The sequence below is a fragment of the Mycolicibacterium sp. XJ2546 genome (assembly GCF_053483195.1).
Map to the genome: position 1 here is coordinate 451,600 of NZ_JBEFRW010000003.1, position 54,649 is coordinate 506,248.

Here is a 54,649-nt window from a genome sequence, read left to right on the forward strand (position 1 = left end):
ACGAACTCGTTTACCACCGAGCCGGCCAACCTGGCGCCGCAACTGGCCGGGATGGAGGTACCGGGCCAGACCGCGCCCGCCGCACCCCCGTCGGCGCAAGGCGTAAACGGTAACGACGGCAACGGTTTTCAGTGGAGCTGGTGGTGGCTGCTGGCCATCGTGCCCGCGCTGATACTCATCGGGTTGGTGGCCTTTGCGACGCTGCGCAACCGCCGCGGCGGCGATGACGACGAGTTCGCACTGGGCCGCGATGGGCTGGACGACGGCGGGTACGACCAGGAGCGGTTCGGCGCAGACGACGGCGCCGCACCTCTGTACAGCGCAGGCGACGACGACGTGGCATCCCTGTACAGCGCCGGGGACGACGACGTACCCGCCTACAGCGCAGCGGACGCCCCGGAACCCGGGGTGTTCGGCGACGACTACGACGCGGCGTTGTTCGGCGACCGCTACGCGCGTGAGGGCTTGGACTCGCTGTCATCGCCGACCGACGACGCTGCCACCCCAGAGCCGGTGTCGTCGAGCCCGTGGGAAGCGCCACCGCCCGTCGACGCAGAACCAGAACCCGAAGCCGCGGACGAACCGCCGGCGGCGGAGTTCGACGAGGAAGACCCCGACAACGTCGACACTGCGCCGACGCGGGTGCCCACGGAGGCCGAACGTAGCGCGCTGACCGACACGGGTCGGCACGCCCGCATCGAGCCCGAGGAGCCCGAGCCCGCACAGCCGGCGTTCCGCCTGCCCCTCGACGACTCCAACGACGCGCCGGAGGGTTATCCGATCAAGGCCGACACGCAGTCGGGCCGGTACTGGCTACCCGACACCGTGGGCTATGAGGATACGCGGGCCGAAATCTGGTTCACCAGCGAAGAATTCGCGCGCGCGAACGGCTTCGTCCGCGCCGACTAGGTGCCGACTAGACCTTACGGATCACGGTCACGACCTTGCCGAGCACGGCCGCCTCGTTGCCGGGGATCGGGTCGAACGCGGGATTGTGCGGCATCAGCCACACCTGGCCGCTGGTGCGTTTGAATGTCTTGACCGTTGCTTCACCGTCGATCATCGCCGCGACGATGTCACCGTTTTCGGCGACGTTCTGCTGACGGACGACCACCCAGTCCCCGTCGCAGATCGCGGCGTCCACCATCGATTCACCGACGACCTTGAGCAGGAACAACGACCCCTCGCCGACCAGCTCACGCGGCAGTGGGAACACATCCTCGACGGCCTCCTCGGCCAGGATCGGCCCACCCGCAGCGATGCGGCCGAGCACCGGCACGAAGGTCGGTTCAGGTAGCGCGTCGGAGCCTGCCACCTCGGTGACTGCCGGCATCACGTGGTCGTCGACCCCCCGGACGTCCACGGCCCTGGGCCGGTTGGGGTCGCGGCGCAGATAGCCCTTGCGCTCCAGCGTGCGCAGCTGATGAGCCACCGACGATGTCGACGTCAGGCCGACCGCATCACCGATTTCCCGGATGCTCGGCGGATATCCGCGGGTGCTGACCGAGGCGCGGATGACCTCGAGGATGGTGCGCTGACGCTCGGTCAGACCCGTGTCGGGCCGTCGGCGCGCACCGGTGTTGTCGGTATCGCCGGGGGAATCGCTGCTGGAATCCATGCCGCCGAATGTAACGCGCCGCCGACGATTAATCAAACATGTGTTCGACGCGTGTCGCGAGAAACCCGAGCGGCATTCGCGCGCCCGGATTTGTCAGACCGCCTCGCTATCGTTTGCAACAGTTCGATCACACGTTCTATTAATCGAACATGTGATCGACTATCTTCGAACACAGGAGCGAACGACGCGAGTGGGAGGCAGGCAGATGACGATCATCGAAACCCGGAAGAATTCGGCGGCACCCGCGGCCAGGCCGGGTGTCCGGCCGTCCGGCGCACGACGGAGGCGGCCGACCCGGCGGCCGGGCGGGGCGCCGATCAGGTATCGGGGGAGCGGTGTGGTGGTGTCGCGGGCACCGCATCGGCGCCGCCCGATCACCCCGGCCACCACGGTGGTTCTCGCGCTGATTGCAGCGGCGATCACGGTGTGGCTCGGACTGGTCGCGCAGTTCGGCGGGGTGGTCGGTAGCCCCGCCGCGGTGCCGGATCGGCTCGCGGTGGTGCAGGTGCACACCGGGGAAACGCTGAACCAGGTGGCTGCGCGGGTGGCACCCGACGCGCCGGTCGGCGCGGTGGTGGAACGGATCCGTGAGCTCAACGAACTCGACTCCGCGGTGCTGGACGCGGGCCAGACGCTCATCACGCCGGTCGGCTGACGACATCGTGGGCGCTGAAAAGAGGTGCCGCACACCGGTGTTCGTCGACATTTCGGCCAGGTATGCCCGATTCGCCCCGGCGCTGGGCCATCGGGGTGCGGCGCAGGTACGCTCGGAGTCGTCCCAGGTAGTCGTGTGTTGGCGTGGCGAAGGAGCGGTGATGCACTGTCCGTTCTGTCGCCATCCCGATTCGCGGGTGGTCGATTCCCGCGAGACCGACGAAGGTCAGGCTATCCGCCGACGCCGCTCGTGTCCCGAGTGCGGCAAGCGGTTCACCACGGTGGAGACGGCGGTGCTCGCGGTGGTCAAGCGCAGCGGGGTCACCGAGCCGTTCAGCCGCGAAAAGGTCGTCGACGGTGTCCGGCGGGCCTGTCAGGGCCGCCAGGTTGACGATGACGCGTTGAACTTGCTCGCCCAGCAGGTCGAGGACACCGTGCGGGCGGCCGGCCCCGAGGTGCCCAGCCACGAGGTCGGGCTCGCCATTCTGGGCCCGCTGCGCGAGCTCGACGAGGTCGCCTATCTGAGGTTCGCCTCCGTGTACCGGGGTTTCAGCTCAGCGGAAGACTTCGAACGCGAGATCGAAGCGCTGCGGGCCCATCGTGAGGCTCCCCAGCCGTCCGCCGGCTGAGGCCGGATGCCGACGCTCAGTCGATGTGGCGGGCGCCGTCGCTGACCACGCGTCCCGAGATGCGCACCCAACCTTCGGCGCTCCACTGGGTGTAGATCTCGGAACCCTTGCCCTGCACGATGGTCAGGTCCCGGCTGAGGTAGTCGGTCATGCGTGCCGCCGCCGAGCCGGTGGCCTCGTCTTCGGGCACGCCTAGGTCGGTCGCGAACATCCGCGACCGCACCACCCCCTTGTCGCGGTCGAGCCACGTCCACAGGTAGTGGTTCACGTCGTCGGGATAGTCGGCGGGGTCGGCGTCCAGCAACTCCTCGGTCGAGGTGACGTCGTGGATCGCGAACTCCGGCGCCCACTCCGAACGTGCGCTGACCGCGGTCAGCTCGTCGGCGTAGCCCACCTGGACGATGCCGGCCGGCACCCGCAGCGTGTGGATCGGCGTGCCCTGTTCGCGCAACCACCACGCGGCGCCGACGGTCGGATGCCCGGCGAAGGGCATCTCGGTGCTCGGCGTGTAGATGCGGGCGTGCGCGGTGTTGGTTCCTGGCTGCGGACGTTCGACGAACACGGTTTCGCTGTAACCCAATTGGGTGGCGATCCGCTGCCGATCGTCAGGGTCCACGGTGCCGGCGTCGACGACGCCGAGCGGATTTCCGTGCTTGCCGCCGGGGTCGGTGAAAACCCGCAACACGGTCACGTCGATGGCCATGCGCCGATGCTACTTTGTGCCCGGCTGGCGTCGACCGGCCCCGAGGGTGAGGGGCTCTGGGCGCCTCGCACCGCTAGCGGGTGTCGTCGCCGTCCTGGAAGGGATCCGTGGACTTGTCATCGGACTGTTGAGCGAGGAACCGTTCGAACTCGGCGCCGAGCTCGTCGCCGCTGGGCAGCTCCTCATCACGCGCCAGCAGCGACCGGTTCTCCTGGGCCGCGACGAACGCGTCGTACTGGCGCTCCAGCGCGGTCACCACCTGGGCGACCTCGCTGCTGTCTTCGACCTGTTCGTTCACCTTCATCAGCACTTCGGCGCCCGCCTCGACCAGAGCGTCCAGCGGAAGCTGCAGTGACCCGCTCTTGGCGACCTCGGCCAGCAACGCTTCTGCGGCCGCGGGGTAGGCGGTCTGCGCCAGGTAGTGCGGGACGTGCACGGTAAACCCGACCACTTCGTGGCCGTGCTGGGCCATCCGGAACTCCAACAGGTTGGACACGCTGGCGGGCACCTGTACCTCGCCGACCCATGGTTGGTGGTCGGCGATCAGCTCTTTGTCGTTGGAATGCGCTGTGAGCGTGATCGGGCGCGTGTGGGGGACTGCCATCGGGATGGTGCCCAGCCCGATCACCCGGCGCACCCCGAGCCGTTCGGCCAGCAGCCGCACTGCGGTGATGAACCGCTCCCACCGCAGATCGGGCTCCATCCCGGCGAGGAGCAGGAACGGCGTCCCGACGCTGTCGCGCAGCGCGTAGAGGTTGAGTTCGGGGTCTTCGTAGTTGGTGAAGTGGTCGGTCTTGAAGGTCATCAGCGGACGCCGGGAGCGGTAGTCCAGCAGCTCGTCGATGGCGAACGACGCCACCAACTCGGTGTCGAGGGTGTCGCGCAGGTGCTGCGCGGCCAGCCGGATGGCGTGGCCGGCGTCGGAGAAGCCCTCGAGCGCGTGGATCATCACCGGTCCGCGGCCGTCTGCAGAGGACAGTTTGGGCGCCGGGAACTCGAGTTCGTACATGCCGGTCTGCTCCGGCTGGTACTGCTGTTCAGGACTGCCTGGACTGTCGGTCATTTGTTTTCGTCTCCTCACCGCGGTGCCAAGACATTAGCGCTTCTATCGTTCCAACTGATTTCTGAGTCGTTGCGTTCCCGCTGGGCGAGCAAACATTCCTCAGGCGCGGAAGTGGTTCAACGCCCACAGTTTGTTCATCACGTCCAGCGCCGCGACCTTGTAGGCCTCGGAGAATGTCGGGTAGTTGAACACCGCGTCGACCAGGTACTCCACCGTGCCGCCGCAGCCCATTACGGCCTGGCCGATGTGCACCATCTCGGTGGCGCTGGTGCCGAAGATGTGCACGCCGAGCAGCTTGAGGTCGTCGGTGGACACCAGCAATTTGAGCATGCCGTAGGAGTCGCCGGCGATCTGCCCGCGGGCCAGTTCGCGGTAGCGTGCCACCCCGACTTCGTAGGGAACGGCGTTGCGGGTCAGTTCGACCTCGGTGGCGCCGACATAGGACACCTCCGGAATGCAGTAGATGCCGATCGGCTGCAGGTCGGTCATTCCCTTGGCGGGTTCGCCGAACGCGTGACAGGCCGCGAGCCTGCCCTGATCCATCGACGTGGCGGCCAGCGCGGGGAACCCGATCACGTCGCCGACGGCGTAGATGTGGTCGATCTTGGTCTGGTAGTTGCTGTCGACGGCGATGCGGCCGCGGTCATCGGTCTGCATCCCGGCGTTGCCCAGGTCGAGCTTGTCGGTCTGGCCCTGTCTGCCGGCCGAATACATCACGGTCTCGGCGGGAATCTGCTTGCCGCTGGCCAGTGTGGTGACCGTGCCCGCGGACCCGACGTCCACGGCGGTCACCTCCTCACCGAACCGGAACGTCACCGCGATGTCGCGCAGGTGAAACCGCAGTGCTTCCACGATCTCGGGGTCGCAGAAGTCCAGCATGCTGTCGCGCTTCTCGACGACGGTGACCTTGGTGCCGAGCGCGGCGAACATCGATGCGTACTCCAACCCGATTACCCCGGCACCGACGACCACCATCGTGGACGGCAGCGACTTGAGGTCGAGGATGCCGTCGGAGTCGAGCACCCGTTCCTCGTCGAACTCGACGCCGGCGGGGCGGGCCGGTTTGGTGCCCGTGGCGATCACGATGTAATCGCCGCTGACCGTGGTGCGCTCGCCGCGGGTCGGCTCCTCGACCAGCACGGTGTGGGCGTCGATGAACCGGCCGTGGCCCTGGATCAGGTCGATGCGGTTGCGCATCAACTGCGCGCGGACGACGTCTTGCTCCTTGCCGATCACATGGGTGGTGCGTGCCAGCAGGTCGGCCGGGGTGATCTTCTCCTTGACGCGGTAACTGCTTCCGTACAACTCGCGCTGGCTCAGGCCGGTGAGGTACACCACGGCCTCGCGCAGTGTCTTGGACGGGATGGTCCCGGTGTTGACGCAGACGCCACCGAGCATGCGGCCGCGTTCGACGACCGCGACCGTCTTGCCCAGCTTCGCCGCGGCGATCGCGGCCTTCTGCCCGCCCGGACCGGAACCGATGACCACGAGGTCGTACTCGAGCATGGAACCCATGCAAAAGGTGTACGCCAGTCGCACCCGTCATGCAGCGCGACTCGCATGACTGCATGCCGTCGTCTGCATGGGGCGCTGACGCGCGCCTGACCGCCACCCGGCCTGGGCGATGAGACGATGACCGCGATGGTGAACACGAGGTCGTGGTGGGCGTGTGGATGTGCGCTGGTCATGGCGTCGACGATGCTGTCGGGCTGCGCCCGGGTGGTCGCCGGGTCCGCCCGCGTCGCGGACTCCGCGCCGGTTCCGATCGCCCAGCTATTGATCGAACCGGCGCGCTTTCCGCCGCAGTATCCGGCCGCGGTGCTCGACGGCACCGCGGTGTATCGGGCGTTGCACGACATCGACGGCGTCGCAGCCGGGTCAGTGGTGACGCCGGCCGACTGCGCGCCGCCACCGGTCGCAGCCCACCAGAGCGTGGCCGCCGAAGGCATCGACAGCACGACGGCCAGCAGCCTGATCGTCACGGTGACCCGGCCCGCCCCGGCGCTGCGCAAGAGAAGTGAGCAATTGCGCCGGTGCGCGTCGTTCACCGCCGCGCACCACGGTGTCCCGTCCGATGTGACCGTGACGATGCTGCCCAAACCGCCGGTCGACGCCGACGACAGCCTGGCCGTCGACCAGACCGTCACCCCGCAAACGGGGCCCGCGCGCCGGACCTTGACCTTCGCCGCGCAGATCGGTGATACCCGGGTCAGCGCGACCTGGCTGCATCAAGGTGACGCCGAGGTGCCCGACACCACCTCGCTGCACACGCTGTTCAACGACGCGGTGTTGAAGGTGCGACGAAGCACCTAGGTCCGTCGGGTGCCTTTCATCCCCAACGGCGAATTCATCCACAGCCACCCCACCGCAGCGTTCCGAACCGGCTGAAACCGTCGGCTCCCTCGCGACGGTGGACACATGACCACATCGCAATCACCCGATTTCTATCTGAACCGTCCCGGCGTGCTGATCGCCGCCTTACCTGCCGTGCTCGGCTTCGTGCCGGAAAAATCTCTCGTGCTGGTCACCGTCGAACGCGGCGCGATGGGATGTGTGATGAGAGTCGACCTCTCAGATGACTTGCCCGACTGCCTCGACCACATCGCCGAGGTGGCGGCCGGGGCCAGGCCGGACTCCGCGATCGCCGTGATGGTCGACGAGGAAGGGGCCAACTGTCGGCTCTGCAACGACGACTACCGGCACCTCGCGGACGCGCTGACGATGTCGCTGGCCGAGCAGGGGATCGAACTGCTCGCCGCGCACGTCGTCGATCGGGTCGCCGCCGGCGGGCGTTGGCACTGCGCCGACGGTTGCGGCAGTGCCGGCACCGTCGAGGATCCGTCGGCGTCACCGCTGGCCGCGGCCGCCGTGCTGGACGGGCGCAGGCTCTACGCGCGGCGGGCCGAACTGCAGCAGGTCATCGCGGTCAGCGATCCGGGGCGCACCTCGGCGCTGGCCGCCGCGATCCGCGACGGCGGCAAACGCACCGATGCCCAGGCGCGACGCGATATCGAGGCCGCGATCGAGGCGGCCGCGCACGTGGCCGGCGGCGACGAACTGTCCGATGACACGTTGGCCCGGCTCGCCGATGCGCTGACCGACCCCACCGTGCGCGACACGCTGTATGCGTTGGCGGTCGGGGAGAACGCCGGGCAGGCCGAGTCGTTGTGGGCCGAGTTGTGTCGGCGACTGCCCGAGCCGTGGCGGGTCGAGGCGCTGGTACTGCTGGCCTACTCGGCGTACGTGCGTGGCGACGGGCCGCTGGCCGGGGTGTCGCTGGAGGCCGCGCTGCGCTGCGACGGCACCCACCGGATGGCGGGCATGCTGGACACGGCGCTGCAGTCGGGGTTGCGGCCGGAACGGATCCGGGAGCTGGCGGCCACGGGGTTCCGGCTGGCCGACCGGTTGGGGGTGCAGTTGCCGCCCAGGCGCCTGTTCGGGCAGCGGGCGGGGTAGCTCTAGACCTTCTCGACCTTCACGGCGTGCGCCATCGGGTAGGGCAGCTCGACCTGCTCGTGGCCGGGGATGACGATCATGACCCCGCCGTTGTCGTTGATCTGCACGGTCACCCTCGCGTTGGGCACCACACCGGCGTCTTTGAGCCGGCCGATGAGCTCGGCGTCGCCCTGGACGTGCTCGGTGAGTTGCCGCACGACGACGGCGACGGGCATTCCGGCCGGAAGCTCGGTGAGCCGGACCAGGTTCATCTGGTCGGCGCCCAACGCCGAACCGGCCAGCCCGAGTTCGGACAGGCCGGGGATTGGGTTACCGAACGGGGACGTGGTCGGGTTGTCGAGGACCTGCACCAGTCGGCGCTCGACGTCCTCGCTCATCACGTGCTCCCACCGGCACGCCTCCGCGTGCACTTCCTCCCACGGAAGGCCGATCACATCGACGAGCAACCGTTCGGCGAGCCGGTGCTTACGCATCACGGCCACGGCCAGCTGGCGACCCTTCGGGGTCAGCTCAAGATGCCGGTCGCCGGCGACATGCAGCAATCCGTCGCGCTCCATCCGCGAAACCGTCTGGCTCACGGTCGGACCGCTTTGATCGAGACGCTCAGCGATGCGCGCACGCAGTGGCACCACGCCCTCTTCCTCGAGGTCGTAGATGGTCCGCAGGTACATCTCAGTGGTATCGACAAGATCGTTCATGGCACCCTCCGTCACGGCGAGTCTACCGGCTTAGCTGGAGAAACTGGGGTCTAACGTGCCGCGATGGAGGCGTACTGCCCCCGACGCAAGACAAGCCCGCCGGTTTCTCGGCGGGCTTGTCTGTTGGTTGTTAACTGGCGTAGGAGCGCAACCGGTCGGCGCGTTCGCCGTTGCGCAGCTTGGCCATGACCTCACGTTCGATCTGGCGAACCCGCTCGCGCGATAGGCCGAACAGCTTGCCGATCTGGTCCAGCGTGCGCGGCTGACCGTCATCGAGGCCGAAGCGCAGCCGGATCACCTGCTGCTCGCGCTCGTCGAGGGTGGCCAGCACGTGCCGGATGTCGGTGTGCAGCAACTCGGAGATCACCGCGTTCTCGGCCGACATGGCCTCGGCGTCCTCGATGAAGTCGCCCAGCGGGGCTTCCTCGTCGCTGCCGACGGGCATGTCCAGGCTCACCGGGTCGCGGCTGTGCTCGAGCAGATCGGTGATCTTCTCCACCGGGATGCCCGACTCTTCGGCCAGTTCCTCGTCGGAGGCTTCGCGGCCCAACCGCTGATGCATCTCACGCTTGATACGGGCCAGCTTGTTGACCTGCTCCACGAGGTGAACCGGCAGCCGGATGGTGCGGCTCTGATCGGCCATGCCGCGGGTGATCGCCTGACGAATCCACCACGTGGCATACGTGGAGAACTTGAATCCCTTGGCGTAGTCGAACTTTTCCATCGCACGAATCAGACCGAGGTTGCCCTCCTGGATCAGGTCGAGCAACGGCATCCCGCGGCCGGTGTAGCGCTTCGCAAGCGACACCACGAGCCGGAGGTTGGCCTCCAGTAGATGCCGACGCGCCGCCTCACCGTCGCGGACGATGGTGGCAAGATCACGTTTGCGGTTCTCGCCCAATCGCTTTCGTGTCTCGAGAAGATGCTTGGCGTAGAGGCCTGCCTCAATGCGCTTCGCGAGCTCGACCTCATCGGCGGCATTGAGCAAGGCCGTTTTGCCGATGCCGTTGAGGTATACGCGCACGAGGTCCGCGGCCGGGCTCTGGGCGTCCAGGTCGTGGTCAACGCGGCTTGAGGTGGCATTTGCCATGACGGCCTCCTGATCGGGTCGAACTGTCATGAGCTACAACGCCCACGTGATCGAAAGAGTTCCCAGCGATCGGCCGGTTCACACACGTTGATCAGGGGTTTTTCGACGACGACCTGAGAATGTGCTGAGAATCAGCCCAGAACGTTCTCAGCTGGGAACATCACCTTTGGGCTCGTCCTCGTCCACTTGCCCCGCTGCGTTCGGCGCTACCGGTTCGCCGCTTTCGATGGCGGTTTGTTCGGCCGACTCGAACGCCTCGCGGTGGCGTTCGCCGTTGTACCGGCGGGGCTCATCGGCGCGGCGCGGGGGACGGTCGTTGGCGATCAACACCGCCATCCACGGCAGGGGAATGGAGACCACGATGATCGCCAACGAGATCAACCCGTTGTGCCAGATGCCGTACGCGATGGCCGCGAAAACCAACGCGGGAATGCGAACCGACATGAGCGTGAGGTACTTACGTACCCGTTGGCGGTGCTGTTCCTCGTAGGCGGGCGCGGCGCGAGTGATCAAGACGGGCCGGCCGTCGTCATCGAAACTCAGCTCGTGGCCGTGTTTCATACCTCCACTGTTCCACACTCGTCGTCTGCTGTACGGGTCGGATCCGGGGAATGCAGAATGGACATATGCGAACCCAGACCATCGAGCGCACCGACACCGACGAACGCGTCGACGACGGTACCGACGACGACGCCCCGAAGTTCTTCCACTACGTCAAGAAGGACAAGATCGCCGAGAGCGCGGTCATGGGTACACACGTCGTCGCGCTGTGCGGTGAGGTGTTCCCGGTGACGAAATCGGCCAAGCCCGGCTCCCCGGTGTGCCCGGAGTGCAAGCGCATCTACGAGAAGCTCAAGACGTAGGCGGGTCGGCGTTCGCCGCTGCCGGTTCCGGTGCCGCGCCGACGGTGGCGTCGACGCTGGCAGGGCTGCCCGCCGCCTGACCCGATCCGTTCAGCGACTCGGCCTTACCCGCCAGCCACCACCGGAAGCGTTTGGCATGGGTGGCCGGTGCCGGCCACTCCTCCTCGACGGCGGCGTTGAGTTCCGCCCCGATCATGATCGCGAAACCGAGGAAGAACGCGAACAACAGGAACGCGATCGGCGTCGCCAGCGCACCGTACGTGTAGCCGGTCGCGGTGATCCAGGTCAGGTAGAACCGCAGGCCGAACGTGGCCAGCAGGAACACCACGGTCGCGAGCACCGATCCCAGCAGCAGCCGGTGCGACGGCAGCGGTTTGGGCAGCGACACTCGGTAGAGAAGGTTCACCCCGATGATCAGGCCGAGCACCAGCACGGGGTAGTAGCCGAACCGCAGCACATGGTCCCAGCTGTCGGGGATGAACTCGGCGATCTTGCGCGGGCCCAACGCGATGAACGGGGCGGTGATGATGGCCAGGACCAACATCACCACGTACAGGCCCAGCGCGAAGAACCGCTGGCGCACCGGATGGCGCAGCGGCGTCTGATCGTGGGCCTCGGTGATCGAGTCGACGAAGGCCGAGATGGCCGACGACCCGGCCCACAGCGAGATCACGAAACCGAGTGACACCACCTCGCCGCGCGCGCCCTGAACGATGTCGCGCACCGTCGGCTCGATGATCTCGACGACCACGTTCGACGAGAAGAACCTGCCCGCCGTGTCGATGATCTGGCTCTCGATCGTCGGCAGCGTCTCCGGGCCGAACAGCGGCGCCACGTAGGCCAGGCTGCCGAGCATTCCCAGCAGCAGCGGCGGCAGGGACAGCGCGGACCAGAATGCCGCCTGCGCGGACTCCGAGAAGATCGAGTCGTCCCAGCTTTTGGACAAGGTGCGCCGCACCATATGCCAGACGTGGTGGCGCGACGGTCTCGTAGCGGCGGGCTGGTCCTCGTTCATGACCAGTCCAGCATTCCTGACGACAGCTGCAGCCGCCCAGCACGGCGCGAGCCGTGTCGTGGGGTCAGACCTCCACCGGGCTCACTTCGAGCTTGGCGGCCAACTCGACCAGCTTCGTCTCGTGCTTGTTGGCGTGGTGCTGGCAGAACAGCAGTTCACCACCCGATGGAAGCTTGGCACGTACCCGCGCGGCGGCCCCACACCGATCGCAGCGGTCAGCCCGGGTCAACTCGGGACTGGTGAGCGTTGCGTTCATGGCGACCTCCGTATTGCTTCGCGTGCTTCCACTGTCTCAGACGTTTTGGCTTGAAGGCTTGTTCCCTGATCCTTACCGGTGTGTCGCGTCTCACCGTTACACAGCTTGGCCGAGACGGCAGGCTGACCATATGTCATCGCAGCCCGTTGCGTTGGTCCACCTGTGCGGCGCCGACGAGTGGCGCGCGGCCCAGGAAGTCGGCGAGCACCGGCCGGCCTCGCTGACGACGTCGGGGTTCGTCCACCTGTCGACACCCGAGCAGGTGCATCTGCCCGCCAACCGGCTCTACGGCGGCCGCGCCGATCTGGTGCTGCTGCGCATCGACCCCGCACGACTGTCCTCTCCGGTTCGCTGGGAACCCGGTGTGCCCGCTGATCCAATGGGGATGGAGTTCCCACATCTGTATGGACCATTGCCGATTTCGGCTGTGATCAGCGTCACGCCGTACCTGCCGGACGCCCACGGACGGTTTGCGCCGCCGCCGTCCTAACCTGTCCACGACAGGGCGCGGGCCCTACGTACACTTACAAATCGTGGGCATTTTGTTAGGTCTCGCACCGTGGATCGTCTACTGGGTCCTCGTCGGTAACGCGCCGTTCGTCCTCGCGGCGGTGGTCGCGCTGGCGGCGGCGGTCGCCGGTTTCGCGCTCGGCCAGGTGCGCGGTGGCCCGGGCCGTGTGCTTGAAATCGGCGGTTTGGCAACGTTTCTCGTGCTGCTCGTGTTGGCGTTGGTGGTCAGCCAGACGTCCGCGGCGCAGTGGATGTTGCCGTTGAGCATTCTCGGGGTCCTGATCACCGCCCTTGTCGGCGTGCTCATCGGCAGACCGTTCGTGCGGGAGTTCGCCGAAGTAGGACAGCCCGACGCCATCGCCAGGAGCGATCTGTTCGCGCGGACCACCACGACGCTGACGTGGATCTGGGTCGGGGTGTTCGCCGGTATGGCGGTGTCGTCGGCCATCCCGCCGATCCTCGACGGTGAGGCCACCATCCGCGACACGGAGACACCGCTGGCCTACATCTGCTACTGGGTCGTTCCGGCTGTCCTGCTGGCCGGCGCGGCGTTCGCGACCCGGGTGCTGCCGGACCGGATCACCTCGGGCGCCGACGACATCGTCCGCAAGACCACGTTCGTCGCGTTCGCCGAAGCCGAAATCGACCAGTTGATCTACCTGGCCACCGAGCACGCCAACCGCGAGGCCGGGCCGGGCAAAGAGGCCTACGACATCAAGATCGGCAGCAAGGGAACGCCGCTGACCGGCGACGAGACGCGGGAGTCGTGGCCTTCGACGTACAAGGTGCGTGACAAGAAGCGCTGAACAGGTCGGTCAGCGTCAGGCCGCCTCGGCCAGACCCCGCCTGATCCGGGCCAGGGCCTCGGCGTTGTCGGGGTGCACGAAGATGAAGTTGTTCACGTAGTCGGAAGAGCGGCCGCCGTCGACGGTTTTGGCGTTCTCGGCCCGCTGCAGGGTCGCCGCGTCGAACTCGTCGCCGTCGTGCAGCGCCCCGCGGTGCAGAAAGTAGCCGCGGTAGCCCAGATCGGCGAAGAATGCGAACGCCCGCGCGATGCCGCCGGTGTTGTGGCGCTCTTCGCACTCGACGATGCAGACCGGCTTCGCCGTGGCCAAGGTCTGCGCGGCGCCGCGCAGCACCTTCAGTTCGTGTCCTTCGACGTCGATCTTGATGACGCCGAGCCGGTCGAGCCCGAGGCGGTCGACGGTGGTGGTGGGCACCGGCACCGCCCGAAGGCTGAATCCAGGGTTGGCGTCGGCCTGCAGCGACGAGCGGGTCGTCACCTCCCGGCCGCGCCGCACCGGCACATGCAGGGTGGTCTCGCCCACCTCGTCGGACAGCGCGGTGGCGAGCACCTCGTTGGGGTCCTTGACGATGCGGCGTAGCGCGTTGACCAGACCGGGGTGGGCTTCCACGGCGAGCACCCTGCGGTAGTGGCCGAGCGCGAAATACGAGTAGACGCCGTCGTTGGCGCCGACGTCGAGGAAATCGCGCTGCAAATCGGCGAGCATCGGCACCAGTTTGAGTTCGGGTTCACCGTGGGCGAGTTCACGTTTGACGCGCTGACGGGCGCGAAGGGCGGTGACCAGACTCATCGGTCACACGCTAACACCGACGCCGAAACCGGTACCGGCAGCACGAAATAGCGGACCGACGCGACCATTCGAGGCGACGGATCTAGTCCAGGTAGTCGCGCAGCACCTGCGAACGGCTCGGGTGGCGCAATTTGCTCATCGTCTTGGACTCGATCTGACGGATCCGCTCACGGGTCACGCCGTAGACCTGACCGATCTCGTCGAGCGTGCGGGGCTGGCCGTCGGTGAGGCCGAACCGCAACCGCACGACGCCCGCCTCGCGTTCGGACAACGTTTCCAGAACCGACTGCAGCTGATCCTGCAGCAGCGTGAAGCTGACCGCGTCGACGGCCACTACGGCCTCGGAGTCCTCGATGAAATCGCCCAGCTGCGAATCGCCTTCGTCGCCGATGGTCTGGTCCAGCGAGATCGGCTCCCGCGCGTACTGCTGGATCTCCAGCACCTTCTCCGGCGTGATGTCCATCTCTTTGGCCAGCTCTTCGGGCGTGGGCTCGCGGCCCAGGTCCTGCAGCAGCTCACGCTGGATGCGGCCGAGCTTGTTGATCACCTCGACCATGTGCACCGGGATACGGATGGTGCGGGCCTGATCGGCCATGGCGCGGGTGATCGCCTGACGGATCCACCACGTGGCGTAGGTGGAGAACTTGTAGCCCTTGGTGTAGTCGAACTTTTCGACGGCACGGATCAGGCCCAAGTTTCCTTCCTGGATCAGGTCGAGGAACGCCATACCGCGGCCCGTGTAGCGCTTGGCCAGCGACACCACCAGACGTAAGTTGGCTTCCAGCAGATGGTTTTTCGCGCGATCACCGTCGCGGCAGATCCACATCATGTCGCGGCGCTGCGCGGTGGTGAGCTTTTCGCCCTTCTCGGCGTACTCGGCCATCAGCTGTGTGGCGTACAAACCGGCCTCGATGCGCTTGGCGAGCTCAACCTCTTCTTCCGCGTTGAGCAGCGCGACCTTACCGATCTGCTTGAGGTACGCACGCACCGAGTCCGCCGAGGCGGTCAGCTCGGCGTCCTTGCGGGCCTGCCGCAGCGCCTCGGATTCCTCTTCGTCCCAGACGAAGTCACCGGAGGCCTTGTCCTTCTCGGAGGGCTCGGCGATCTCCTCGTCTTCGTCGTCGCCAGTGGCCACTACTTCGACGGCGGCGCTAGCCGGTCCGGCCTCTTCGGGTTCTTCGGCGTCGTCCTCGATGTCTTCGAGTTCGAGGTCGGCGGTGTCGACGTCGTCGGCGAGGTCCTCGCCGGGCTCGACGTCAAGGTCTTCGGTGGTCTCGACGTCGGTGGCGTCGTCGACTTTGGCCTCCGTCGCGGTGGCCTTCTTCGCGCGGCCACGAGGGGCCGCCCCGTCGGTCTTGGCCTTGGTGGCCCGCGACGCCGGCTTGGCCTTGGCGGCAGCGGCCTTGGCCGGAGCGGCTTTGGCCGGTTTGCTGGTCGCGCGGCTCTTGGACTTGGCGGCCTTCTTGGCCGGCGGCGCCCCGGTGGCAGACTTTGCGGCCCCGGCACTCGCAGACTTCGCCGCTGGAGCCTTCTTGGCGGGGGTCTTGGTAGCGGTGCGCTTAACCGGCTCGTCGGTTGCCGGGCTTGCCTTTGTCGCTGCCACGTACGCCCTTTCGTCTTTCATCTCTTCGTTGGCCGGTATCCACGCGAAGTGCGGGGAATGCATGCACCATCGAAGAGCGTTGGCTGTCGAATATTGGCGGTTGATCTCGCCGCTATCCGGGATGCGGCCGCCGTCGACCATTGTAACGACAGTGTGGGAGACGGCTGTCCTGAGCGGCAAATTCAAACCCGCCGGGCGCGCCTACTTGGCGGTAGCTGTGACGTCGACCTCAGCGGCCATCGCGGCACCGACGATTCCCGCGGTGTTGCGCAGCGAAGCCGCTACCACAGGGGTGCGGTTCTCGAGCAACGGGAGCCACTTGTCGGCCTTGCGGCTGATTCCGCCGCCGGCGATGAACAAGTCGGGCCAGATCGCGTTTTCGATCGCTACCAGCACTTTCGTCACCTCGCGGGTCCAGCGCTCGTAGCTCCAGCCCTTCTTTTCCTTCACCGAGGACGCGGCGCGATGCTCGGCTTCCTTGCCGCCGACTTCGAGGTGGCCGAACTCGGTGTTGGGCAGCAGCGCGCCGTTGTGGATCACCGCCGAACCGATCCCGGTGCCGAACGTCAGCAGCACGATCACCCCGGTGTTGTCGCGACCGGCGCCGAATTTTTCCTCGGCGAGTCCCGCGGCGTCGGCGTCGTTGAGGACGGTCACGCGCTGCCCGTCGAGATGGGCGCTGATGGCGTCGCGCACGTTGGTGCCGATCCAACCCTTGTCGACGTTGGCGGCCGTGTGGGCGACGCCGTCGACCACCACACCGGGGTAGGTGACCCCGAGCGACTCGGTCCAGCCGAACTCGCGAACCACCGCGGCGATGGTCTCGGCCACCGCGTCGGGAGTCGCGGGCTGCGGGGTGGCGAGCTTGAACCGTTCGCCGATCAGCGCGCCGGTGTCGAGGTCCACGATGCCGCCCTTGACGCCGCTTCCGCCGACGTCGACGCCGAAGCCGCGACGTTGCTTACCTCCGTTGGTCGACGGGTCGGCGGGTGGGGAATCGGTCGCGGTCATTCGCGCTCCTCTACGAGGGCAGGCAGGTCATGCGCCCCACACCTTAGTAGTTCAGCGGGGTTCGGACGGGGCATCGACGCCCATTGTGCTGCGATAGGGATGTGAGCGAAATCAACTCCGATCCCGTGCAGTTGCGCAAGGTCGCCGAACAGCTCGCCGATGAGGCCGCGGCGTTCGTGACACGACGTCGCGGCGAGGTGTTCGGCGATACCGCCGCCGACCCGAACTCCGGGTCGGCCGTGCGGGCCAAGAGCACCCCGACCGATCCCGTCACCGTCGTGGACACCGAGACCGAACGGCTACTACGGGCCCGGCTGGCGGTGCTACGTCCCGGCGAACCGGTACTCGGCGAGGAGGAGGGCGGATCGCCCGCCGTGGCCGACGGACAGCTCACCTGGGTGCTCGATCCCATCGATGGCACGGTGAACTTCGTCTACGGGATCGGCGCGTATGCGGTGTCGGTCGCGGTGCAGCGCGACGGCGCATCGGTGGCCGGTGCGGTCGCCGACGTGCCCACCGGTGCGCTGTACTCGGCCGCCGTCGGGCACGGCGCGCTGCTGCACCGGGCCGGACAGACGACCCCGCTGCGGTGCAGCACCGCCACTGAGCTGTCAATGTCATTGGTAGGCACCGGATTTGGCTATGACGTCGAGCACCGCCGACGGCAGGCCGAGCTGCTGACCAAGATCGTGCCCGCCGTGCGCGATATCCGGCGCATCGGCTCGTGCGCGCTCGATCTGTGCATGGTGGCCGCCGGACAACTCGACGGCTACTACGAAGAGGGCGTTGCGCTGTGGGACTGGGCCGCGGGTGCGCTGATTGCGGCCGAGGCCGGCGCGACAGTGCGGCTGCCGCCCGATGACCTTCCGACCGGCACGTCGGGAATGGTTCTGGCCGCCGCGCCCGGTATCGCCGACGCGCTCACCGCCGCGGTGGGCCTGGTCTAGCAGGCCGCGGTGTGGATCTCAGACAGCAGCCCCGGGTCGGGCGGCTGGGTGGCGTCTGGGCGCAGGCTGGCCAACATCGCCTCGATATCGTCGCCGCTGCTGAGCTCGGTGAACTCGGTGCCGAGCGCAAGATCGACGGTGTCGTCGGGGCGTTCGTCCTCGAACAGCTCCGTGCAGGGCGCGACCAGCCAGACGGCGGCCGCCGCGGCCCGCCCGGACGGACCGAACCGGATCTGGCCGTGGCACTCGAGCCTGGCGGTGACGTAGATCGCGTCGTTCTCGGCGGTCGGGTCGTTGAATCCCCGGTCACGCAGGGCGCTGGCCACCTCGGCGGCCTGACCACCCTGGCCGCTGGCGTTGAGGACGCGGATCTTGGTCTCGGCGAGCTTGGCCGGCATCACCTCGGTCATCTCCGCGCGCGACACCTGTTCGCCGAGCGGCGGCGGTGGCGGCGCGGCGGGATCCGTCGGCGCCGGCGGCGGGTTGCACACCGTAGCCTCGTGCACATCGGCCGGCCGGTTCAGGGCGATGACCCAGACCAACAGCGTCACGATCGCCAGTGCGACGAACATCACGGTTGCCGGTACGTAATGGCGCCGACGGAACGGGCGACCGTGCCTGTCGAACGCGGTTCCCTCGGTGATTTGCGCGACCACGGTTGCACTCTAGAGGCAGTGGTCTAGAGTCCCTCGGGCGGCGCCTACCGAGGTGTGACGTAAATCACAGTAGAACCTGTGCCAATACGGGCACGAATCATTTGGTGGATGCGTTCGACGCTGGTACAAAGCTCTGCTGCAACGTTTATCTGAGGGGACGAGGATGGCTACCGATTACGACGCCCCACGGCGAACTGAGACTGATGACGTCTCAGAAGACTCGCTGGAAGAACTGAAGGCGCGGCGCAACGAGGCCCAGGCTGCCGTCGTTGACGTCGACGAATCGGAGTCCGCGGAGTCTTTTGAGCTGCCAGGCGCCGACCTCTCCGGCGAGGAGCTGTCGGTGCGCGTCATTCCGAAGCAGGCTGACGAGTTCACCTGCTCCAGCTGCTTCCTGGTACACCACCGCAGCCGACTGGCCAGCGAAAAGAACGGTGTGATGCTCTGCAGCGACTGCGCGGCCTGACGGGTGCGGTTTGGGGGTCTGCTATTGCTGCGGGCCGCGCAACGCGGTCAGCACACGATCCGGGTGACGGCAACTGACCAGCCAGTACGGGGTGGGATCGTCGGGATCGTCGAGAACCAACAAAATCATGGGGCCCACCCATGCCCGGTGCATGACGTAAGCCGCCGGGTCGAGTTGGCGGCCCAACGCCGCGGACTTGGCGCTGCGCGGCACCTCCGCGGAGCGCGACACCACGCTCATCGGCAGGTGCGCCGCGCCCACCCACAGCTCGGTGTCGTCGGCGTCCCTGACCACCCGCACCTCGGTCCTGCCGAGCCACAGCAGTGTGATGGCGGCGACCGGCAGCAACACCGCAAACGGCGCCCAGCCCGGCAGGCCGGGCGCCCCCTGGTTCACCTGGAATGCGAGCAGCGCGCCGAAGCCGAGGCCCGGCGGCCACCACCACCAGGGCACCCACAACCGTTCCCGGTAGCGCACGGTTTGGGACGTGGCACGCGTGTCTGACACGCGGCCAAGGGTAATCTCTGACGTCGTGTCCACCACTTTGGCGGTCGTGCGTCTGGACCCAGATCTGCCCATGCCCCACCGTGCGCATGAGGGCGACGCGGGCGTCGACCTCTACAGCGCGGTCGATGTCGAACTGGCCCCCGGCCAGCGGGCACTCGTTCCGACCGGCATCGCGGTCGCCATCCCACACGGGATGGTCGGGCTGATCCACCCCCGTTCGGGTTTGGCTGCCCGCGTTGGGCTTTCGATTGTGAACAGCCCGGGTACCATTGACGCCGGCTACCGTGGTGAGATCAAGGTGGCGCTGATCAACCTCGACCCCCAGGCGCCGATTCTCGTGCACCGCGGCGACCGGATCGCACAGTTGCTCGTGCAGCGCGTCGAACTGCCCGAGCTGGTGGAGGTGACGTCATTCGACGAGGCGGGCCTGGCTGACACATCCCGTGGCGACGGCGGCCACGGTTCCTCCGGCGGACATGCGAGTTTGTGATGGCATTCGGTAAACAAGACAACGACAACACCCCCGACGAGGTCGGCGCAGTAGACGATGAGCTCGAAGGTCCCTTCGACATCGACGATTTCGACGACCCGTCGGTGGCCGCGGTGGGCCGACTGGACCTGGGCTCGGTGCTGATCCCGCTGCCCGAGGGCGGCCAGGTGCAGGTGGAAGTGTCCCAGCAGGGCGTGCCCAGCGCGGTGTGGGTCGTCACGCCCAACGGCCGGTTCACCATCGCCGCCTACGCCGCGCCGAAGTCGACTGGGCTGTGGCGCGAGATCGCCACCGAACTGGCCGAGTCGCTGCGCAAGGACGTGCCGTCGGTGAGCATCCAGGACGGCCCGTGGGGTCGCGAGATCGTCGGGGTGGCCGCCGGCGACGCCAATCAGGCCGGTGTGGTGCGGTTCATCGGCGTCGACGGCTACCGCTGGATGATCCGCTGCGTCGTCAACGGCACCCAGCAGACCATCGACGCGCTGGCCGAAGAAGCACGAAATGCGTTGGCCGACACCGTGGTTCGCCGCGGCGACACTCCGATGCCGGTGCGCACCCCGCTAACCGTGGAGCTGCCCGAGCCGATGGCCGAACAACTGCGCGTCGCCGCCGAGCAGGCCGCCGCCCAGCAGGCACAGCAGGGCGGTCAGCAGCCGCCGCTGACCGAACCGGCCGCGCGGCGCAGCGTGCAGGGCTCGGCCATGCAGCAGCTGCGCACGATCACCGGCGGTTAGGGATTTCGGCGCGCTGATCACCCCTCAGCGGGCTTTAGCGCGCCGAAATCGCAGGCCCCAAGCGCTGCCACACACGCGGCGCCGACCACCGCTGGGTCGGCCCCCATCTCGTCGAGCGTGAAAGTGCGCAGCCCGGCCCGCGGCGCGGCTTGCGCCCACTGCCGTGCGACGTCGACGGGATGTACGGGGTCGTCGACTGCGGCGGCCACACCCATCGGGGCCGCGAGTCGGGTCAACTCGTCGCAGGTCGGTGCGACGTAGCCCGCGGCCTCCTCCATCGCGTCGGGCAGCGAGGGCCACTGCGCGGCCCATGAGCGGGCCAACTCGTCGGCCAGCCAGCGCGGGCTCGACGCCCGCATCGTCGCGGTGGCCGCGTCGAGCCCGTCATCGCGCAGCAACTGCGCGGAGTGGCGCGCAGCCATCGCGGCCGGCGCCGTTTCCGGGGATCCCGACCACGCCGGCAGCGCCGCGAGCACCGCCACGGTCTGCCCCGGATGCTCCAACGCCCACGCGGTGGCCACCGCCGCGCCGATCGACACCCCGCCGACCGCGATCGCGCCGTCGCGGCCGGCGTCGCGCAGCGCCTCGCGATAGCCCGCGACGAGCCGGTCGGGTTCCGGCGCCGGGGTGACCATCACCGCGCCCGCGTCCCACAGCGCGGCCGAGAATGCCCGATGAACGTAGTTGTCGTCGGACCCGGTGCCGGGCAGCAGCACCACGGTCACCCCACGCAGATTGACGGCCATTCGACGATCGTGCCAAGCCGCGAAATCGCCCGGCGTGGCGACTCCACCCCGCGTGGCATATCGGAACCAACAGGTCTACGGTGGCGTTGATTGGGTAGATCTATGGAAGATCTGCGAAAGGTCAGGAGAGGCCATGGCTACGGCCGAAGGGTATCTGCGCCGGCTCACGCGGCGGTTGACGGAGGACCCGGAGCAACTCGATGTCGAAGAGTTCAGCGACGAAGCCGCGAGTACCGGCGCACAGAAGGCGATCGACTGCGAACGCGGTCAGGAAGTGACGATGATCGGCACACTGCGCAGCGTGGAGTGCAACGGTAAGAGCAGCACCGGTGTCAAGGCCGAACTGTTCGACGGCACCGACTCCGTGATGCTGGTCTGGCTGGGCCAGCGCCGCATCCCCGGTATCGAGTCGGGCCGCACCCTCAAGGTGCACGGCCGAGTCGGCAAGCTCGACAACGGCTCCAAGGCCATCTACAACCCGCATTACGAGATTCAGAAGTGAGCGAGCCCGGAACCGTACCGGGTGAACCGAGCAACAAGATCAACGCCGTCCTCGCCCAGGTAGGCGGCATCAGCGGACTGATCTACTCATCGCTGCCGGTGCTGGTGTTCGTTCCGGCGTCATCGCTGTTCGGGCTGGTGCCCGCGGTCATATCGGCGCTGGCGGTGGCCGCGCTCATCCTGGTGTGGCGGCTGGCGCGCCGCGAGACCGCGCAGCCTGCGGTCTCCGGCTTCTTCGGTGTCGGCATCTGCGCGTTGATCGCCTATGCGATGGGGGAGTCGAAGGGCTACTTCCTGCTGGGCATCTGGACGTCGCTGCTGTGGGCGTCGGTGTTCGCGCTGTCGGTGCTGGTGCGCCGGCCCGTCGTCGGCTTTGTATGGGCATGGGTCAGCGGGCACGACCGCGGCTGGCGCGACGTGCGCAAGGCGGTGCGGGTGTTCGACGCGGCCACGCTGGTTTGGGTGCTGGTCTTCGCCTCGCGGTTCGTCGTGCAGCACCACCTGTACGACGCGGACCAGACCGGTTGGCTGGGCGCGGCGCGCATCGCGATGGGCTGGCCGCTGACCGCGGTCGCCGCGCTGGTCACCTATCTGGCGATCCGTTCGGCCCAGCGCGCCATCCGTGCCCACGAGGCTGAGCAGGCAGGCACTGCGGGCACCAACGTCGACGCCGCGCACACCGAGCGTGACGGCGTGGCCCAATCGGATGCCCACTGAAGCCACTGGTCGCCAGCCCGCCACCTTCTCTGGCGAGCAGTCGCGTAAACCCCTGAGCCCCCCAATTTGGGGTTGGCGTCTGCTCGCGCGTACCGGTGCCCGAGATCAGCGCGGCTGGCGGTTCAGCAGCAACGCCTTGAGGTCGTCCTCGGCTTCGGCGACGGCCACGAACAACAACTCGTCGCCGCCCTCCAGCGGTTCGTCGGACTCGGGCACGATCACCCGCGGACCGCGCAGAATCGTCACCAGCGCGCAGTCGCGGGGCAGTTCGAGGCGCTTGACCGGCCGTCCGCCCCACGGGGTGTCGTCGGGCAGCGTGATCTCGACCAGGTTGGCCTGGCCTTTGCGGAACTCCATGAGCCGCACCAGATCACCGACCGCGACGGCCTCCTCGACCAGGGAGGCCAGCATCCGCGGCGTCGATACCGCGACGTCGACGCCCCAGCTCTCGTCGAACAGCCATTCGTTGCGGGGGTCGTTGACCCGGGCCACCACCCGGGGCACCGCGAACTCGGTCTTGGCCAGCAGGCTCACCACGACGTTGACCTTGTCGTCGCCGGTGGCCGCGATCACCACGTCGAACCCCTCGAGCTTGATGGCCTCCAGCAGGGTGAGCTCGCAGGCGTCGCCGAGCCGCCACTGGGCGGCGGGGACCGCGTCGACGTCGATGTGGTCGGGGTTGCGTTCGAGCAGGGTCACGTCGTGGGTGTCGACGAGTTCGCGGGCAATGGAGCGGCCGACGGCGCCGGCACCGGCAATGGCGACTTTCATAGCGTCTCTCTAGCCCTCGATGTCCTCGCTGGGCGGCAACGCCGCGATCGCCAGCGCTTCGGCGATATGGCCGGCGATGGCGGCCATGAACACCTGATCGCCGGCCTGGACCACGGTCTTCGTGTCGGGTAGCACGCCCGCACCGAACCGGATCAGAAACGCGACCCGCCCGCCCGTGGCGGTCTCCAGATCCGTCATCGGCCGTCCGACCCAGTCCTCGTGCAAGGCCAGCTCGGTCACGCCGACGTTGCCGGTGGGGTCGCGCCATTTCGCGGTCTCGGTTTCGCGGGTGAGCACGTTGAGCAGCCGGTCGGTGGTCCACGGCACGGTCGCGACGGTCGGAATGCCCAGCCGCTCATACACGGCGGCGCGTTTGGCGTCGTAGATACGGGCGACCACCCGCTCGACGCGAAACGTCTCGCGCGCCACCCGCGCCGAGATGATGTTGGAGTTGTCGCCGGAGGACACCGCGGCGAACGCGCCGGCCTCCTCGATGCCCGCCCGCAGCAGCACGTCGCGGTCGAATCCCATACCGAGCACCCGCTCCCCGGGGAACTCCGGGGACAGCCGGTGAAACGCGGTGCTGTCGCGGTCGATAACGGCCACATCGTGACCGATTCTGGCCAGGCTGTCTGACAGCGACGCCCCCACCCGGCCGCAGCCCATCACCACTACCCGCACCTGACGGTCCTTCCTGTTCGAATCGCGCAGTCGGAACGCTACCGCTTTCCCGCGGTTATCGGCCGTCAGGCTTACCCTTGGCACTCGTGTCCAAGCTTTCGACCGTCGCACGACGGTTGGTTCTCGGCAGACCGTTCCGCAGCGACAAGATCTCGCGCACGCTGCTACCGAAGCGGATCGCGCTCCCGGTGTTCGCCTCCGATGCGTTGTCGTCGGTGGCCTACGCGCCGGAGGAGATCTTTCTGGTTCTGTCGGTCGCGGGCCTCGCCGCGTACTCGATGACGCCCTGGATCGGGCTGGTCGTGGCCGCGGTCATGTTGATCGTCATTGCCAGCTACCGGCAGAACGTGCACGCCTACCCCTCGGGCGGCGGCGACTACGAGGTGGTCTCCACCAACCTGGGACCGACCGCGGGGCTCACCGTGGCCAGTGCGCTGCTGGTCGACTACGTGCTGACGGTGGCGGTGTCGATGTCGTCGGCGATGTCGAACATCGGCTCCGCGGTGCCGTTCGTCAACCAGCACAAGGTGTCGTTCGTGGTGGTGGCGATCTTGTTCCTGGCGGCGATGAACCTGCGGGGTGTGCGCGAGTCGGGCACCGCGTTCGCGATCCCGACGTACCTGTTCCTCATCGGTATGTTCGTCATGCTCGGCTGGGGCTTCATCCAGCTCTACCTGCTCGGTCAGCCGTTGCAGGCGGAGTCGGCCGATTTCGAGATGGAGCCCGAGCACGGCGATGTCCTCGGGTTCGCGCTGGTTTTCTTGGTCGCGCGGGCGTTTTCGTCCGGCAGCGCGGCGCTGACCGGCGTCGAGGCGATCAGCAACGGGGTGCCGGCGTTTCAGAAACCGAAGTCGCGCAACGCGGCCACGACGCTGACGTTGTTGGGTGCGCTGGCGGTCACGCTGTTCATGGGCACCATCATGTTGGCCAACGAGACAGGTGTGCAGATCGCCGAGCGCCCGCATGAGCAACTGGTCGGGGCGCCGCCGGACTACCAACAGAAGACGTTGCTCGCCCAGCTGGCCGACGCGGTGTTCCACGATTTTTCTCTCGGGTTGCTGTTGATCACGACGGTCACGGCCCTGATCCTGGCGCTGGCGGCCAACACCGCCTTCAACGGGTTCCCGCTACTCGGCGACATCTTGGCCCAAGACCGTTACCTTCCGCGCCAACTGCACACCCGCGGTGACCGGTTGGCGTTCTCCAACGGCATTCTGTTTCTGGCCTTGGCGGCCATCGCGTTCGTCGTCGCGTTCGGCGCGCAGGTGAGCTCGCTGATCCAGCTCTACATCGTCGGGGTTTTCGTCGCGTTCACGTTCAGCCAGACGGGCATGGTGCGGCACTGGACGCGGCTGCTGCGCACCGAGACCGACACCGTCGCACGCCGCAAGATGATGCGGTCCCGAGCGATCAACGCGGTCGGATTGGTGTGCACGGGAACGGTCTTGGTCATCGTGGTGGTGAGTAAGTTCGTCGCGGGCGCCTGGATCGCGATCCTGGCGATGGCGGCCCTGTTCGGGATCATGCGGCTCATCCGGCGCCACTACGACACCGTCGCGCGTGAACTCGAGGAACAGGCGGGCGAAATCGGTGACCTGGTGCTGCCCAGCCGCAACCATGCGGTCGTGCTGGTGTCCAAACTGCATCTGCCGACCATGCGCGCGCTGGCCTATGCCAGGGCCACCCGTCCGGACGTGCTGGAGGCGATCACCGTCGGCGTCGACGACGCCGAGACGCGTGCCCTGCGACACAAGTGGGAAAACAGCGACATCAGCGTGCCCCTCAAGGTGATCGCGTCCCCCTACCGGGAGGTCACCCGCCCGGTAATCGACTACGTCAAGCGGGTGTCCAAGGAGTCGCCGCGCACGGTGGTGACGGTGTTCATCCCGGAGTACGTCGTCGGTCACTGGTGGGAGCAGATCCTGCACAACCAGAGCGCACTGCGGCTGAAGGGAAGGCTGTTGTTCGAGCCGAACGTGATGGTGACATCGGTTCCGTGGCAGTTGAATTCCTCGGAGCGGCTCAAGACCATGCAGCCGCAGTCCGCCCCGGGCGACGTGCGCAGGGGTTTCCTGGAGTGACCGAACCGCTCGACGCGACCCCGGCCGATCTCACGCTCACCACCGGGCCCGCGGCCAACGGGGGCAGCTGTGTGGCCCGCCATGACGGGCGCGTGGTGTTCGTCCGGCACGCGCTGCCCGGGGAGACGGTGCGGGTGCGGTTGAGGGAGGGTGCCGCCGACCACGGAAAGTACTGGCACGCCGACACCGTCGAGGTGATCGAACCGTCGACCGACCGGGTCGCGTCCATCTGTCCGATCGCTGGCGTCGACGGCGCAGGATGTTGCGATATGGCGTTCGCCGCGCCGGCGGCACTGCGACGGCTGAAGGGATTCGTGGTCGCCAACCAACTGGCCCGGCTCGGCGGCTACCGCTGGCTCGACGAGGAACAGGCCACCGCCGAACCCCTGGGTGAAGGGAGTGCCACCGGTTGGCGGACCAGGGTGCGGTTGCACAGCTCCGCCGATGGTCAGCTCGGCTTTCACCGCTATCACAGCTCGGAGGTGGTCACCGAACTCGGTTGTGCGCAACTGCCCGCAGGCATGCTCGACGGGCTCGACAAGCGCTCCTGGCCGGTGGGTGCCCAGGTGCACGTCGCACTCGACGACGACGGCGCCCGCCACGTCGTGCAATCGGGGACGCGCACCGAGCGCAGGGCCCCCGCCACGCAGGTGATCGAGGGCAACTACGAAGCACTGCAGCTGCTCGGGCGACGAACCTGGAAGGTGCCGGTCACGGGGTTCTGGCAGGCCCACCGGGACGCGGCGCAGACCTACAGCCAGCTGGTGGCCGGCTATGCGCAGCTGCAACGCGGGATGACCGCGTGGGATTTGTACGGGGGCGCAGGAATTTTCGCCGCGGTGCTCGCCGAGGCCGTCGGCGAGACCGGCCGGGTCGTCACCGTCGACACGTCACGCGCGTCCTCGCGCGCGGCACGTGCCGCGCTGGCCGACATGGGCTGGGTGTCGGTGGTCACCGATTCCGTGCGCCGCGCATTGAAGGCCCAACGGCGGCGCGCAGACGTCGCGGTGCTCGACCCGCCGCGGTCGGGCGCCGGCCGCGAGGTGATCAAGTTGTTGGCCGACGCCGGGGTGCCTCGGGTGATCCACATCGGATGTGAGGCGGCCGCGTTCGCGCGTGACGTGGGGCTGTATCTGGGTCACGGGTACACCGTCGAACAGGTGCGGGTCTTCGACTCGTTTCCGCTGACACACCACGTCGAGAGTGTCGCGGTGTTGACCCGCTGAGCAGCGGCGAAACCACCTAGCACCAGGCTGGCTTTTATTTTTTTCTCGGGTATGGTCGGACCAAGTGATGGTTGCCACTGTGAAAAGGAGCAACGATGGCTAAACAATCTGCGAAAAAGCCCGGGAAGTCGATTAAAGAGCGTCGGGCAGAAAAACGAGCCAAGGTCGAAGCGACTGAGGAATTCCTTCCGAAGCGTATGCGCTCTGGTCAGTCGTGACTGATCTGACCTGCACAAACTATCGGCTCTGAGGCGCGGTTCCAGGGCCGATATTTACTGTGCGGACATCGTCTTCTCGATACATGACAAAATCCCAGCGCGAACTCAAAGAAATTTTTTTCCACGCCGGTTGCGTTTTAACTAATTGCGACACCGCAATGTACAAACTCTTTGCTTTGAGCAGTCGATAGCTAACCAAGAAGGGACGTAGAACAAGTGGACGCCGTGATGAGGCGCACGGAGCTGCCGGGGGAAGCGGCGACATCGGTCGATCGCACCGCGTTGGATGCACTGGAGCAGGCGTTGGTCAAGGCAGGTGGCGCATCGGCCGGTGACCCCAGCGCCGCGCACCGCAAGGGCTACACCGCGGCACTTCGATTCGCGCGAATCTGTGTCCTCGATCAAATGGCAGTCATTGCATTGGATTTCACGAACGCTTCGCGCAACGGGGAGCGCTGGTCGCAACGTCTGCGCACCAGGACGTTGGCCGCGCTCCGCACGATCTCACAGCGTCTCTCTGAGGCGCTACGCGCGGAGTCTCACGACGATGTGGCAGCGGGCTACCGGGATGGAATCCGCGTAGCGCTGGAACTCACCAGAGAACAGGAGCGCGCTGTGCAACGAGAAGCTCAGTTGCGCAACGCTCAAGGGATAGCCGTCTAGTTACGGCGCAGGGGTGCTCGAGTCGGCACTCATGAGTCGAATGGAGTCTCAGTTGGCAGTCCGGGAGATCGGCTCGTCGCCGATTGTTTTCGGTCAGGCGACAGAGCTATACGAGTCCATGGCCGCGGAGTTCCGCCGCCATGGTGTCAGCGACGGCGAAAGCGCTGAGTCGATCATCGTCATCGTCGATGACGAGCTGATCGATTCGATTGTCGCAGATGGTCATTTCAGCCGCGCGAGACGCCAGGAGAGGGCCAGCGAGAACCAGATCTGCGACTTTGTCACCGACACCGCCATCTCCATCGGAGCCCAGCGGCTGCTGGTGGTCTGCGATGTGCGGTACACCCGCGACGGGAAGCGGGTCCGGGTGGTCGACTGGGTGCGGGACCTGGCGCTCCGGATCAGCTACGAGTGCTCGATGAACGGGGTTCAGGACTTCACCACATCGATGGCGCTCGTGCGTTCCGACGCCGAGGCCGATCGCACGTCACGCGCAGTCGTGGACTGGTACAAGGGGATTCGTCCCGCCGGCGGTTGGTTCTGAACCCCGCCGGTCGGCGTTGAGCCCGAAGTGAGTTTCGGTCCGCGCCATGTCGGGTACCTGGGGGCGTGCAGACGTTCCTGCCCTACTCGGGATTCGACGCGTCGGCGCGCGTGCTCGACCGACGCCGTCTCGGTAAGCAGCGGGTCGAGACCATCCAGATCCTGCGGGGCCTGACGGTGCCGGGCTACGGCTGGCGCCACCATCCGGCCGTTGCCATGTGGGCGGGATACGAGGAGGCCCTGGTGCGTTACGGGCTCGACATCTGCGCGGTGTGGTGCGAGACCGGTGCCTCCGACACATGTGCGTCGACCCTTGCCGCCGATCTGAAGCAGGGCACCGGCCTGACCGAGGTGCGGACCCAACAGGAGTTGGCCAGCGCCGCCGAATTGCCACCCTGGTTGGGCGATACGGAGTTTCATCGCAGCCACCAGTCCTCGCTGGTGCGTAAGGACCCGGACCACTACCGGGTGCACTTCGGCGACGTGCCCGACGATTTGCCGTACGTGTGGCCCAAGTCAGACCGGGAGCGCCGGATCCGCTGACCTGTTGCCGCCCGCGGCCGTGAGCGGGGACAGTGGGGCAAGCGGAGTGTTGGGTTTTCGCGACTTCCGCGCACGGTCCGCTAGCGCGAGTAGAGGAGCAGCTATGACGGCGAAGGTCGATTTCAGCGATGTGCCCTGGAAGTCGGTGGAGTGGACGAACCTATGCACGTTGTACCTGCGGGCATTCGAAAGCCGCTCCCCGCGACCGATTCTGGGGGATACCGCGGCTGCACAGGCGGTCGACCGAATCGATTACGATTGGACCCGAATACATCGTTACGTGCGGCCGGGGCTCAACCAGTACCTGGTTGCCCTGCGCGCCAAACGGCTCGATGACTGGAGCGCTGACTTTCTCGTTCGCCATCCGGATACGGTCGTGCTGCACCTCGGGTGCGGGATGGACACTCGGGCATTTCGGCTTCAACCGCCGGCAACCGTGCAGTGGTTCGACGTGGACCAGCCGCAGGTCATCGCATTGCGACGCAAGCTCTACGACGACGGCGACGGGTATCGAATGATCGGCTCATCGGTGACCGATGAGGGTTGGCTGGACCAGATACCGGCGGACCGACCGGTGCTGATGGTTGCCGAAGGCCTGCTCATGTTTCTGGCCGAAGTCGACGTGCGTGCGCTGCTGTGCCGTATCGCGGGGCGGTTCGACCGCGGCGGCGAGATGGTCTTCGACACGTTGTCACCGCTGGGCCCGCGGGTGTCGAAGCTTCTGCAGGCAGGCATCGTCAAATGGGGCATCCGGAACCCGCGCGAAATTCAGCGGTGGAATCGGCGGCTGCGCTTTGTCGAGCGGGCGTCCACGATCGCCGGATACGAGAAGATTCCGACAACTGGAGCGCGGCTGTCGTACAGGGTGCTGTCCGCGACACCGGTCCGCAATTACACCGTGGTGAACCGGTTCGCGTTCGAAGCCAAGCCGCTCACCGCGCCGTAAATCGTTGCTGCCACTGATCGAGCATGGCGGGAATCTCCTCCAGCAGGAACGTGTAGAAATCTCGCATCTGTGTGAGGCGTCGGCGGGCCGGGCTGCCGTCCTCGGTAGCGGCAATTCCGGCCTCCGCGGCCGCGAGAACCCCCGACAGCACCTCGTTCTGTTTGGTGTATTGCACAGCCCAGGCGTCGTCGCGCAGACGATAGTGATCGCGCCGACTGCCGGGCGCGGGCACGCGTTCCACGACGCCCACGCCGGTAAGCATTTTCAATGCCCCGGAGATACCGCCCGAACTCGCCTGCAGTTGCTCGGCGAGCTCGCCCATCGTCATCGTGGGTTGCTCGGTGAACACCAGCGCCGCAAGAACCCGCGCGGTCATGCGCTGCATCCCATGAGTGGACAGGACAAGGGCCAGCTCCTCGGCAATGGCGCGAGGGTCGGGCGGCTCAGCCACCATGCCTCCCAAAACAGCTTCAGTATTTTCTGAAGATTCAGTATAGTGCAATCGGCGCTCCGGGAAGTCTGGTCGGAACCTGGTTCCTGCTACCCCGGAAGGCATCGCATGCGATCCGTTCTGTCATCGAAACAGGGCAGTCCTACGGCGACTGAGGTGATCAGCGTGCGCGGGCTGACCTTCACGTATCCGAAGTCCGACATTTCGGCGGTCCGCGGAATGGAGTTCACCGTCGACCGGGGGGAGATCTTCGGGTTCCTCGGTCCGAGCGGTGCGGGCAAGTCCACGACGCAGAAGCTGCTCATCGGACTGCTCAGCGGTCACGGTGGCGAGGTGTCCGTGTGGGGGAGGGAGCCCGCAGCCTGGGGGCGCGACTATTACGAGCGCATCGGAGTGTCGTTCGAGTTGCCGAATCACTATCAGAAGCTCAGCGGGCTGGAGAACCTGCGGTTCTTCGCGTCCCTGTACGGCGTCGACACGCTCGACCCGATGCAACTTCTCGATGCGGTCGGGTTGGCCGACGACGCTGACGTTCGAGTCGGCAACTACTCAAAGGGCATGCAGATGCGGCTGACGTTCGCCCGCGCGCTGCTCAACGATCCCGAGTTGCTGTTCCTCGACGAGCCCACATCCGGCCTCGACCCCGTCAACGGGCGAAAAGTCAAAGACATCGTGCTCGACCTGAAGGCACGTGGTCGCACCATCTTTCTCACCACGCATGACATGCGCGTGGCCGACGAGCTCTGTGACCGGGTCGCGTTCGTGGTGGACGGTCGCATCGTTGCCATGGACACCCCGACCGAGCTCAAGATCGCCCGCAGCCAGCGTTGCGTGCGCGTCGAGTACCGGGGACAAGACGGAACGCTCGAGACCGCAGAGTTCGGGATGGACGGCCTGGCCGAGGATTCCGCGTTTCACGCCGTCTTACGAAACCATCATGTGGAGACCATCCACAGCCGGGAGGCGACCCTCGACGACGTGTTCGTCGAAGCCACCGGAAGGCGGCTGACGTGACCCGGCTGGCGAGCGTGTTCCGTCTGGAGCTCACGCTGCAAGTCCGGCAGAAGTTCTTGCACGCGGGGGTGTTCAGCGGCCTCATCTGGCTGGCGGTCTTGCTGCCGTTGCCGCACCGGCTGCGACCGGTATTCGAGCCCTACATTCTGCTGGGCGACATCGCCATCGTCGGATTCTTCTTCATCGGCGGTTCGGTGTTCTTCGAGAAACAGGAGCGGACGGTGGGCGCCATCATCTCCACGCCGCTGCGATTCTGGGAATATCTGACTTCGAAAGTAGCGTTGCTAACCGGTCTTTCGCTGTCGGTGGCGGTGGTGGTGGTTTCGGTGGCACACGGTCTTGACTATCGGCCGATTCCCATGATCGTGGGCGTGATCCTGGGCACCGTTCTGATGCTGCTGGTCGGCTTCATCACCTGCCTACCGTTCTCCTCAGTCGGCGACTGGGTGATATTCGGCACGGTCCCGCTGGCCGTGATGATCGGTCTACCGGTGCTGAGCCTCTCTGGCGTGTGGGCGAATCCGGTGCTGTACGCGATCCCCACCCTCGGTCCGCTGCTACTGCTCGGCGACGCATTCGGACAGCTGACCCTTACGCCGTGGCAGGCGGTGTACGCGGTGGGGTACCCACTGGTGTCCGTGGCGGCGATGTGTGCGGCAGCGAAGTTCTTCTTCGGCAAGTACGTCGTGGCCAGGTCGGGAACATGACCAGCCGGTCCGTGTCGAGACGGGCGGTAGCAGCGTTCGCACGCAACGACATCCGCGGCACCTACCGCGATCCACTGCTGGTGATGGTGGTTGTCGCGCCGGTGATCTGGACCGTCAGCGTCGCCGTCCTCACCCCGATGTTCACCGGGTTGCTCACTGACCGCTACGACTTCGACCTCGTCCCGTACTACCCCTTGGTGCTGACCGCATTTCTGTTGCTGACCAGTGTGATCGTGGCCGGAGGTCTGGCCGCGCTACTGGTGCTCGACGAGGTCGACGCCGGCACCTTGGCCGCGCTTCGGGTGACTCCGGTGCCGTTGTCGATATTCTTCGGCTACCGTGCGGGCACCGTGCTGTTGGTGGCAACGCTCTACGTCGTGTTGACGCTGTCGTTCAGCGGATTGCTCGAACCCGGACTCGTGCCCGCCCTGGTGCCGATCGGACTGCTGGCGGGGCTGTCCGCGATCGTCACGACGCTGTTGATCCTTGCGTTGGCGGGCAACAAGATCCAGGGCATCGCAATGATCCGCGCACTCGGCATGCTAATCGCCGGCCTTCCATGCCTGCCCTGGTTCATCGACTCGGCGTGGGCACTGGCGTTCGGCGTCTTGCCGCCGTTCTGGGCGGCCAAGGCCTTCTGGTCAGCCAGCGAAGGGTCCCTCTGGTGGCCGTACCTTGTCTGCGGCCTCGCCTACAACGCTGCAATCGCCTGGCTGCTCTTCAAGCGCTTTGTCGCCAAGAACACGTGACGACTCTGGCGTCGAAACGCTGAAGCAAAGCGGTCAGGATGTCAGGTCCCGGCGCCGATATCCCGCCATCCCAACCGCAGCGAGGGCAACGGCGATGGTCACCAGCACCCCCAGCGCCGGCCAACCGGGCGCCACCAAAGGCACCGGGCGCACGTGTGCGAAGGGGGACGCCTCTTGTAGCCATCCCGGCGCGTGCATGCTTTCGGAGACGACGTCGAGCAGGAACCCACCGACCACCGGAACAGCGCCGATGGCGGTGACCGCAGATGGTGACCATCCGGTCGCGAGCACTGCCGCGCCCAGCGCCAGAGCAGCGATCGGCGCGGCGTTCAGCGCCCCGGCAAGCGCGTCGGAAAAGGCAAGGGGCGCACCCGTCGCCGCGGCCCCGACCATGATGCCGGCCGCCGCGGCGACGTGGAGAACAAGAACGCCGAATACCACTACCGCGACTTCTGCGCTCAATAGGCCCACGCGAGAAACGGGCGAGGCGAACAACAGCGTGCAGCGCCGTGCCTGCTCGTCGGCCACGAACGCCGAGATTCTGGTGGCGGCGTACATCCCGGTCGCGATGGCGCACAGCGCGAACAGCGCGGCGGCGAACCCCTCTGCAGAGCTAAGGCCGGCAAAGCCGGCGGCGGCGGCCAGTTCGGCGAATCGCGGGTTCTGTTCGAAGAATTCGAGAATGGACGCGATCGTGGCGCCGATCACCACGAAGTACGTCATGATCGCGGCGACCCAGCCCAGCGTTGACCGCAGGGTACGCCGCACTGCAAATCCCGCCACCGAGCCGAGCAGTCTCGTGCGCGGCGCACGGCTCAGCGACACTGACCACAGCCCGCGTCCCACGTCCCGCGATCGTGCGATGGCCATCGCTGTGGCCCCCAACACGATGGGGTAGCAGGCCAGCACCGCAAGCGGAGCGATTCTGTTGTCCGCGAACGGCGCTATTCGGGCGATGAGCCCGAAGGGACTGATCCAAGCCAGTCCGGACAATGCCGCGGACGCGTCGGTGGTCATTCGCACCAGGAGAGCGGCGCCGAGAAACCCCACTGCGGCGCCGACGGCCATCGGCTTGTTGGGCATCAGCTGGCCGGCCACGAATCCGGCCGCAGCGAAGGTCAGTGTCACCCCGAGAAATCCAGCGGCGTAGAGAGTTGCGCCCGATGGGGCGGTCCCGGCGGCCAGCATTGCGGCCCAAACGCCGACGCTGATCACCAGCGCGCCGCCGGCAAGTGTGAGAAAGGAGCTTCGCAGCGCGTCGGAGACACGAAGAGTGCCGGCCAGCAAAAGGTCCCAGTGTCCGGCATCCTCTTCGCCACGAGTGATGCGGACAGCGGCGAGCATGATCCACACGCCGGCCACCACCAGCAGCGGAGTGCCCGTTCGCCAGACAGTGAAGCCGCCCGCGTCGTCGAGTGCCATTGGTGTGCCGAAAAGCACTCGGATGGCCGGGTTTTCAGCCAGTGCACGGAGAGCTTCCGGGCCCAGCGCGTCCTGGAATGTCGACTTGTATTGTGCGGCAACAAGGAACGACATCCCGGCGCATACTGCGAACACGATCACAGTGCCGCGACGAACCTGCCGGATGGCGAGCCTGGTGGTCGCACTTCTCGGCGATGGCCGTGCGGGCGCGGCATGCCTGGCGGCGACCGTTCCCGTGGTCACCGCGACAGCTCGCCGTAGTAGTCGAGGAAGATCTCCTCGAGGTTCGGCTCGCGCATCGCGACGCTGGTGATCTCGACCGCAGCCAGGGCGCGCAGAGCAGAACTCGGCGAGCCGAACATATTGAACCTCAGCCGCTTGTCCCCGAGCCGCTCGACGTCGGTGACTCCCGGAACATCCGCCAGCTGTGGTTCGGCACGCTGATACGACACCTCTACGACGGTTCGGCGCAGTCGTCGAAGGTCGGCGATGGTGTCGATCTCGACGAGCCGGCCGAGGCGCAGGATGGCGACCCGATCACACACCGCCTCCACCTCGGCGAGCTGGTGAGAGCTCAGAAACACCGTCTGGTTCCGCTGTTTGGCCTCGTCGATGCAACGCCGAAACTCCCTTTCCATCAACGGATCCAGGCCGCTGGTGGGTTCATCGAGAATTAGCAACGGGGCCCTGGTGGCGAACGCCGCCACGATCGCCACCTTCTGCCGGTTGCCGGTGGAATAGGCTTTGGCCGGCCGGTCGAGATCCAGCGCGAAGCGTTCGACGAGTTCTGCCCGGTACTCGAGGTCGACCGGTGGGCCCAGATTGGCCATCAACTCCAGGATCTCCGCGCCGGTGAGGAACGGCCAGAGGCTGACGTCGGCAGGCACATACGCCAGACATTCGTGAGCCCGACGGACATCAGCGGCGTCGGTGCCGAGGACGGCGACCCGTCCCGCGTCAGGGCGGATGAGGCCGAGCATCATGCGAATCGTCGTCGACTTCCCGGCCCCGTTCGGACCGAGAAATCCGAACACTTCACCTCGCTGCACGGTCAGGTCGAGGGCACTGACCGCGACGATTCGCCCGAAACGTTTGGTCAGGCCATCGATCTGAACAGCAGGTCGCGATTGCGCACGCGCAGGCGTGGTGGGCAGTCCGTGCATCCGGGTCCCTTTCCTGACGTCGACCATCAACAGCCGACCAGGCTTCCCGGCGCACCTGTCGAGCAATCTACTCGTGAATGTGTCCCGCCGCCAGACAATGGTTCGGGCCGACGGTATTGCGGCCGGGGTCGCAGGCGCTTACGGGCTAGGGGAATCGATGGCGTCGACGGCGCTCTCCATCCGTTCGAGTGCAGCGCGGATCTCGGCCAACGCCTCGCGCAGTTCGGCGGCCGTCTCCGGGGACTGGGTGCCGGCACCCGGTGGGGTGGCTGTATCGGGTGGTCGCTGCGGCGTGGGACCTTCGGCAGGGGGCGACGTGGCCGGCCGGTCCGGAGGCGGTGCCGCCGGCGCACTCGCCGCGTCACCTCCCGGTGCGGTGGCCGCACGTCCGGTTCCTGGCCCGAATACCTGATCGAGTGCCTCGGCGAGCGTCGGTGCATATCCGACGCGCACACCGCCGGCGCCCGGTTCCCGGAAGCTCACCAGTACCCGAGACAGTTGCGGAAACGTCGAGCTGTTGGGGTTGGTCGAAATCCGTTCGGTATACAGCGGTTCCACATATAACACACCGCCGTCGGCGATCGGTAAGGTGAGCAGGTTGCCGTAGTGGATGCGGTTGGAGCGTTCGAGCAGAGTACGTTCCGACGCCACCCGGGTGTCCGAAATCATGGAGTTCTGTATCTGCTGCGGTCCCTGGGTGAGGGTGTCGGTTGGCAACTGCAGCACCGTGATCTTGCCGTAGTTTTCCGGGTCGGAATCCGCCGAAATGTATGCGGACAAGAACTCGCGGTTGTAGCCGACCATCGCAGTGGCGAGTCGGAATGACGGTTGGGTCGTCTCCTCGTCGCCCACGAGAATGTAGAACGGCGGTTGGGTCGGGTTGGCGTCGTTGGTGGGATCGCTGGGAACTGACCAGAATGCATTGGTGGTGAAGAATTCTCGCGGTTCGTCTACGTGGTACTTCGCGAGCAGATCGCGTTGCACCTTGAACATGTCCTCGGGGTACCGGAAATGGGTACGCAGTGCATCTGGGATGTCGCGCTCGGGCGTGACAGTGTCCGGGAAAGCACGCATCCAGGTCTTGAGGACGGGGTCCTCGGTGTCGAACTCATATAGCGTCACGGTGCCGTCGTAGGCGTCGACGACGGCTTTGACCGAATTGCGCGCGTACGCAACTTGTTTGCCGGGACGGACGACCCCGGTGGCCGTGGTGACGGCTCCTTCCAGCGAACTACGCTGAGCGTAGGGATAGTCGTCGAGCGTGGTGTAGGCATCGACGATCCACACGATACGTCCGTCAACCACGGCCGGATAGGAATTCGAGTCGGTCGTCAGCCACGGCGCCACCCGTTGTACCCGTTGTTGCGGATCGCGATGGAAGATGACCTTCGACTCCGAACCGATGGCACGGGAGAACAAGATGTTGCGCTCGGCGAACTTCGCCGCGAATATCGTGCGATTCAGCCAGTTACCGATCGGCACCCCGCCGGCACCGGTGTAGGTGTAGGTCGAAGTGTCGGTGTCGTATTCGCGCGGCGCGGAATCGATGGCACCGCCGACGATCGCGTAGTCCGGCGCTGACCTAGCGATGACCTCACCGAAGTAGATCCGCGGTTGTTCGACGGGTATGACCTGATCGCCGGCGGCTTGCGTCGCGATGTCGCTGACCGCGTAAATCGGGTAACCGCTGTTACTTTCGGCCGCTTCAGCGGCGTCCCCGACCGCGGCGTTCACTCGATTCGCCGGGGCGGCGACGAACCCGTTGCCATGCGTATAGACGGTATGGCGGTTGATCCAGTCGGTCTGGTTCCCGGTCAGGCTGTCCGGCGAGAGCTCCCGAACTCCGACGATGTAGTCCTGGAGTTCACCGTCGATGCGGTAGCGGTCAATATCGAGTTCGTCGGCGAAACTGTAGAAGTTCTTGAGCTGCTGCTGCTGGGTGAAAGTCCGTGACAGTACGTTCGGGTCTAGTAGCCGCACGTTGGCGATGGTGGTGACGTCGGCGGGAATGTCACGTGGATTCTTGGTTCCCACGCCGGGGTACGGGCGGTATTCGAGCTGGTCGTCTTCGAGCTGAAAAGCCTGCCGAGTCGCTTCGATGTTGCGTTGGATGTACGGGCGCTCGACGTCGGCCGCGTTGGGGCGCACGGAGAACTGTTCCATCAACAGTGGCCAGCCTCCACCGACCAGCATCGACGACAGCACCAGCAGCGCGGCGGCCATCGCTGGTATCCGCATGTCGCGCAGGAAGATCGCGGCGAAGAAGGACGCGGCGCACAGCACCGCGATGGCCAACAGCACCAGCCTGGCGGGTAACACCGCATGAATGTCGGTATAACCGGCGCCTCGAAACGTCGGCTCCTTGCGCGAGGAGGTCAGTAAGTCATATCGGTCGAACCAGTAAGCGACGGCTTTGAGCAGGATGAGGATTCCCGCGGGCACTGCCAACTGGACGCGGGCTGCCGCGGTGAGCAAACCTTCGCCGGAGCCAAGCCGCACACCGCCGAACAGGTAGTGCGTCATCAGGTTCGCCGCCAGCGCTAGGCAGACGGCGACGAAAAGCCAGTTCAGCACCGAACGGTAAAACGGGAGGTCGAACACAAAAAACCCGATGTCATGGCCGAATTCGAGATCGGTGACGCCGAACGAACCACCGTGGAGAAACCGCTGAACGGTGGCCCAATTCGTCTGTGCGATCAAGCCTGATATCAGCCCGACGGCGCCGGCGACTCCGAACGCCACCCGCAGCCTCCGACTCATCACCAGGGTGCGATACGCCGCGATCGGGTCGTTCTCGCCTTTGACCGGCGCAAAGACCGGCCGCGACCGGTAGGCGACTGCCATAGCCAGAAGTACGCTGCCGCCCACCACGGCGGCGACCACAGCGAACGTCAGTAGGCGGGTCATCAACACGGTGATCCAGACCCCGCGATATCCCACCTCGCCGTACCACAGCCAGTCGACGTAGAGATCCACAAACCGTGGCCCTACCAGCAAGACGACGACCAGAGCAGCGATACCGATCACCACGAACCGTGAGCGTCTGCTCAGCTGTGGCGGTTTGCGGGGTGGGCGCTTGCCGGACGGGGAATCGCCGGTCGACATCGGCCCCATCGGTACTCCAAACCGAGTGCGTTGTCCGTATTCCAACGGACGGCTTGAACCATCGTGGCCGTATCCGACCGATGATTTCAAGGGCACCGCCCCGCGTCACCGTAATGTCCGGCCTGTGTTGGTCGGTCGGTGGGTGGTTGGCACCTACTGCTGGTGCTAACCGCCCTGCCGGTACGGCGGGGTGCCCGTCGGGCGGCGCATGGTCAGGCGGAGGCTGCTGCGCGCCCAACGCATCGCCGAGCGCTGGGGCGGATAGATCTCGGCGGCTAAGGCGGCTTTACTGCCGCGGTGCAGCATAACCGCTTCGGGGGAGAAGCCACCGTCACGAATTGGGGCGGGCGGCAAGGCCGCCGAGTCCGCGGTCTGCCAACGTGATCCCGCCTCGATGAGCGACTGATGCTTGTTCGGGTAGTAGTCGGCGCGTCCGGACAGGGCCAACCCGCTGGCTCCGGCCGCCGCGGCCAACAGATGCGGGTGAAACCGGGTACTGACCCACATCTGGTTCGCATTGGCAGGCAGGCCGTCGTTCCAGACCGTCGTGAACGGGACGAAGATGGCGCCCGGCAACAGGTGTGCCACCCGGTCGAACACGATGCGGTCCGCGCCGGGAATGCCCTCGATGACCGCGACGTCGTGGCCCGCCACGCCCCAGTTCTCGATGAGCCCGGTGATCGCACGAGCGAGCCCGGCCACGCCCTGGCCGTCTGCAAAATCGTCCATGAGATCGGATTGCAGGCAGAATACGATGGGCCGCCGCGCGGCCTCTGACACGGCGTCGTACACATCGTCCTCGCCGATTCCCAACCATGCGTCGTCGCCGGTGAATGTGTGCGAACCACTCGAACCCGCAAGCGAATCGGCTGACAGCGCGTCACGGACGTCGAACATCGCGAACCGGGACTGCAACTCGCGAAGCAGGTCCAGCCGCTCGCTTTCCCCGACCGGCACCAGCCCTTGACCGGTGGCCAGCGCCCGCCCTCCGGACCGATCGGCCGCCGCGGCGGCCGCGGCCAACAGCGCTACGTGATGCGGCCACACCGTGTTGATATAGCCGCCGCCGACAAGGTGCACGGTGTGGGCGCGGGCGAGTAGCTCGATACCCGAGACGATCCGCGGCATCCGGCCCGGATTCTTGATGACGTCCTGCGCTACGGCAGCGGCTTCGGAAGGAGCAAGGTGGGCGGTCTCGAAGCAGATCCGCCATATCGTGTCGACGAACGTCATCCGCGGATGACTGCCCTGTAAAAGGACGCCGGCTTGGCCGGGGGTGTGGCAGTCGACTACGACATCGGCGTGCGGGCGAACGACGGCAAGGTGGCGCAGCCACGCGCGTAGGATGAACTCATCGCCATAGTTCGGATTGCCGCCCGGCGCAACGAGATAGATCAGTTCTTGGCGATTGCGCGGGCGCGCTGGCGTCACACCTGGCTGAGATGTGGCTGCGCGCACCGGCGACCTCTTCAGTCGAAAACATCATGAATCGAGTGACCCATTTCGTAGCTGGGGCAGATCGATGCCGACCAGACTTCCCGGCGCGCCGCCACAGATGCTAGACGATTGAGTTCAAGCCCACTTGCACAATGAGTGCCCCGGCCAATGCAATAAGGTTGAGGCAGGTGTGCCGGGAAGTCTGGTCGGCGATCATTCGTTGACCCTCGCCAGAGATCGGATTCATCGTGACCGCCAACGCGCCACACCGGCCTCCGCGGCCGACGCTGCTCTCACGCGGGTCGTGGGCGGAAACCAAGCGCATTGCGTCGATCCTGCGCAAGGAGACGGTCGGCGGGGCGATCCTGTTGGTCGCGGCTGCGGTCGCTCTCGTCTGGGCCAACTCGCCGTGGTCGGAGAGCTACTTCGCGCTGCGGGATCTCAAGATCGGTGGCGAACCGTTCGGCCTGCACCTGGACCTCACCGTCGGCACCTGGGCCGCCGATGGATTGCTCGCGCTGTTCTTCTTCGTAGTCGGATTGGAGCTCAAACGCGAGTTCGTGGCCGGCGACCTGCGTGACCCCGCCCGGGCGGCGATGCCGATCGCGGCCGCCGTCGGCGGGATGGTGGCGCCGGCGTTGATCTTCGTCGCGGTGACCGCCCACGTGGGCGACGGCGCCACCCGGGGCTGGGCGATCCCGACCGCAACCGACATCGCCTTTGCCGTCGCAGTGCTGGCGGTCATCTCCACGCATCTGCCGGCGGCGCTCCGCACGTTCCTGTTGACCCTCGCGGTCGTCGACGACCTGCTCGCGGTGTCGGTGATCGCCGTGTTCTACACCGAGAGCATCAACTGGTTGGCGCTAGCGGCGGCTGCGGTACCGCTGGTGTTGTTCGCGGTGTGCGTGCAGCGCCGGATCCGGTCGTGGTGGCTGCTGGTGCCGCTCGCGCTGGCGACCTGGGTGTTGATGCACGAATCGGGCGTGCACGCCACGGTGGCCGGCGTACTGCTGGGCTTCACCGTGCCGGTGATGCGTTCGGCGGCGGGTGGAGGACCCCAGGCCGGGCCCGGTCTCGCCGAGCACTTCGAGCACCGCCTGCGCCCGCTGTCGGCAGGGTTCGCAATTCCGGTATTCGCATTCTTCGCCGCCGGGGTGTACATCGGGGGTGTCGAGGGATTCACCCGGGCGCTGACGGATCCCATCACGCTCGGCATCGTGCTGGGTCTGGTGGTCGGCAAGCCCGTCGGCATCTTCTTGACGACGCGGGTGCTGGCCTCGGTCACCCGAGCCAACCTCGACGAGGCCATCAGGTGGATCGACGTGGTCGGCATCGCCTTGCTGGCCGGCATCGGGTTCACCGTGTCGCTGCTGATCGGGGACCTCGCCTACGGCCTCGGGTCCGAACGTGACGAATTCGTCAAAATCGGCGTCCTGACCGGATCGGTGTGCGCGGCGGTGCTGGCAGCGGTTCTACTGCGGCTGCGCAACCGCCATTACCGGGCTGTGCACGAACAGGAGACCGCCGACGCCGACCACGACGGTGTGCCCGACATCTACCAGGCTCGACAGGACTGATCCCGGCCCCTCTGCGTACACTGACGGAATGCTTGAACAGATCCGCGGTCCCGCTGATCTGCAGCACCTTTCGCAAGCGCAACTAAGCGATCTAGCGCAGGAGATCCGCGATTTCCTGATCCACAAGGTGGCTGCAACCGGCGGGCATCTCGGCCCCAATCTCGGCGTGGTGGAGCTCACCCTGGCCCTGCATCGGGTGTTCGATTCGCCTCATGACCCCATCGTCTTTGACACCGGACATCAGTCCTATGTGCACAAGATGCTGACCGGTCGCAGCCGTGACTTCGAGACGCTGCGCAAGAAGGGCGGGTTGTCGGGCTATCCGTCCCGCGCGGAAAGCGAACACGACTGGGTCGAGTCCAGCCACGCCAGTGCGGCGCTGTCTTACGCCGACGGGTTGGCCAAGGCGTTCGAGATCTCCGGCTACCGCAATCGGCGCGTCGTCGCCGTCGTCGGGGACGGCGCGCTGACCGGCGGGATGTGCTGGGAGGCGCTGAACAACATCGCCGCGGCCCAGCGCCCGATCGTGATCGTCGTCAACGACAACGGCCGCAGCTACGCCCCGACCATCGGCGGCTTCGCTGAGCATCTAGCCCGGCTGCGCCTGCAGCCCGGCTACGAGCGGATGCTCGAGGAGGGCCGCAACGCGGTGCGCCGGGTGCCGGTCATCGGCGAGTTGTGCTATCAGGGCATGCACAGCATCAAGGCGGGGATCAAGGACGCGCTGTCGCCGCAGGAGATGTTCACCGACCTGGGGCTCAAGTACGTCGGTCCGATCGACGGCCATGACGAGAACGCGGTGGAACGGGCGCTGCGCAGCGCGCGGGGCTTCAACGCGCCGGTGGTCGTGCACGTCGTCACCCGCAAGGGCATGGGATATGCGCCCGCGGAGAACGACGAGGCCGACCAGATGCACGCCTGCGGTGTCATCGACCCCGAGACCGGGCTGGCCACGTCGGTGTCCGGACCCGGATGGACCTCGGTGTTTTCCGAAGCCCTGATCGGTTATGCCAGCCGGCACCGCGACATCGTGGCCATCACCGCCGCGATGCCGGGGCCCACGGGGCTGACCCCGTTCCGGCAACGCTTCCCGGACCGGTTCTTCGACGTCGGCATCGCCGAACAGCATGCGATGACCTCGGCCGCCGGTCTGGCGATGGGCGGTATGCACCCGGTGGTCGCGATCTATTCGACGTTCCTGAACCGCGCGTTCGACCAGGTCATGATGGACGTGGCGTTGCACAAGCTGCCGGTGACCATGGTGCTGGACCGCTCCGGGGTCACCGGGGCCGACGGCGCCAGCCACAACGGCATGTGGGATCTGTCCATGCTGGGCATCGTGCCGGGCATCCGGGTGGCCGCGCCGCGCGACGGCACCCGGCTGCGCGAAGAGCTGGGCGAGGCGCTGGACGTCAAGGACGGCCCCACCGCCATTCGCTTTCCCAAAGGTGATGTGGGCGAGGATATTCCGGCGCTCAAGCGGCGTGACGGCGTGGATATTCTCGCGGTGCCCGCCGACGGCCTGGCCGAGGATGTGCTGCTGGTGGCCGTCGGGCCGTTCGCGGCGATGGCGCTGAAGGTCGCCGAGCTGCTGCGTAGCCAGGGCATCGGGGTGACGGTGGTGGATCCGCGCTGGGTGCTGCCGGTGCCCGAGATCATCGCCGAGCTGGCCACCGCGCACAAGCTGGTGGTCACCGTCGAGGACAACGGCGTGCGGGGCGGAATCGGTTCGGCGGTCTCGGCGGCGCTACGTCGCGCCGAGGTCGACGTGCCCTGCCGTGACGTCGGCTTGCCGCAGGAGTTCTTCGAACAGGCGTCGCGCGGCGAGGTGCTCGCCGACGTCGGGCTGACCGACCGCAACATCGCCAGGCAGATCACCGGATGGGTGGCCGCCCAGGGCAGCGCCGTAGCCGAGCACGAGGTCAGCGAGCAGAGCTAGGCCGTTAGCGGGCCGTATCGCGCGAGCGTGCGCGTCTGCACCCGACACCCGAGCATTTGGCCGATTTTGCGCACGCTCGGCGAGCTAGTACCCGCTTCCGACGTCGTCGGGCGCACGTCGTTGCAGGCGCGGCACGAAGACGGACAGCGCGACGAGGCTCACCCGAAAAAGCGCAGCTGGTGAGTGTCTCGACTGATAAAGCCGTACCCGCGCGCTGCGCGGATACGGCTTCAGTTCATGCCGTGACTACGTCAGATTGCTCGAACGCGGCTGGCCTGAGGGCCCTTGGCGCCCTGGGTGACCTCGAACTCCACCTGCTGGTTCTCCTCGAGGCTCCGGAAGCCACCACCGTCGATCTCGGAGTAGTGGACGAAGACGTCGGGGCCGTCAGTGCGTGCGATGAAGCCGAAACCCTTCTCGGCGTTGAACCACTTCACAGTTCCCTGTGTCATTTCTTCTCCTTGTCAGGATTCCAGACCGCGCTGTGCGGTCCGGTGGCCGATTGACCAGACGGCTACTTCTCGGCTTGACCTGCAAGAGAAAAGAGACGCCCGCGCCAACGTTCTGCGCGAGCGTGCATGAAACACGAACACTTAAAACTTCGACCTAGAGAATTCAACCACACAGTGGCGAGTCTTGTTCCCGCGCTATCTCCGACGGCCTCCAAGCCGGGATGTCGGCCAGCTCGTAACATCCAGCGCGCTACGGGGCGGCGGTAAGCGCCGCGGTCAACACCGGCACGACGAGGTGCCGCTGCCAGGGCCGGGCCTGCGCGTCGCGCAGGAACGCGTCGACGACGGCAGCGGTGTCGTCGGGGTTCTCGGGAGGTCGCCAGTCCCAGCACAGTCGGCGCACCACGTCGGGGGTGAGCAGGTTCTCGGCCGGCACCGACAACCGTTGCGACAGGTCGGTCAGTCCAGCGCGCACCGTTTCGAGCCGGGCCGCGGCCTCGGGCTTGCGCCGTGACCACCGCGACGCCGGCGGCGGACCGTTCGACGGCTCGTGCGCGTCCGGCGGCTCCTCGGTGGTGCGGGCGCGCGCCAGCGCGTCCAGCCAGACCTGTGCGCTTCGGCGTTGCCGTGAGCCACCGAAAATTGGTAACGCGGTGAGCTTTTCGACGGTGTCGGGGTCAGCGGTGGCGGCGTTGATGATCGCGGAGTCGGGCAGGATGCGGCCTGGTGCGATGTCGCGACGCTGGGCGATGCGGTCGCGGGTGATCCACATCTCGCGCACGGCGGCCAGCGCACGGGGATCGCGCACCTTGTGGATGCCCGACGTCCGACGCCAACGGTCGCGCCGTGTCGGGGACGCCTCGTACTTGCGTAGATGTTCGAATTCCTCAGCGGCCCAGTCGCTTTTGTGCTGCTCGTCGAGCAACTCTGCGATGGCGTAACGCAAGTCGAGCAACACCTCGACATCCAGTGCGGCGTAGTTGAGCCACTCGGGCGGCAGCGGCCGCTTCGACCAGTCCGCCGCACCGTGCCCCTTCATCAGCTGGACTTTCAGCAGGCGCTGCACCATCGCCGCGAGGTTTACCTTGTCGAAACCGGCCAACCGGCCCGCCAACTCGGTGTCGTACAGCGCTGGGGGTTTCATGCCGATCTCGGCCAGACATGGCAGGTCCTGATCGGCGGCGTGCAACACCCACTCGTCGGTGCCGAGCACCTCGGCCACCGGCGCCAGCGTGCTCACCGGGTCACCGCCGTGGTTGACCGGGTCGATAAGCACGGTGCCGGCCCCGGCGCGACGGATCTGCACCAGATAGGCGCGGTTGGAATACCGAAAGCCGGACGCACGCTCGGCATCGACCGCAAACGGCCCGGTGCCGGAGTCCAGAAGCTCAGCTGCCCTAGTGATTTCGCTGCGGCTGACGGCTAGCTGCGGGACACCGTCGCGCGGTTCCAGCAGCGGCGTGGCCTCTGGTTCCTGCTCCGGGTCTGCTTCTTGCGGCTCGGTCATCGTCACGCGCGGGTGCGTGAGTTCAGGTCGGTCACCCCCGCCGGAGGTAGGCCGGCGGCGTGCTCGAGCACTTCACAGAACGCCTCGACGTGTGGCCTCAGATCCAGGGTGGTCGCGGTCCACGACGCCCGCAGTTCGAGTTGATGCGCGCGCGGCGGCCCGGAGATGTCGCCGTAGCGCACCGACGTGGTCGCGGTGACCGTGCCGCCCAGCGCGGTGACGTGCTCCTCACGCGCCGCCAACGCGTCGAGAAGCCAGCTCCACGCCACCTCGGGCAGCAGCGGGTCGACGGCCTCGCTGGGGTCCAGATCGGCCTGGATGTAGGCGACCATCCGCATCGTGCCGTCCCAGGCGTCGGCGCCCTCGGGATCGTGCAGCAGGATCAGCCGGCCGAACGCATCGCCCTCGGAGCGCTCTGGAACGATTGCGGTCTCGGGATGGCGGACCTCCGCGCCCAGCGCATAGCTGAACGGCGCCAGCCGTTGCGGCGGGCGGATCGGGCCCAGCTCGATTTCCGAGCGGACGGTGGTGGCGTTCATCGCCGCCACCGCTTCGCGGAACTGGGCCGGTTCGGCGGTGGTCACTTTCTCGACGCTAGCCCATTCGGCCAGCTCTGTGCGCAGGCGCGCCGATCTTGACCAGCAGGGACGGCAGGGTGAGTGCACACGCGACGGTGCGACGGCCCGAACGCACTGGTCAGGCCGCCGCACCGGGTTACGTCGGAGGTCAGTTCGACGGCGGCATCAGCACGGTGTCGATCATGTACACCTGCGCATTTGCCGTGTCGACGCCGCCGCAGACCACGCCGGCGTCGTTGACCCGCAGATCGTTGCCGGAGCCGGTCACGGTCAACTCGGCACCCTGGACGGTGGCGTGGGTGCCGACCACCTGGTCAGGGGCCGCCTGACCGGGCACCACGTGGTAGGTGAGGATGCTCGTCAGCAGGTTGGCGTCGGTCTTGAGCGTTTCCACCGTCTCGGGCGGCAGCTTGGCGAACGCCGCGTCGGTGGGGGCGAAGACCGTGAACTCGGCGTTGTTGAGGGTGTCCACCAGGTTCACGTCGGGGTTGAGTTGGCCCGACACCGCCTGGGTGAGCGTCTTGAGCATCGGGTTGTTCGACGCCGCGACCGTCACCGGGTCCATCGCCATGCCGTCGACCGAACCGGGTCCGCTGGGCACCTGTTCCGCATAGGCGGTGCATTCGGGTCCGACGAGGTTGGCAGCCGGTGTGGCTTGATTGGTCGTGGCGACCGACGTCGCCTGTGGGGTGGCGGCCGGCGACATCGTCTCCGAGGCGGTGCTGCTGTTGTCCGAACACCCTGACAGGGCCAGAACCGCGGCCACCGACAAACCCGCGATGGCGCCGGTGCCGTAGTGAACAGTGCGCATGGCATATCTCCTTGTGTAGGACGGCCTGACGGTCGTCGCTGAACTCGATCACCAGGAATTCGGAGCTGGGTTGTCCTTGGATGGGATGGTCGCCAAAAGATTTCAAATAGCGGTGAAGACGATCGAGTGCCAGCCGGTGGCGCCGTCGGGTGTCGGCCCGGGCGTGATTGACCCCGAGCCGGTCCTGGGCCTGCAGGTTTCCCTGTGCGTCGACGGCGCGGCACGTCAGCGTGTGCTGACCGGGCGGCAGCGCCCTGCTGAGCCGAAACATCCGCCACGGCGCCCCGGCCGCGCGATGAGCCCGATTTCGTTGCCCACCGCGAGGAACGGGGAGGCGTCCGGGATCGACAGTAGACCGGCCACCAGATGCCCGACCGACAGCGCAGTGGCGACCGCCAAGATCCCGCTGGCGGTGGCCGCAACCGAGTGTTTTGACATGAGCGGTTCGTCGCCTACCGCGGTCTGGATGGTGTCGAACCCACTCCGATCGCGGCGCGGCTCCGAATAACAGGTGTGGAAACTCGTGTGCTCGTGCCGCCGGTGGTTAGGCTGACGGCCGTGGTGGCTGGCCTCGGCGAACTGTTGCGCCAGGTGGCGCGGCAGGACGCCGAGGCGTTCGCCGCCTTTTACGACCTGACGCGGGCCAGGGTGTTCGGCCTCGTCACCCGGGTATTGCGCGACACCGGTTACAGCGAGGAGACCATGCAGGAGATCTATCTGCAGGTCTGGCGCAGCGCCGACAGCTATGACCCCGCCGCAGGCTCTCCGCTGGCCTGGCTGATGACGCTGGCGCACCGTCGTGCCGTCGACCGGGTACGCTCTGAGCAGTCCGGGAGCCAGCGCGAATCACGTTACGGCGTCGCCACTTTCGAGGTGCCGTCGGATTCCGTCGCCGATTCCGTCATTTCGAGCGACGAACGCCGTCAGGTCGCCGACTGCCTGGGCTCGCTGACCGACGCGCAGCGCGAGTGCATCCAGCTCGCCTACTACGACGGGCTGACATACGCTCAAGTGTCCGAACAATTGTCGGCGAACCTCGCGACGATCAAATCGCGGATGCGTGACGCCATCCGCGGCCTTCGCAAGTGCCTGGGGATCGCATGACCGAACCAACCGACTCCGAACTCATCGCGCTGGCGACGCCCTACGCGCTGCACGCGCTGTCAGAGGCCGAAACCGCCGACGTGGAGGGGCGCCTCGCCGCCGCCCCCGCAGCGGTCGCCAACGCATTCGCCGACGAGGTCCGCACGGTCCGCGAGACTATGGCGGTGATGTCGGCGGGCACCGCCGTCGACCCGCCGGATCACCTGCGCGAGCGTGTCCTCGCCGATATCGCCGCCGATCCGGTGCGGCTGCAGTCCCGCAGGCGGCGTTGGCAGACCGCGGTGTTGGGTGCCGCGGCGGCGGTGGTGATCGGGTTCGGCGCGCTCGGCGTGGGTCTGGCGCTGCGCCCGGCCGCCGCCCCGTCGACCGTCGAGCAGGTGTTCGCCGCCCCCGACGTGCGCACCGTGTCGGGGCCGATTCCGACCGGCGGCACGGCGACCGTGGTGTTCTCCCGGGAGCGCAACGCGGGGGTGCTGGTGATGAACAACGTCGCACCACCGGAGCCCGACACCGTCTACCAGATGTGGCTGATCGACGACGAGGGTCCGCATCCGGCGGGCACCATGGCCAGCGTCGCGCCGTCGACCACGGCGCTGCTGCCTGACCTGGGCGCCTCCGAGGCGCTGGCCTTCACCGTGGAACCGCCCGGCGGTTCGGAGCAACCGACCACACCGGCGTTCGCCGAGTTACCGCTGACCTAGGGTCTGCGCCGTCGAGCGATTGGGGTCCGAGTGACGGCTCTGGCAGCATTGGGGGCGATGACTACCCGTCGTGAGCTGCCCGAGTCGCCGTATCTGGCCGCCGTGTCCGGCCGCAAACCGAACCGCGTGCCCGTGTGGTTCATGAGGCAGGCCGGGCGTTCGCTGCCCGAGTATCGGGCGTTGCGCGCGAAGAACACGATGATGCAGGCATGCTTTGACACCGAGCTGATCACCGAGATCACGCTGCAGCCGGTGCGCAGGCACGGCGTGGACGCCGCGATCCTGTTCTCCGATATCGTGGTGCCGCTGCGCGCGTCGGGTATCGCGCTGGACATCGTGCCCGATGTCGGCCCGGTGATCGACCATCCGATCCGCACCATCGCCGACGTCAACGCGATGAAACCGCTTGAATCGCAACAGGTCACCGCCGTCACCGACGCTGTGCAGCTGCTGGTCAAGGAGTTGGGTGAGGTGGCGCTGATCGGGTTCGCCGGCGCGCCGTTCACGCTGGCCTCCTACCTCATCGAAGGCGGTCCGAGCCGCCAACACGAACACACCAAGGCGATGATGTTCGGCGAAACCGACACCTGGCACGCCCTGATGGAAACGTTGACCGACCTGACCATCGCGTTCCTGCAAGCCCAGGTCGGCGCCGGTGTGGACGCCATCCAGGTGTTCGACTCCTGGGCCGGCACCCTGTCGCTGGCCGACTACCGCAACTATGTGCTGCCGCACAGCACCCGGGTGTTCGCCACGCTGGCCGACGCCGGTGTGCCGATGACCCACTTCGGGGTCGGCACCGCCGAACTGCTGGGCGCCATGTCGGAGGCCGTATCCCACGGCGGTCCCGCCGTCGTCGGCGTCGACTGGCGCACCTCGCTGACCGACGCCGCCGCCCGGGTGAAGCCGGGCACGGCGCTTCAGGGAAACCTCGACCCGGTGGTGATGCTGACGGGCTGGCCGGTGGTCGAACGGGCCGTACGCGCTGTCGTCGAGGACGGCCGCCGCGCCGTCGACGCCGGCGTTGCCGGGCACGTGTTCAACCTGGGCCACGGCGTGCTGCCCGCCACCGACCCGGGGGTGATCACCGACGTGGTGGAGCTGGTGCACACCCTGTGAGCCGTTCGTATTGCGTTGTCGGCGGCGGTATTTCGGGTCTCGTCGCCGCGTACCGGCTGCGGGTGACGGCCGGGCCGGACGCGTCGATAACGCTGTTCGACCCCGCCGACCGGCTCGGCGGTGCCCTGCGCACCGAACGGGTCGGCGGGCAGCCGATGGACGTCGGCGCCGAAGCTTTCGTCACCCGGCGACCCGAGATGCCCGCGCTGCTGACCGAGCTGGGACTGGCCGGCCGCCAGGTCGGCACCACCGGCGTGCGGCCGCTGATCTACAGCCAGGCCCGCCTGCACCCCTTGCCGACCAACACCCTGCAGGGCGTGCCCACCGACCCGTCGACCATGCGGGGTCTGGTGGACGACGCCACCGTCGCGCGCATCGCCGACGAACGCGCCCGGCCGCTGCGGTGGCGGCCCGGGGCCGATCCTTCGGTCGCCGAACTGGTCGGCGACCGGTTCGGCGAGCAGGTGGTGGCCCGCTCCGTGGACCCGCTGCTGGCTGGGGTGTATGCGGGGTCGGCGGCCACCATCGGGGTGCGTTCGGCGCTTCCGGCGCTGGCTGCGCAGTTGGACCGGGGTGCGCGCAGCCTGACCGACGCCGCCCGGGACGCGCTGGCGGCGTCGACGGTTCCGCGTGACGCGCCGATCTTCGGTGCGGTGGATGGCGGCTATGCGGTGCTGGTCGACGAGCTCGTCCGCCGCGCAGCCGCGCACTGGCTGCAGGTCGGCGTCGAGGCGGTGCACCGGTCACCGCACGGCTGGGAAGTGGCCGACGACGAGGGCACCCGCCACCACGCCGACGCCGTCGTGCTGGCGGTCCCGGCGCCGCAGCTGGCGCGGCTGGTCGCCGAGGTCGCGCCGCGCACCGCGGCCGCCGCCCGGCGCATCGCGGTGGCGTCGACGGCCCTGGTGGCCCTGGCGCTGCCGGGCGGCACACCGCTGCCGCAGCACTCCGGTGTGCTGGTGGCCAGCGGGGAACGGTTGCGCGCCAAGGCGATCACGTTGACCACCCGCAAATGGGGCCCACGGGGAAACGTCGAGCTGGTGCGGTTCTCCTATGGCCGGTTCGGCGACGACCTGGCCCGCAACGTCGGCGACGAGGAGCTGCTGTCGTGGGCGGCGTTGGACCTGCACGCGGTGTTCGGCATCCACGCCGAGCCGGTGGATCATCATGTGCAGCGGTGGATCGACGCGATGCCGCAGTACGGGCCGGGCCACCCCGAGCTGATCGCCGACCTGCGCGCGGGCCTGCCGCCGGGGTTGGCGGTGGCGGGCGGCTATCTGGACGGTATCGGCGTGCCGGCCTGTGTGGCGTCGGCCACTAGGGCGGCGGCGTCCCTGGTGACCGCCCGCGTGGCACGATAGGGGCATGGCCAAGCTCGATTACGACGCGCTCAACTCCACCCTTCGCTACCTGATGTTTTCGGTGTTCTCGGTGCAACCGGGGGCGCTTGGAGAAGAGCGCGCGGGCGTGATCGACGAGTTCTCGACGTTCCTCAAACAGCAGGAGGAGCGCGGGGTGGTGGTGCGCGGCATCTACGACATCGCGGGCATGCGCGCCGACGCCGACTTCATGTTCTGGACGCACGCCGAAAACCTCGAGGCGCTGCAGGCCACCTACGCGGACTTCCGCCGCACCACCGCGTTGGGGCGGGCCAGCACGCCGGTGTGGAGCAACGTCGCGCTACACCGCCCGGCGGAGTTCAACAAAAGCCACATCCCGGCGTTTCTGGCCGGGGAGGAACCGGGCAACTACATCTGCGTGTATCCGTTCGTCCGGTCCTACGACTGGTACCTGCTGCCCGACGAGGAGCGCCGCCGGATGCTGTCCGAGCACGGGATGGCCGCCCGCGGATACAAGGATGTGCGGGCCAACACGGTGCCGGCGTTCGCGCTTGGCGACTACGAGTGGATCCTGGCGTTCGAGGCGCCGGAGCTGCACCGCATCGTCGATCTGATGCGCGATCTGCGCGCCACCGACGCGCGACTGCATGTCCGCGAGGAGACGCCGTTCTTCACCGGCCCGCGGGTGAGCCCGGAGCAGTTGGTCACCGCGCTGCCGTAACTCATGTCGCCGCGATCTGCGTCGAAAACGCGACCTCACCGCAGTTTCGCCGGCTACCCGGGATAGTCACCGCGTCAAGCTTTGGGTACCAGCCGCAACGAGATCGAGTTGATGCAGTAGCGCTGATCGGTGGGCGTCGGATAGCCCTCACCCTCGAAGACGTGGCCGAGGTGGCTGTGGCAGTTGGCGCAGATCACCTCGACGCGGCGCATACCCAACGAGTCGTCCGGGCGCAGGATCACCGCATCGGAGTCCGCCGGATCGAAGAACGACGGCCAGCCGCAGTGCGATTCGAACTTCTCGGTGCTGCGGAACAGTTCAACGCCGCAGGCCCGGCACTGGTAGACGCCTTCGGTCTTGGTGTCGGTGTACTCGCCGGTGAACGGGCGCTCGGTGCCGGCCTGGCGGAGGACGTGGAACTCCTCGGGGCTGAGCTTCTGGCGCCACTCGTCGTCGGTGAGCTGCAGTTTGGGAGCCGGTGTGGTCATAGGTCCAGGCTAGCGACTCTGGGCGAATCTGCAGTGAGGGCTGTGGTAGGCGGCCTATGCGCAGAATTAGGCGCGCGCAGGTTCCGTCCGGACCTCTTTCATCCACGGCGGATCGATACCGTCGTCGAGCCTGTCTTCGGACTTGGCGTCCAGATAGCGGAAGTGGAGCACCGAGAACACCACGATCACCACCAGCGACCAGCCGTAGGTGATCTTCAGGTACTCCAGCGCGCGTCCGGTCGTCGGCCAGTGGCCCAGCAGCCAGCGGTCCATCGTCATGAAGCCGTAAATGCCCAGCCACGCAGGCCAGTTGCGCAGCACCGAGTTCGGCAGCACCACCGTCATCAGGAACGGGAACAGCATCATCGAGTAGTAGCCCTGGCCGAGCGACAGCACCAGCCACGACGTAATGAGCAGCACACCAGAGGATGTCAGCATCCAGAACAGCGGGTCGCGGGTGCGGTAGTAGCGGTACAGCAGCCACAGGCTCGCCGCGCCCAACACCACAAACGCGATGCGCAACACCATGATCAGCCACATCGGCAAGCCGTAGTACACACCGTTGCCCAGGATCGAGCTGTTGAAGTAGTCGCGGGTCGACAGGATGTAGGGCAGCGTGCGGGTGACGAAGCTCATCGGGTCGCTGATCAACGGCCACGCCGCGATGTTGAACACCACCGGCAGCGCGAACGCCGTCACCAACGATCGCCACTGCCTATTCAAAAGCGGCAGCAACAGCAGCGGCGCCAGCAGGGGTTTGACCACCAGCGTCAACCCGATCGCGACACCGGCCCACCACTCGTGGCTTCGCACGCCGCTGAGCAGCCACCGAAAGAACAGCACCTCCAGCAGCAGCAGAACACCGTTGATGTTGCCGAAAACCAAGGTGTTGGTGACGCTTTCGGTGCAGAACATCGCCAGTAGCAGCGCGGGCGCGGCCACCGAGGCTAACGTGAACTTGAACAGCCGCAGCAGGAAGTAGGCGGCCAGCACGATCGCCAGCGTGTTGAAGAAGATGAACCAGTACCGCGACGCGTCAACCGGCAGATAGCCGAACGGCGCCATGATCAGCGTGCCGCCCGGCGGGTACAGGTAGTGCGGGTCGACGTGGTCGAACTGGGCGTTGTAGATGTCCTGGCCCATCTTGAAGGCCACCATGGCGCGGTACACCGGACCGAAGTCGTCGGTGATGTAACCGTTGGTGGCCAACACGTAGCTGCGGTGGATGATCGCCATGATGGCGATCGGCCACAGAATCGACCGCAGCACCGAGGCCGTGCTCGGCGCGGAGGTGCGGGGTCGGAAAGCGGTCAGGACAAGATCGCGCACGTGCGCACGGTACACCGACAGCCTCGACGCCAGCGGTCAGGCCGGGCAGAACGTGTCGGTGTCGGGTAGTTCGCCGGTGTCGAGGTAGCCGATCACCGGCGGAAGCGCACACGGTGAGTAGATCGACGCGCCGTGTCCGATGCCCTGCCACATCACCCGCCGGTTGGGGGAGCCGGCGTTGATCACCGTGGCCGCGACGGCTGCGACGCCCTCGTTGCCGACGATCGGGTCGTTCTGGGTACCGAGCAGCAACACGGGCAGTTTGAGGTTCTGGGGCTCGTTCGGTGTCGAGCCGCTCGGCCAAGAAAGGCACTGCACCAAGGCAAGCGCGCCCACCCGGCCGAACTGCGGATACAGCTTGTCCCACTCGACGACCAGTTCACGCACGCGATCGGGGGTGGGCCGGCTCAGCGAATCGCTGCAGTCGTTGACGAACTGCCCGTCGGTGTCGCGCATCGATTCGGCCCGGGTGATCAGGCTCGACATCGGCCCGGAGTCCCCGGCGCGGGCGGCGGCCACCGCCGCGGCCAACGTGTTGCCGGCGGCCACCCGGTCGCCGCGCGGATAGCCCAGCGCGGTCGAGATCGCATTGGTCACGGCTGCCACCGACGCTCCGGCCGGTCCGCGTCCCTGCCGGGCGTCGTTGAGCAGCGCGTCGACGGCGGCCTTGGGGTTGGGGCCCAGCGGGCAGTTGGCGGCCGCGCACTGCGCCGCCCACGCGTCGAGCGCGGCCTG

60 protein-coding genes (2 of these 60 running past the window's edge) are annotated in these 54,649 nt (G+C 66.9%); 30 read left to right on the top strand and 30 right to left on the bottom strand.

All coding sequences use genetic code 11. The annotated features are described in order from the left end of the window. Positions 1–909, top strand: partial view of a sunset domain-containing protein gene (locus ABQE44_RS08610; protein WP_448429159.1) — the final stretch only. The gene continues 1,128 nt to the left of window position 1, outside the view; 909 of the gene's 2,037 nt are visible here — the last part of the coding sequence; its start codon lies beyond the left edge, outside the window; it ends in the stop codon at positions 907–909. Positions 910–916: 7 nt separating this feature from the next. Here ABQE44_RS08610 and lexA read toward each other — a convergent pair whose 3' ends face one another. After that, positions 917–1,618 (bottom strand): transcriptional repressor LexA, encoded by a 702-nt coding sequence (gene lexA / locus ABQE44_RS08615; protein WP_448391082.1) that lies wholly within the window; start codon positions 1,616–1,618, stop codon positions 917–919. A 205-nt stretch (positions 1,619–1,823) separates the two neighbouring features. Here lexA and ABQE44_RS08620 point away from each other — a divergent pair, with 205 nt between their 5' ends. Further along, positions 1,824–2,273 (top strand): LysM peptidoglycan-binding domain-containing protein, encoded by a 450-nt coding sequence (locus ABQE44_RS08620; RefSeq protein ID WP_448391083.1) that lies wholly within the window; start codon positions 1,824–1,826, stop codon positions 2,271–2,273. Between the two features lie 160 nt (positions 2,274–2,433). Next, the gene (gene nrdR, locus ABQE44_RS08625; protein ID WP_448391084.1) at positions 2,434–2,901 is read left to right on the top strand and encodes a transcriptional regulator NrdR; all 468 of its coding nucleotides are present in this window, start codon (positions 2,434–2,436) and stop codon (positions 2,899–2,901) included. 16 nt (positions 2,902–2,917) lie between these two features. Here the strand turns inward: nrdR and ABQE44_RS08630 are convergent, their stop codons facing one another. The 3 genes from ABQE44_RS08630 to sthA all read right to left on the bottom strand — a co-directional run bounded on the left by ABQE44_RS08630 (position 2,918) and on the right by sthA (position 6,173). Continuing rightward, positions 2,918–3,604: a PhzF family protein gene (locus ABQE44_RS08630; protein ID WP_448429161.1), complete on the bottom strand. Its 687-nt coding sequence runs from the start codon at positions 3,602–3,604 to the stop codon at positions 2,918–2,920. Between the two features lie 73 nt (positions 3,605–3,677). After that, positions 3,678–4,667 carry a proteasome assembly chaperone family protein gene (locus ABQE44_RS08635; protein ID WP_448391086.1) on the bottom strand — a complete coding sequence of 330 codons (990 nt, stop codon included), beginning with the start codon at positions 4,665–4,667 and terminating at the stop codon, positions 3,678–3,680. A gap of 99 nt (positions 4,668–4,766) precedes the next feature. Then, entirely contained in the window at positions 4,767–6,173 is a 1,407-nt protein-coding gene (gene sthA, locus ABQE44_RS08640; RefSeq protein ID WP_448391380.1) for a Si-specific NAD(P)(+) transhydrogenase, read from the bottom strand. Between the two features lie 135 nt (positions 6,174–6,308). Here sthA and ABQE44_RS08645 point away from each other — a divergent pair, with 135 nt between their 5' ends. Together ABQE44_RS08645 and ABQE44_RS08650 are read left to right on the top strand one after the other, a co-directional pair. Then, complete coding sequence (locus ABQE44_RS08645; protein WP_448391087.1) at positions 6,309–6,980, top strand: hypothetical protein; 672 nt, start codon at positions 6,309–6,311, stop codon at positions 6,978–6,980. A 105-nt stretch (positions 6,981–7,085) separates the two neighbouring features. After that, positions 7,086–8,123: a DUF4192 domain-containing protein gene (locus tag ABQE44_RS08650; protein WP_448429163.1), complete on the top strand. Its 1,038-nt coding sequence runs from the start codon at positions 7,086–7,088 to the stop codon at positions 8,121–8,123. 2 nt (positions 8,124–8,125) lie between these two features. On the opposite strand, the gene ABQE44_RS08655 is transcribed toward ABQE44_RS08650, so the two are convergent. The 3 genes from ABQE44_RS08655 to ABQE44_RS08665 all read right to left on the bottom strand — a co-directional run bounded on the left by ABQE44_RS08655 (position 8,126) and on the right by ABQE44_RS08665 (position 10,472). Next, a complete protein-coding gene (locus ABQE44_RS08655; protein WP_448391089.1) occupies positions 8,126–8,821 on the bottom strand; it encodes an iron-dependent transcriptional repressor DtxR in 696 nt (231 codons plus the stop codon). Positions 8,822–8,951: 130 nt separating this feature from the next. Continuing rightward, the gene (locus tag ABQE44_RS08660) at positions 8,952–9,911 is read right to left on the bottom strand and encodes a sigma-70 family RNA polymerase sigma factor (RefSeq protein ID WP_448391090.1); all 960 of its coding nucleotides are present in this window, start codon (positions 9,909–9,911) and stop codon (positions 8,952–8,954) included. A gap of 147 nt (positions 9,912–10,058) precedes the next feature. After that, positions 10,059–10,472, bottom strand: coding sequence for a DUF3099 domain-containing protein (locus ABQE44_RS08665; RefSeq protein WP_448391091.1), 414 nt, complete (start codon positions 10,470–10,472; stop codon positions 10,059–10,061). A gap of 65 nt (positions 10,473–10,537) precedes the next feature. Between ABQE44_RS08665 and ABQE44_RS08670 the strand changes: the two genes are divergently transcribed. Continuing rightward, positions 10,538–10,774 (top strand): DUF3039 domain-containing protein, encoded by a 237-nt coding sequence (locus tag ABQE44_RS08670; protein WP_448391092.1) that lies wholly within the window; start codon positions 10,538–10,540, stop codon positions 10,772–10,774. On the opposite strand, the gene ABQE44_RS08675 is transcribed toward ABQE44_RS08670, so the two are convergent. Continuing rightward, entirely contained in the window at positions 10,764–11,789 is a 1,026-nt protein-coding gene (locus ABQE44_RS08675) for a YihY/virulence factor BrkB family protein (protein ID WP_448429165.1), read from the bottom strand. The genes ABQE44_RS08670 and ABQE44_RS08675 overlap by 11 nt on opposite strands. 64 nt (positions 11,790–11,853) lie before the next feature. After that, entirely contained in the window at positions 11,854–12,045 is a 192-nt protein-coding gene (locus tag ABQE44_RS08680; RefSeq protein WP_448391094.1) for a DUF7455 domain-containing protein, read from the bottom strand. 130 nt (positions 12,046–12,175) lie between these two features. On the opposite strand from ABQE44_RS08680, the gene ABQE44_RS08685 reads away from it, so the two are divergent. Together ABQE44_RS08685 and ABQE44_RS08690 are read left to right on the top strand one after the other, a co-directional pair. Continuing rightward, a complete protein-coding gene (locus ABQE44_RS08685) occupies positions 12,176–12,535 on the top strand; it encodes a DUF952 domain-containing protein (RefSeq protein WP_448391095.1) in 360 nt (119 codons plus the stop codon). Positions 12,536–12,578: 43 nt separating this feature from the next. Further along, a complete protein-coding gene (locus tag ABQE44_RS08690) occupies positions 12,579–13,361 on the top strand; it encodes a hypothetical protein (RefSeq protein ID WP_448429167.1) in 783 nt (260 codons plus the stop codon). 15 nt (positions 13,362–13,376) lie between these two features. Here ABQE44_RS08690 and ABQE44_RS08695 read toward each other — a convergent pair whose 3' ends face one another. The 3 genes from ABQE44_RS08695 to ppgK form a co-directional block, all read right to left on the bottom strand. After that, entirely contained in the window at positions 13,377–14,150 is a 774-nt protein-coding gene (locus ABQE44_RS08695; RefSeq protein ID WP_448391097.1) for an FkbM family methyltransferase, read from the bottom strand. Positions 14,151–14,232: 82 nt separating this feature from the next. Next, complete coding sequence (locus ABQE44_RS08700; RefSeq protein ID WP_448429169.1) at positions 14,233–15,753, bottom strand: RNA polymerase sigma factor; 1,521 nt, start codon at positions 15,751–15,753, stop codon at positions 14,233–14,235. 201 nt (positions 15,754–15,954) lie between these two features. Continuing rightward, on the bottom strand, positions 15,955–16,764 hold the full coding sequence (ppgK, locus tag ABQE44_RS08705) for a polyphosphate--glucose phosphotransferase (RefSeq protein ID WP_448429171.1): 810 nt from the start codon (positions 16,762–16,764) through the stop codon (positions 15,955–15,957). Between the two features lie 101 nt (positions 16,765–16,865). Between ppgK and ABQE44_RS08710 the strand changes: the two genes are divergently transcribed. Continuing rightward, positions 16,866–17,711 carry an inositol monophosphatase family protein gene (locus ABQE44_RS08710; RefSeq protein WP_448429173.1) on the top strand — a complete coding sequence of 282 codons (846 nt, stop codon included), beginning with the start codon at positions 16,866–16,868 and terminating at the stop codon, positions 17,709–17,711. Here the strand turns inward: ABQE44_RS08710 and cei are convergent. Then, a complete protein-coding gene (gene cei, locus ABQE44_RS08715; protein ID WP_448429175.1) occupies positions 17,708–18,367 on the bottom strand; it encodes an envelope integrity protein Cei in 660 nt (219 codons plus the stop codon). The genes ABQE44_RS08710 and cei overlap by 4 nt on opposite strands. 163 nt (positions 18,368–18,530) lie before the next feature. Between cei and ABQE44_RS08720 the strand changes: the two genes are divergently transcribed. Then, complete coding sequence (locus tag ABQE44_RS08720; protein WP_448391102.1) at positions 18,531–18,833, top strand: DUF4193 domain-containing protein; 303 nt, start codon at positions 18,531–18,533, stop codon at positions 18,831–18,833. A 21-nt stretch (positions 18,834–18,854) separates the two neighbouring features. Here the strand turns inward: ABQE44_RS08720 and ABQE44_RS08725 are convergent, their stop codons facing one another. Beyond that, the gene (locus tag ABQE44_RS08725) at positions 18,855–19,340 is read right to left on the bottom strand and encodes a DUF3093 domain-containing protein (protein ID WP_448429177.1); all 486 of its coding nucleotides are present in this window, start codon (positions 19,338–19,340) and stop codon (positions 18,855–18,857) included. A 25-nt stretch (positions 19,341–19,365) separates the two neighbouring features. On the opposite strand from ABQE44_RS08725, the gene dut reads away from it, so the two are divergent. Together dut and ABQE44_RS08735 are read left to right on the top strand one after the other, a co-directional pair. After that, complete coding sequence (gene dut, locus ABQE44_RS08730; RefSeq protein ID WP_448391104.1) at positions 19,366–19,830, top strand: dUTP diphosphatase; 465 nt, start codon at positions 19,366–19,368, stop codon at positions 19,828–19,830. Next, entirely contained in the window at positions 19,830–20,564 is a 735-nt protein-coding gene (locus ABQE44_RS08735) for a DUF3710 domain-containing protein (protein ID WP_448391105.1), read from the top strand. The genes dut and ABQE44_RS08735 overlap by 1 nt, the downstream gene beginning before the upstream one ends. A 17-nt stretch (positions 20,565–20,581) precedes the next feature. Here ABQE44_RS08735 and ABQE44_RS08740 read toward each other — a convergent pair whose 3' ends face one another. Continuing rightward, positions 20,582–21,310: an alpha/beta hydrolase family protein gene (locus ABQE44_RS08740; RefSeq protein ID WP_448391106.1), complete on the bottom strand. Its 729-nt coding sequence runs from the start codon at positions 21,308–21,310 to the stop codon at positions 20,582–20,584. 133 nt (positions 21,311–21,443) lie between these two features. Between ABQE44_RS08740 and ABQE44_RS08745 the strand changes: the two genes are divergently transcribed. Further along, on the top strand, positions 21,444–21,812 hold the full coding sequence (locus ABQE44_RS08745; RefSeq protein ID WP_448391107.1) for an OB-fold nucleic acid binding domain-containing protein: 369 nt from the start codon (positions 21,444–21,446) through the stop codon (positions 21,810–21,812). Continuing rightward, a complete protein-coding gene (locus ABQE44_RS08750) occupies positions 21,809–22,528 on the top strand; it encodes a DUF3159 domain-containing protein (RefSeq protein ID WP_448391108.1) in 720 nt (239 codons plus the stop codon). Before ABQE44_RS08745 ends, ABQE44_RS08750 begins: the two co-directional genes overlap by 4 nt. Before the next feature lie 105 nt (positions 22,529–22,633). On the opposite strand, the gene ABQE44_RS08755 is transcribed toward ABQE44_RS08750, so the two are convergent. Then, a complete protein-coding gene (locus tag ABQE44_RS08755) occupies positions 22,634–23,299 on the bottom strand; it encodes a potassium channel family protein (RefSeq protein ID WP_448391109.1) in 666 nt (221 codons plus the stop codon). 9 nt (positions 23,300–23,308) lie between these two features. Continuing rightward, positions 23,309–23,980, bottom strand: coding sequence for a potassium channel family protein (locus ABQE44_RS08760; RefSeq protein ID WP_448429179.1), 672 nt, complete (start codon positions 23,978–23,980; stop codon positions 23,309–23,311). Positions 23,981–24,057: 77 nt separating this feature from the next. Here ABQE44_RS08760 and ABQE44_RS08765 point away from each other — a divergent pair, with 77 nt between their 5' ends. The 6 genes from ABQE44_RS08765 (at position 24,058) to ABQE44_RS08790 (ending at position 30,200) form a co-directional block, all read left to right on the top strand. Beyond that, on the top strand, positions 24,058–26,061 hold the full coding sequence (locus ABQE44_RS08765) for an APC family permease (RefSeq protein ID WP_448429181.1): 2,004 nt from the start codon (positions 24,058–24,060) through the stop codon (positions 26,059–26,061). Next, positions 26,058–27,287, top strand: a complete 1,230-nt coding sequence (locus ABQE44_RS08770; RefSeq protein ID WP_448429183.1) for a class I SAM-dependent RNA methyltransferase — start codon at positions 26,058–26,060, stop codon at positions 27,285–27,287. Before ABQE44_RS08765 ends, ABQE44_RS08770 begins: the two co-directional genes overlap by 4 nt. A 446-nt stretch (positions 27,288–27,733) precedes the next feature. Beyond that, a complete protein-coding gene (locus ABQE44_RS08775) occupies positions 27,734–28,168 on the top strand; it encodes a hypothetical protein (RefSeq protein ID WP_448429185.1) in 435 nt (144 codons plus the stop codon). Between the two features lie 52 nt (positions 28,169–28,220). After that, the gene (locus ABQE44_RS08780) at positions 28,221–28,712 is read left to right on the top strand and encodes a hypothetical protein (protein ID WP_448391114.1); all 492 of its coding nucleotides are present in this window, start codon (positions 28,221–28,223) and stop codon (positions 28,710–28,712) included. 65 nt (positions 28,713–28,777) lie between these two features. Beyond that, a complete protein-coding gene (locus ABQE44_RS08785; RefSeq protein WP_448391115.1) occupies positions 28,778–29,254 on the top strand; it encodes an MSMEG_6728 family protein in 477 nt (158 codons plus the stop codon). A 103-nt stretch (positions 29,255–29,357) separates the two neighbouring features. Further along, positions 29,358–30,200 (top strand): class I SAM-dependent methyltransferase, encoded by an 843-nt coding sequence (locus tag ABQE44_RS08790; RefSeq protein WP_448391117.1) that lies wholly within the window; start codon positions 29,358–29,360, stop codon positions 30,198–30,200. On the opposite strand, the gene ABQE44_RS08795 is transcribed toward ABQE44_RS08790, so the two are convergent. Further along, positions 30,187–30,585, bottom strand: coding sequence for a GbsR/MarR family transcriptional regulator (locus ABQE44_RS08795; RefSeq protein ID WP_448391381.1), 399 nt, complete (start codon positions 30,583–30,585; stop codon positions 30,187–30,189). The two genes, ABQE44_RS08790 and ABQE44_RS08795, sit on opposite strands and share 14 nt — an antisense overlap. A 174-nt stretch (positions 30,586–30,759) precedes the next feature. Between ABQE44_RS08795 and ABQE44_RS08800 the strand changes: the two genes are divergently transcribed. The 3 genes from ABQE44_RS08800 to ABQE44_RS08810 are packed head-to-tail and all read left to right on the top strand — an operon-like array spanning position 30,760 to position 33,121. Beyond that, the gene (locus ABQE44_RS08800; RefSeq protein WP_448391118.1) at positions 30,760–31,665 is read left to right on the top strand and encodes an ABC transporter ATP-binding protein; all 906 of its coding nucleotides are present in this window, start codon (positions 30,760–30,762) and stop codon (positions 31,663–31,665) included. Further along, the gene (locus ABQE44_RS08805) at positions 31,662–32,372 is read left to right on the top strand and encodes a fluoroquinolone export ABC transporter permease subunit (RefSeq protein ID WP_448429187.1); all 711 of its coding nucleotides are present in this window, start codon (positions 31,662–31,664) and stop codon (positions 32,370–32,372) included. Before ABQE44_RS08800 ends, ABQE44_RS08805 begins: the two co-directional genes overlap by 4 nt. After that, entirely contained in the window at positions 32,369–33,121 is a 753-nt protein-coding gene (locus tag ABQE44_RS08810; protein WP_448391120.1) for an Rv2686c family ABC transporter permease subunit, read from the top strand. Before ABQE44_RS08805 ends, ABQE44_RS08810 begins: the two co-directional genes overlap by 4 nt. Before the next feature lie 33 nt (positions 33,122–33,154). On the opposite strand, the gene ABQE44_RS08815 is transcribed toward ABQE44_RS08810, so the two are convergent. The 4 genes from ABQE44_RS08815 to ABQE44_RS08830 form a co-directional block, all read right to left on the bottom strand. Beyond that, positions 33,155–34,786 (bottom strand): efflux permease Rv1217c-related protein, encoded by a 1,632-nt coding sequence (locus tag ABQE44_RS08815; RefSeq protein WP_448429189.1) that lies wholly within the window; start codon positions 34,784–34,786, stop codon positions 33,155–33,157. Next, entirely contained in the window at positions 34,783–35,706 is a 924-nt protein-coding gene (locus tag ABQE44_RS08820) for an ABC transporter ATP-binding protein (RefSeq protein ID WP_448429191.1), read from the bottom strand. Before ABQE44_RS08820 ends, ABQE44_RS08815 begins: the two co-directional genes overlap by 4 nt. A 138-nt stretch (positions 35,707–35,844) precedes the next feature. Further along, on the bottom strand, positions 35,845–38,811 hold the full coding sequence (locus tag ABQE44_RS08825; protein ID WP_448429246.1) for a UPF0182 family protein: 2,967 nt from the start codon (positions 38,809–38,811) through the stop codon (positions 35,845–35,847). Positions 38,812–38,976: 165 nt separating this feature from the next. Further along, complete coding sequence (locus tag ABQE44_RS08830) at positions 38,977–40,242, bottom strand: polysaccharide pyruvyl transferase family protein (protein WP_448429193.1); 1,266 nt, start codon at positions 40,240–40,242, stop codon at positions 38,977–38,979. Positions 40,243–40,484: 242 nt separating this feature from the next. On the opposite strand from ABQE44_RS08830, the gene nhaA reads away from it, so the two are divergent. Both nhaA and dxs read left to right on the top strand, forming a co-directional pair. After that, complete coding sequence (gene nhaA / locus ABQE44_RS08835) at positions 40,485–41,825, top strand: Na+/H+ antiporter NhaA (RefSeq protein ID WP_448429248.1); 1,341 nt, start codon at positions 40,485–40,487, stop codon at positions 41,823–41,825. Between the two features lie 28 nt (positions 41,826–41,853). After that, complete coding sequence (dxs, locus tag ABQE44_RS08840; protein WP_448391126.1) at positions 41,854–43,764, top strand: 1-deoxy-D-xylulose-5-phosphate synthase; 1,911 nt, start codon at positions 41,854–41,856, stop codon at positions 43,762–43,764. 251 nt (positions 43,765–44,015) lie between these two features. On the opposite strand, the gene ABQE44_RS08845 is transcribed toward dxs, so the two are convergent. The 5 genes from ABQE44_RS08845 to ABQE44_RS08865 all read right to left on the bottom strand — a co-directional run bounded on the left by ABQE44_RS08845 (position 44,016) and on the right by ABQE44_RS08865 (position 47,550). Further along, positions 44,016–44,216, bottom strand: coding sequence for a cold-shock protein (locus ABQE44_RS08845; protein WP_448391127.1), 201 nt, complete (start codon positions 44,214–44,216; stop codon positions 44,016–44,018). 250 nt (positions 44,217–44,466) lie between these two features. After that, positions 44,467–45,723: an HRDC domain-containing protein gene (locus ABQE44_RS08850; RefSeq protein ID WP_448391383.1), complete on the bottom strand. Its 1,257-nt coding sequence runs from the start codon at positions 45,721–45,723 to the stop codon at positions 44,467–44,469. A gap of 2 nt (positions 45,724–45,725) precedes the next feature. Continuing rightward, positions 45,726–46,262, bottom strand: coding sequence for a DUF3000 domain-containing protein (locus ABQE44_RS08855; protein ID WP_448391384.1), 537 nt, complete (start codon positions 46,260–46,262; stop codon positions 45,726–45,728). A 187-nt stretch (positions 46,263–46,449) separates the two neighbouring features. Continuing rightward, a complete protein-coding gene (locus ABQE44_RS08860; protein ID WP_448429195.1) occupies positions 46,450–47,112 on the bottom strand; it encodes a fasciclin domain-containing protein in 663 nt (220 codons plus the stop codon). A 225-nt stretch (positions 47,113–47,337) separates the two neighbouring features. Then, positions 47,338–47,550 carry a hypothetical protein gene (locus tag ABQE44_RS08865; RefSeq protein WP_448391129.1) on the bottom strand — a complete coding sequence of 71 codons (213 nt, stop codon included), beginning with the start codon at positions 47,548–47,550 and terminating at the stop codon, positions 47,338–47,340. A gap of 87 nt (positions 47,551–47,637) precedes the next feature. Here ABQE44_RS08865 and ABQE44_RS08870 point away from each other — a divergent pair, with 87 nt between their 5' ends. From ABQE44_RS08870 to hemQ, 5 genes are read left to right on the top strand one after another with little or no spacing between them, the layout of a single operon-like run. Next, entirely contained in the window at positions 47,638–48,216 is a 579-nt protein-coding gene (locus ABQE44_RS08870; protein ID WP_448429250.1) for a sigma-70 family RNA polymerase sigma factor, read from the top strand. Then, on the top strand, positions 48,213–48,917 hold the full coding sequence (locus ABQE44_RS08875) for an anti-sigma factor (protein WP_448391130.1): 705 nt from the start codon (positions 48,213–48,215) through the stop codon (positions 48,915–48,917). The genes ABQE44_RS08870 and ABQE44_RS08875 overlap by 4 nt, the downstream gene beginning before the upstream one ends. 57 nt (positions 48,918–48,974) lie before the next feature. Next, complete coding sequence (hemE, locus tag ABQE44_RS08880) at positions 48,975–50,036, top strand: uroporphyrinogen decarboxylase (RefSeq protein ID WP_448429197.1); 1,062 nt, start codon at positions 48,975–48,977, stop codon at positions 50,034–50,036. Continuing rightward, entirely contained in the window at positions 50,033–51,397 is a 1,365-nt protein-coding gene (locus tag ABQE44_RS08885) for a protoporphyrinogen oxidase (RefSeq protein ID WP_448429199.1), read from the top strand. The genes hemE and ABQE44_RS08885 overlap by 4 nt, the downstream gene beginning before the upstream one ends. Positions 51,398–51,401: 4 nt before the next feature. Then, the gene (gene hemQ, locus ABQE44_RS08890) at positions 51,402–52,097 is read left to right on the top strand and encodes a hydrogen peroxide-dependent heme synthase (protein ID WP_448391133.1); all 696 of its coding nucleotides are present in this window, start codon (positions 51,402–51,404) and stop codon (positions 52,095–52,097) included. Between the two features lie 74 nt (positions 52,098–52,171). Here the strand turns inward: hemQ and msrB are convergent, their stop codons facing one another. From msrB to ABQE44_RS08905, 3 genes are all read right to left on the bottom strand, one after another. Further along, positions 52,172–52,585 carry a peptide-methionine (R)-S-oxide reductase MsrB gene (gene msrB, locus ABQE44_RS08895; protein WP_448429201.1) on the bottom strand — a complete coding sequence of 138 codons (414 nt, stop codon included), beginning with the start codon at positions 52,583–52,585 and terminating at the stop codon, positions 52,172–52,174. Between the two features lie 66 nt (positions 52,586–52,651). Beyond that, positions 52,652–53,947 (bottom strand): arabinofuranan 3-O-arabinosyltransferase, encoded by a 1,296-nt coding sequence (gene aftC, locus ABQE44_RS08900; protein WP_448429252.1) that lies wholly within the window; start codon positions 53,945–53,947, stop codon positions 52,652–52,654. Positions 53,948–53,950: 3 nt separating this feature from the next. Next, positions 53,951–54,649 carry the final stretch of an alpha/beta hydrolase gene (locus tag ABQE44_RS08905; protein WP_448429203.1) on the bottom strand. Its footprint extends 867 nt past the window's final position, so the window shows 699 of its 1,566 coding nt (coding positions 868–1,566); its start codon lies off the right edge, out of view; its stop codon occupies positions 53,951–53,953.

What these genes read in the sequence shown, in the direction of transcription:
- ABQE44_RS08825 (WP_448429246.1), bottom strand. Translation starts at nt 38,811, where the DNA reads ATGTCGACCGGCGATTCCCCGTCCGGCAAGCGCCCACCCCGCAAACCG.
- ABQE44_RS08675 (WP_448429165.1), bottom strand. Translation starts at nt 11,789, where the DNA reads ATGAACGAGGACCAGCCCGCCGCTACGAGACCGTCGCGCCACCACGTC.
- hemE (WP_448429197.1), top strand. Translation starts at nt 48,975, where the DNA reads ATGACTACCCGTCGTGAGCTGCCCGAGTCGCCGTATCTGGCCGCCGTG.
- ABQE44_RS08850 (WP_448391383.1), bottom strand. Translation starts at nt 45,723, where the DNA reads ATGACCGAGCCGCAAGAAGCAGACCCGGAGCAGGAACCAGAGGCCACG.
- ABQE44_RS08810 (WP_448391120.1), top strand. Translation starts at nt 32,369, where the DNA reads ATGACCAGCCGGTCCGTGTCGAGACGGGCGGTAGCAGCGTTCGCACGC.
- dxs (WP_448391126.1), top strand. Translation starts at nt 41,854, where the DNA reads ATGCTTGAACAGATCCGCGGTCCCGCTGATCTGCAGCACCTTTCGCAA.
- ABQE44_RS08865 (WP_448391129.1), bottom strand. Translation starts at nt 47,550, where the DNA reads ATGTCAAAACACTCGGTTGCGGCCACCGCCAGCGGGATCTTGGCGGTC.
- ABQE44_RS08860 (WP_448429195.1), bottom strand. Translation starts at nt 47,112, where the DNA reads ATGCGCACTGTTCACTACGGCACCGGCGCCATCGCGGGTTTGTCGGTG.
- ABQE44_RS08660 (WP_448391090.1), bottom strand. Translation starts at nt 9,911, where the DNA reads ATGGCAAATGCCACCTCAAGCCGCGTTGACCACGACCTGGACGCCCAG.
- ABQE44_RS08875 (WP_448391130.1), top strand. Translation starts at nt 48,213, where the DNA reads ATGACCGAACCAACCGACTCCGAACTCATCGCGCTGGCGACGCCCTAC.
- ABQE44_RS08800 (WP_448391118.1), top strand. Translation starts at nt 30,760, where the DNA reads ATGCGATCCGTTCTGTCATCGAAACAGGGCAGTCCTACGGCGACTGAG.
- ABQE44_RS08735 (WP_448391105.1), top strand. Translation starts at nt 19,830, where the DNA reads ATGGCATTCGGTAAACAAGACAACGACAACACCCCCGACGAGGTCGGC.
- ABQE44_RS08670 (WP_448391092.1), top strand. Translation starts at nt 10,538, where the DNA reads ATGCGAACCCAGACCATCGAGCGCACCGACACCGACGAACGCGTCGAC.
- ABQE44_RS08695 (WP_448391097.1), bottom strand. Translation starts at nt 14,150, where the DNA reads ATGAGTCTGGTCACCGCCCTTCGCGCCCGTCAGCGCGTCAAACGTGAA.
- ABQE44_RS08790 (WP_448391117.1), top strand. Translation starts at nt 29,358, where the DNA reads ATGACGGCGAAGGTCGATTTCAGCGATGTGCCCTGGAAGTCGGTGGAG.
- ABQE44_RS08635 (WP_448391086.1), bottom strand. Translation starts at nt 4,667, where the DNA reads ATGACCGACAGTCCAGGCAGTCCTGAACAGCAGTACCAGCCGGAGCAG.
- ABQE44_RS08755 (WP_448391109.1), bottom strand. Translation starts at nt 23,299, where the DNA reads ATGAAAGTCGCCATTGCCGGTGCCGGCGCCGTCGGCCGCTCCATTGCC.
- hemQ (WP_448391133.1), top strand. Translation starts at nt 51,402, where the DNA reads ATGGCCAAGCTCGATTACGACGCGCTCAACTCCACCCTTCGCTACCTG.
- ABQE44_RS08740 (WP_448391106.1), bottom strand. Translation starts at nt 21,310, where the DNA reads ATGGCCGTCAATCTGCGTGGGGTGACCGTGGTGCTGCTGCCCGGCACC.
- ABQE44_RS08745 (WP_448391107.1), top strand. Translation starts at nt 21,444, where the DNA reads ATGGCTACGGCCGAAGGGTATCTGCGCCGGCTCACGCGGCGGTTGACG.
- ABQE44_RS08655 (WP_448391089.1), bottom strand. Translation starts at nt 8,821, where the DNA reads ATGAACGATCTTGTCGATACCACTGAGATGTACCTGCGGACCATCTAC.
- ABQE44_RS08845 (WP_448391127.1), bottom strand. Translation starts at nt 44,216, where the DNA reads ATGACACAGGGAACTGTGAAGTGGTTCAACGCCGAGAAGGGTTTCGGC.
- ABQE44_RS08650 (WP_448429163.1), top strand. Translation starts at nt 7,086, where the DNA reads ATGACCACATCGCAATCACCCGATTTCTATCTGAACCGTCCCGGCGTG.
- ABQE44_RS08775 (WP_448429185.1), top strand. Translation starts at nt 27,734, where the DNA reads ATGAGGCGCACGGAGCTGCCGGGGGAAGCGGCGACATCGGTCGATCGC.
- ABQE44_RS08630 (WP_448429161.1), bottom strand. Translation starts at nt 3,604, where the DNA reads ATGGCCATCGACGTGACCGTGTTGCGGGTTTTCACCGACCCCGGCGGC.
- ABQE44_RS08820 (WP_448429191.1), bottom strand. Translation starts at nt 35,706, where the DNA reads ATGCACGGACTGCCCACCACGCCTGCGCGTGCGCAATCGCGACCTGCT.
- nrdR (WP_448391084.1), top strand. Translation starts at nt 2,434, where the DNA reads ATGCACTGTCCGTTCTGTCGCCATCCCGATTCGCGGGTGGTCGATTCC.
- sthA (WP_448391380.1), bottom strand. Translation starts at nt 6,173, where the DNA reads ATGCTCGAGTACGACCTCGTGGTCATCGGTTCCGGTCCGGGCGGGCAG.
- ABQE44_RS08680 (WP_448391094.1), bottom strand. Translation starts at nt 12,045, where the DNA reads ATGAACGCAACGCTCACCAGTCCCGAGTTGACCCGGGCTGACCGCTGC.
- lexA (WP_448391082.1), bottom strand. Translation starts at nt 1,618, where the DNA reads ATGGATTCCAGCAGCGATTCCCCCGGCGATACCGACAACACCGGTGCG.
- msrB (WP_448429201.1), bottom strand. Translation starts at nt 52,585, where the DNA reads ATGACCACACCGGCTCCCAAACTGCAGCTCACCGACGACGAGTGGCGC.
- ppgK (WP_448429171.1), bottom strand. Translation starts at nt 16,764, where the DNA reads ATGACCGCGACCGATTCCCCACCCGCCGACCCGTCGACCAACGGAGGT.
- ABQE44_RS08795 (WP_448391381.1), bottom strand. Translation starts at nt 30,585, where the DNA reads ATGCAGCGCATGACCGCGCGGGTTCTTGCGGCGCTGGTGTTCACCGAG.
- ABQE44_RS08685 (WP_448391095.1), top strand. Translation starts at nt 12,176, where the DNA reads ATGTCATCGCAGCCCGTTGCGTTGGTCCACCTGTGCGGCGCCGACGAG.
- ABQE44_RS08665 (WP_448391091.1), bottom strand. Translation starts at nt 10,472, where the DNA reads ATGAAACACGGCCACGAGCTGAGTTTCGATGACGACGGCCGGCCCGTC.
- ABQE44_RS08855 (WP_448391384.1), bottom strand. Translation starts at nt 46,262, where the DNA reads ATGAACGCCACCACCGTCCGCTCGGAAATCGAGCTGGGCCCGATCCGC.
- ABQE44_RS08620 (WP_448391083.1), top strand. Translation starts at nt 1,824, where the DNA reads ATGACGATCATCGAAACCCGGAAGAATTCGGCGGCACCCGCGGCCAGG.
- ABQE44_RS08645 (WP_448391087.1), top strand. Translation starts at nt 6,309, where the DNA reads ATGGTGAACACGAGGTCGTGGTGGGCGTGTGGATGTGCGCTGGTCATG.
- ABQE44_RS08720 (WP_448391102.1), top strand. Translation starts at nt 18,531, where the DNA reads ATGGCTACCGATTACGACGCCCCACGGCGAACTGAGACTGATGACGTC.